Source organism: Agrobacterium sp. 22-226-1, from assembly GCF_053522345.1.
On the sequence record NZ_JBNWCP010000007.1, the window covers coordinates 55,712 to 110,987 of the forward strand.

The following is a 55,276-nucleotide window of genomic DNA, read 5'->3' on the forward strand; positions in this document are numbered from 1 at the left end:
TGCCGGACATGGGATTGCGGCTGCCATCCGGCCACAGGGCATCGTCGATAACCGCCCGGCAGGCGCGTGCGAGCGCCGGATCGGCCTGCGTCTCGATTTCCCCGATGATCCACGACAGATAGACGGCGGCATTGTTCCACAGCAATTTGGGAGCAAGTTTCGCAGCCCTGGCGATGGAGGGGATGAGTGCCGCGAGGTGATCGCGCAAAAGCACATGCAGATCTTCGGGCGCGGATGCCTTGCCGGCCTGATCGCCGGCATGGGGGATCAGGAATGCGACGGGAAGGGCGTTTTCCGGATCGATAATAACGCTCAGATCGCCGAGGGCCAGAGGCAGGCGGCGGCCGTGAACGAGACGGCAGACGGTGGGCGTGATGGTCAGCAGGCTGAAATAATAAAGTGTCCAGAGCGATGCCGCGGCTCTCGGGTCGGCGTCCGGATGGGCAGCTTTGTGGCGGGTCATCAAGCCGCAAAAAACATCTTCGCAGGCAAGCTGCCGGCAAGGCAGAACCTCCGCACCGCAGGGCGGTGCAAGCAGGAACTTGTCCGTGCAATAGCCGAAAGAGCCGACGGACGCGAAGTCCGGAAGCCCTTCATGCGCCGATTGCCGGCAGGGCGCCATGGTCTTCGCCATGCGCCCCGCCACCGGGTTGCCGCCTGCGGTCGCCACGGCTACCAGCGATATTTCAGGGACGCCGTGATGTTCCTGCCCTGTCCGAGATAGCAATAACCGTCCGTGCAGGCGACATTGCGGTCGTCGGCGATGTTGCGGACGTTGAAGGACGCGACGAGGCCGTCATAATCCTTGTCGAGCGCGCCGAAATCATAGGAAAGAGCGGCGTCGAGATAGATGGCGGCATCGTTCTTCGCGATGTTTTTGGTGCTGGTATAGCTTTCACCGACATAGCGCAGGCCCGCTCCGGCCGAGAGGCCATGGAGAGGCGTATCTTCCTGGAAGGTATAGTTCGCCCAGAGAGAGGCCACATGGGTCGGCACCGAGGAAGGCGTATTGCCGGCATCGTCGCCCGCCGTGATCCTGGAATGGGTGTAGCTATAGGCGGCGATCACATCCCAGCCGGCGGCGATATTGGCCTTCGCCTCCAGTTCGAAGCCCTTGTTGGTCACCTCGCCGAGCGAGCGGAATATCAGGCCGGCGGGATCGATGGCCACGGGCTTGTTCTTTTCCGCCAGATGATAGGCGACCGCCGAAAGCATGATGTCGGTTCCGGGCGGCTGATATTTCACGCCCAGTTCGAACTGCTCGCCTTCGGTGGGCTTCAGCGTTTCGCCGGTGGCGGAAAGCTTGGTAACCGGATCGAAGGAGGTGGCATAGCTGAAGAAGGGCGAAACGCCGTTGTCAAAGGCATAGAGTGCGCCTGCCTGAACGGTGAAGGCGTCCTTCTGCACGTCTTCCGTCACCGGTCCCTGCCGGGTCTGGTCCACCCAGGTCTGCCGGCCTCCGAGGGTGAAACGCCATTTGTCCAGTTCCATCTGGTCGAGGGCGTAAAGCCCGACCTGCCGCAGATCGGCTTCCGACTGATAGGCGCTGTAGGCGGGCGTTGGCCCGGAGAAACCGTAGCGCGGATTGGCGATATCGAAATCGAAGGCGGAGCCGCCGGATGCATAACCATAGGCGAATGAAGACTTCACATTGCTGTAGTCGAGGCCGGTCAGCAGCGTATGGGAAACGGGGCCGGTGTCGAAGCTCCATTCAAGCTGGTTGTCGGCCTGGAAGGCCTTCATGTCGTCGCGGATCGCCCAGGGATCGCGATGGGCGACGGTGCCGGTCCAGCTCGATACGCTGAGATAGCGGCTGCGCAGATCCATATGCGAATAACGCAGATTCTGCCTGAAGGTCAGTGTATCGTTGAATTCGTGCTCGAAATTATAGCCCACCTGCTGCTGGCGAATTTTCTGGTAGTCGTAGTCGGGATCGCTTCCACGCAGCCGCAGGACATTGCCGGCGGGATCGGTCAGTGCCGCGACCGAAGCGTCGGTTTCGGTGGACTGGATGAGCCCGTAAACGGTGAGGCTGGTCTGGTCGGACGGCTTCCAGGTAAAGGACGGCTGAAGGAAATAACGGTCGTCGGCAATATCGAAATTGGTGTCGCCGGCGCGCGCCAGTCCGACCACGCGGTATGACAATGTACCGTCAGCGTCTATCGTGTCGCCGATATCGAAGGCGGCCTGCTTGCGGGTTTCCGTGCCGTAAAGCGCTTCGACCTCGCGAATGCGCGTGCCGTTTGCGAGCTTCGATGTCTTGTTGACGATACCGGCGGGCGTGCCTGCGCCATAAAGCACCGAGATCGGGCCACGGACGATTTCCACACGCTCCAGCGAATAGGGATCGGTGCGGAACATGCCGTAGTTCAAATAGGGCTGACGCAGCCCGTCCTTGTAGTCGCCCATGGTGGTGGCGTCGTAGCCGCGAATATAGATCTGGTCGAAGCGCGGGTCGAAGCCGGCGGCGGTGCCGGTGGTGACGCCGGCGGAATAGCGCACGGCCTCAATGATGTCCTGCACGCCGCGCTGCTGCATTTCCTTTTTGGTGACGACCGCGACTGAGCGGGGCGTCTCGATGAGCGGGGTATCGAGCTTGGTGGCGCCGGAGCTGTTCTTGGCCGCCACGGTGGCGTTGTCACCACCGCCCCTGTTGCCTGTCAGTTCGATGGGCTGGAGCAGGGTGGAGCCCGCAACCGGCGCTGCGGCGGCGCCAGGGTTGCTGAGCCGCACGGTGTTGGCGCTGGTGAAGGTGTAGGAAAGGCCGGTTCCGGCAAGCAGGCGCGTGAGGGCATCCTTGCGGCTGAATGCGCCTGTGACACCCGCCGTCCTTACCGTCGCCGGAATTTCGCCGTTGAACACGACATCGACGCCGGTGATGGAGGAATAACGCACCAGCGCGCTCGAGAGCGGCTGCGGCGCGATTGAAAATTGCAGCGCGCTTGCCTGCGTCGCCGTCTGTGCGGCGGCCGGCAGAGGGCCGGTCAGGGCGAGGCCGGCGACGGTGGCGAGAAGCAGGATACGAAATGATCCGGTTGCTGAATGACGGTGGCTGAAATAATTTTTACGCTTAGACACGGTAATATACCTTCCCCTGCTCCTGTTGCCGCAATGACGGCCTCAAAACACGAGTACGATTCCGTTTGCGCAAAACCTCGGTCCCCGGACAAATTTTTTTTAGCGCGTGTGCAGGCGACGCCCCTGAAGTGTTTTCGCATTTCCGGACGGAGAACCGCGCGCCGCTTTTCCTTGAAATGCTCTAGCGCTGGCGGATGACCGACAGCCAGGGGGAATAATCGGTGACCGTGACGGGCAGGCCCTCTTCGAGGATTTGCCCGATTTTTTCCCGGCGTCTGACATCGACGATCATCGTCACCGGCTGTCTGCCGAGCGCATCACCCAGAACGATCATGCGGCCGCGACGCCATTGCTCCAGTCGCGCGACGACCTCTTTGAGGGGCGTCGAGATGAAGACCAGCTTGCCCTGCCGCCAGGCAAGCCGCGTTTCGATATCGGTTGCTTCGGGTCGCGAGAGAACACCGTCGCGGTAGGAGATGCTGTAACCGGCCTCCACTGCCTGCCGCGACTGTCTGGCGGCGACCTCGACGGCATGTTCGGCCACCGAAACCGAGACGGAGGAACCCGCGCGACAGACGGAAAAGGCGGTGCCGAGCGCCGTGGTCACCAGGTCTTCCGCAATGACGGAAAATGGCCGGTTCCGATCCGGCGCTACCCGGAAGAACGCCTCACCCGACAGCAGCGTGATCTGCCGCCGCTGCGGGGTGAAATTCACGGAAATGGCGCTCGATGTGGAAAGCTCGACGGTCGAACCGTCGGAAAGTGCGATGCTGCGGGTCTCGCCAATCGCGGTTTCATAGTCACCCGCCGGGCGTGTCGCCTGCCACGCTGCGGCTCCGACGCCGCCTATCAGCAGAAGTCCCGCCGCGCCGTTTTTCAGCAACCGACGGCGGCCAAGCGGCTGCGCCTGTGCAAGCTGCGGCGCCATGCCGGCGCCAAGCCATATGCGCTCGATATCGGCATAGGCGCGTGCATGCCGCTCATCCGCCTCGATCCAGCGACGGAATTCGCTTTCGTCGGCTGCGGTTGCGCCGGGTTCCAGAAAATGCGCAAACCAGCTTGCCGCCGCATGCGCTATTGCCGCTTCGTCACCTTGGGCTGCGGTTTCGCGGCCGGCCGGCGTCTCCGCGGTCGCATCCTTGCCCGCGGCCATCTTCATCTCTCGCCCGGCGGTGTCATGCCGGTCTTCAGCTTTTCAAGAGCGGTGACCATATGGCCGAAAGCGGTTTTCGGCGAAATATGCAGCCGCTGGCCGATTTCCACGAAGGTCAGACCTTCGATGCGCGAAAGCAGAAACACGTCCCGGCATCGCGGCGGCAGGGCATCGACAAGCATTTGCAGGCGTTCCAGCTCCTGCCGCCCGATCATGCAGGTTTCCTGCGTGGGCGAGGGATCGGCGACGAAAGCAAGATGTTCGATGCCGGTAAAGACCGGGGCGATACGCTTGCGCCGCTCATGGTCTATGGCAAGGTTTCTGCCGGTGATGATGACATAACCGCAAAGATCGCCCGTGAGGCCAAGCAGTTTCCGCCGCTCCCACAATCGCAGGAACGTGTCCTGCACGAGATCGAAGGTGGTCGCGTGGCAACGCACGCGGTGATAGATCGCCGCGGCAAGCTTGCTCTTCACATTCAAAAACGCGTCCAGAAGATCCGGGCTGTCAATTTGCTGCATGGTCTCTGGATAACACCGGCCATCCGCGCGCAGCAAGACGGCCGAGCCGATAAAGATGATTTTTTTTATCATATTTATTAGCTGTAACTTTCGCACCACGATGCGGCGCGAAAATGTGGGCACGGGCGGAGCCTCCCGACCCTTCCCCCGCAAGACTTTCTCCGCGATGCCCCTAGACGTTTTCTGTTGCCTTACCCTCACGGAAGCGTTTGCCGAGGTTGAAAAAAGACAATTTCGTGTGGCTGCGCTTGTCTCTCCCCTCGAGGCTGGAGAATGGCACTTCGAAACCGAATGTCTTGTCCGGTTCGCCGGAGCGTTCCCGCCAGAAGGCATCGATGTCTGAAACCATCATTTTTTGCCGCCGGGCGCGACGGTAGCGGATGGGGTGTCTGGAATGGGCGACAGCGAAGTAGCTGAGCGCACCCTCGCAGGCGAGACCTTGCAGAACCATCAGCGTTGCTTCCTTGGGGCGAAGTCCCGAGAGATCGCGCGTCACCGACACCATTTGCTCTTTTGCGGCGCGCGGACCCTGCATGCCTCCAACGACAATCGTGTGGCGCTGCGTTTCGCATCCTTCCAGAAAAGTAAATGTCGCCGTCCACAGCACGGCGTTGTCACGGTCGCGCACGAGCCTGACAGACAAAGCGCCCTCGTGCCGGCCGCCGCAACGATCCGCCAACGCCAGGATGCATCGATATTCATCGTTCCGGCCGCGTACGGTGCCCATGTCCATGGTTTTTCCCGCCCACAGCCCGGCCATGGTGCTCCTGGGAAAATGCCGGTCCGCAATTGCGAAATTGTCCATGAGAAAAGCCAGCCGTCTCTTCCGGGAAACTTTATTGATCAGGAATTTCGACAGCGGTTTTTGGAGAAGGTCGTCATGCGGGAGCGGCAATTCTCGCTCCGCTGAAAACCCGGCCAGAAACCACCACCATCGAAAGGTGACCAATGGATTGGCTGCGAAACGCAGCCAGAAAAGGACGGCGCGCTTCCAGTGGGCACGTCCGGCAAAGGTCATAATTCTCCGGAACAACAAAAAATGAGGTGTTTCCGAAACCGTCTGGACCACCTCATCGGTAACCGGGCGTTTCTCTGCCAGAACGGCAGCGTTTTGAATGCGCGACATACATGGGCTTCCGGCAGAATATGAGCGTTCAGCCGGGGCATGCGCCGGAATTGTCGAGATTCTGTCGAGAAACAGCCTGTCTTCCATGAAGACCGGTTCGTTGCCGCAACGAATTGCCCGCGGAAATCTTTCAGGGCGTTTGCGCGAAGAGAACCGTCACGATGGTTCCGCCGTCCGGTCGCGTCTTTATCTGCAGATCGCTGTCATGCGCCCGTGCGATTGCGCGGGCAATCGACAGGCCGAGCCCCGTACCGCCGGTCTTGCGCGCGCGTGACGGCTCCGTTCGCCAGAAGAGTTCGATGCCGTGCGCCTCGACGCCAGGGGGAAAGCCCGGCCCCTTATCCTCGATCGTGACGAAGGGCCGCCCATCCTGAAGCCCGGTCGAACAGCGCAGAAACTTGCCGCTCGCCGCATAGCGGCGCACATTGTCCATCAGGATCAGCAGCAACTGCCGAAGGCGTTGGCGGTCGCCGCAAATGGGAGCGGGCTCCAGCGACATATCGATATCGATGCCGGCCTCATCCATCAGCGGCCGCGCCGCTTCAGCCACGGCCGCGCATTCGGCGGCAAGATCAAGCGGCTGCGTGTCTTTGACGAGGCTGTTGGTTTCCGCCAGGGAAAGTGTGCGCAAATCATCGACAAGACGCGCCAGCCCTTCCACATGGACGATGAGGTGGCGAATGGCTTGCTTGTCGAGGGGAAAGACGTCATCCGCGATGCCGTGCAAACGGCCCTGCAGGATCGTCAGCGGGGTGCGCAATTCGTGGGCCACCGCCATCGTGTTGAACTTCAGCCGGCGCTCCATCATCTGAAGCTCCCGCGTCAGGCTCTCGAAACTGTCGACCAGAAATGCGACTTCGGCGATGGGGTTCGCCTTGATCTTTGCGCCTCCGCTGAAATCGCCGGTCGCCATGCGCCGCGCAGCGTCTGCAAGTTCGCCGAGAGGTGCTGCAATGCGCCGCGAGATGAAGTAACCGAGCAGGCTGCACAGAAGGACACCGAGCAATCCGAAGACGAACACCGATTTGATAAGCTCGTTATCCGCCTCGTCCTCCAGGCCCGGCAAAACCTCGATAAGGGCCTGAAGCTGGCGCTGGTCCGGCATCACGCCCCGGTCGATATCCGAGAAGGCCTTGGAGGCATCGGGCGAAAGCTGGGCGATGATGCGCTCTTCAATATTGTCCGCATACCAGGAAACGCCGAAATAGACCAACGCGACGGCAAAGATGAGCATCGTGGTGATCGTGATCGCCGTCATCGTGCGCAGGCGCAGTCGCCAGAGTTTCATGGTTTCTGCTCCCCGGCCAGCCGATAACCGACGCTGCGCACCGAGACCAGATAACCGCAGGCGCCATGATCCGCCAGTTTCTTGCGCAGATTGGCGATGTGCGTGTCGATGGTGCGCGCCAGCGCATCGCTTTCCGGCAGGCAGGCATCCAGAATATCGGCGCGCTGAAAGGCGTGGGTGGGGCGGCGCGTCATATGGGCGAGTATCCTGAACTCGCTCAGCGTCAGGGGCAGAACGGTCCGTCCCCCATCGCCGCAAACGGCCGCGACATAGGCTTCGGTGTCCACTTCGATGGCCCCGAAGCGCAAGACCCCGCCGGCGGCCGGCTGTCGCGTGCGTTTCAGCACGGCATTCACCCGCGCGATCAATTCGTGGGGATTGAAAGGTTTGACGATGTAATCGTCAGCGCCGAGGCGAAGGCCGGTCAGCTTGTCCATATCCTCCGCAAGAGAGGTGACCATGATGACAGGCGTATCCCGTTCCCGCCGGATGCGGTTCAACACCTCGATGCCATCGAACTTCGGCAGGCGAATGTCGAGCAGAACCAGATCCGGTCTCAACATGGAGAAATGCGTCAGCGCTATTTCTCCGTCGCTCGCCCTGACGGTTCTGTATCCTTCGCGAATGAGATAGGCGTCCAGAATCTGAATAATATCGGGGTCGTCTTCGACGATCAGAATAAGCCCTTTGTCCATACTCGATCCGCAAATCTGCTTCTGTAAGCCGTGGTAACGCCGGGACGCTAAGCGGATGCGAAACATCGGGCAAGAGCCTCCATCCCCGAATAAACACTATCGGTGCCGCTTTCCTTGCAGTCTTGTCTCTTTCTCCGCAAAGCCTTGACATTTCTGCGGAAGAGAACTGGCCATGCACCAGCCTCTCGCCAGTAAAACCGACCGGAAAAAGCGGAATTGGACCCAGAGGTCGAAATTTCGCGCAGGCGCCATCCATGTCGCCCGTCAGGCTTTTTTACGTGCCTCCGGCAGTTCCTCCCTGCTGGCCCTTCTGGTCGCTCTTGCGATGATGATCGTCTTCACGGTCAGGTCGGATATCGATCTTGAGGTGAGCCGGCAATTCTGGACGGACCGTTTTCACCTTGGCGAGGACGAGTTCCTCGTTTCCGTCCGAGATCTGAACCGCATGCTTCCGCCGGTTCTATTGTCGGGGCTGGTATGCATGCTTGTCCTCATGCCATTTTCGGGCGGCCTGCACCGGCTTTTTCCACCGCACAAGCTGCTGCTTATTGGTGTCTTTTTTGCTCTCGGACCGGGCGCCTCGGTTCATATACTGAAAAACGCGTTTGGCAGGGCAAGACCGCGCCATCTTGGCGAGTTCGGGGGAGACCTGTTGTTTACACCGGTTCTTTCCCTTGACGGTGGCTGCGCCCGAAATTGCTCTTTTCCTTCCGGTGAAAGCGCTTCCGCAGCCGCTCTTCTGGCCTTCACAATTCTTCTGCTAGAGAAATTTCGCCTGATCGGCATCGCGATACTGGCGCCATTTATCGTGATTGTCTCCCTGAACAGGGTGGCAATGGGCGCTCACTTTCTCTCCGATGTCCTGATTGCATGGCCCTTGATGCTCGCGGTGTTCCTTCTGCTCCAGCGGCCGTTCATGAACAACCGGCAGGCGATAGACGCCGCCTTCTCGCGCAGGGTCGACGGGACGCGGCCCGCCGCGGAAACAAGGCCATTTGCGGAACTATAAGGCGGAGGGGAATCCCATCCACCCAATATCAAAAAGGGCAGCGGAAAACCGCTGCCCTTGCTGTTTCTTGCCGAGCGACCGGGGGCCTTATTTCACCTGGGCGACGACCAGCTTGCCGTCGGCGCGTTCGGCGACGAACTCGATATTGGCGCCTTCCTTGAGTTTGGCGAGGATCGCATCGTCCTTGACGCGGAACACCATCGTCATGGCCGGCATGTCGAGGTTCTTCAGTTCTTCATGGATGATGGTGACCTTCTTGGCTGCGGCATCGACCTTCTTTACCGTTCCCTTGGTGAATTCCTCTGCGAATGCACTGAGGGGAGCGGTGAGCAGGAGTGCTGCTGCGACGGTGATTTTAACGATGGTCTTCATGGTCAGATTCCTTTGTTGCCGGGTTACTTTGCAGAAACTTTGAGATCGCCGCGCATGCCGGCCTCGTAATGTCCGGGTTTCAGGCAGGCGAACTCGAACATGCCGTCATTGGTGAATTTCCAGATGATTTCGCCGCTTTCGCCGGGCGCGAGGCTGATCGCGTTCGGATTGTCGTGCTCCATCTCCGGAGCCTTCTCCATGGCGGCCTTGTGCTCCAGATTGGCCTTCTGTTCGTCGAGAATGAATTCATGGTCCAGTTCACCGACATTCTTCACGACAAAGCGAACCGTCTTGCCTTTCTTGAAGTCGAACTTGGCGGGGGTGAACAGCATCTTGCCGTCAGGCGTTTCCTTCATCGTCACCTGAATGGTCTGGGTCACCTTGGCCTTGTCGCCCGGTTCGCCGATCGCCATCGCTTCATGGCCGCCGCCGTGGGTGCCCGATGCAAGGGCGGGCGTGGCGAGAGCGGCAAGAAGCAGTGCAATTTTCAGTTTGGTCATTCCATATTTCCTTGATTTTGGTGGGGTTCTTGTGGGGGTTGGGTCTGCGCGATCAGCCGTGTTTCATCGGTTTCGGCGTGATCTGCGTTTTGGGGTCATTGGTCTTGGTCGTATCCGGCAACTCGCCGGTCCATTCCCAGACCTGGGTTCCGGGTGGGTTTTCGTACCAGCCGGGATCTGAGTAATCGCCCGCGGAGATGCCTTCGCGGACCTTCACCACGGAGAACATGCCGCCCATCTCGATGGGGCCGTGCGGACCCCAACCCGTCATCATGGGTACGGTATTCTCAGGGATTTCCATTTCCATCGCGCCCATATCGGCCATGCCGGCGGTGCCCATCGGCATATATTCCGGCCGCACCTTGCGGATTTTCTCTGCGACGGTCTTCTTGTCGACGCCGATGAAGGTCGGGACGTCATGTCCCATCGCATTCATCGTATGGTGCGACTTGTGGCAATGGATCGCCCAGTCGCCGACATATTTGGCGTCGAATTCATAGGCCCGCATCGCACCCACGGGGATATCGATGCTCACCTCCGGCCAGCGCGCCTCGGGCCGCACCCAGCCGCCGTCCGTGCAGGTCACTTCGAAATCGTAACCGTGCATGTGGATCGGATGGTTGGTCATGGTCAGGTTGCCGACGCGCACCCGCACCCGGTCGTCCTTGGAAACCACCAGCGGATCGATGCCCGGAAACACCCGGCTGTTCCATGACCACAGATTGAAGTCGGTCATGGTCATGATCTTCGGCACATAGGAGCCGGGATCGATGTCGAAGGCATTGATGAGGAACACGAAGTCGCGGTCCACCGGCATGAAGGCCGGGTCCTTCGGATGGATCACGAAGAAGCCCATCATGCCCATCGCCATCTGCACCATCTCGTCCGAATGCGGGTGGTACATGAAGGTGCCGGATTTCACGAGGTCGAACTCGTAGACGAAGGTTTTGCCAACCGGGATATGCGGCTGCGACAACCCGCCGACGCCGTCCATGCCGGACGGCAGGATCATGCCGTGCCAGTGGATCGTCGTATGCTCCGGCAGCTTGTTGGTGACGAAAATACGCACCCGGTCGCCTTCGACGGCCTCGATGGTCGGGCCGGGCGACTGGCCGTTATAACCCCAGAGGCGGGCGGTCATGCCCTCCGCCATTTCGCGCTCCACCGGCTCGGCGACAAGGTGGAATTCCTTGACGCCGTTGTTCATCCGGAAGGGCAGGGTCCAGCCGTTGAGGGTGACGACGGGGTTGTAATCCGGACCGGTGGTGGGCTTGACCGGGGCCTGGGTCGCAGCCGTTTCCATCACTGCCGCTTCCGGCAGACTGGTATTGGATGTTTTCGCCCAGGCCGCCGAGGAGACCATTGCGGCGCCGACACCCAGAAAGTTTCTTCTGTTAAACATGGTTGTTTCCTTTCTCAGTGTCCGCCACCGCCACCGCCGCCGCCAGCGGCGGCAACCTCGGTCTCCGCGCCCGCCGCAGCACCCGTGCCGCCGCCGTAAATGGCGGGAGCGAGGCTGGCCTCGGCGAGCCAGAAGTCACGTTTCGCATTGATGGCGAGCAGGCTTGAATTGACCTTTTCCCGGCTGTCGGCCAGAAGCTCGAAGGTGTTGGTGATCATGCCGTTATAGGTCAGCAGCGACTGCTCCTCGATTTTGGTGCGCAGCGGCACCACGCTGTTGCGGTAATGCCGGGCGATGTCATAGTTCGAGCGATAGGCCTGATAGGCGGAGCGGGCTTCCGAGCGGACATTGACCGCCTTTTCCGCCAGCAGGTTCGCCGCGCGCATATAGGCGAGTTCGGATTCCCGCATGCGCGCCTGACCGGAATCGAAGATCGGAATGACGAATTCCAGCTCGGCATTGCCGGTGGTCTGCTTGTGAATTTCGCCGTCTTCCAGCTCGCGCTCGGTCTCGAAGCCGGAACGGATTTCGAGATCGGTCACGTATCGGGTGGCCTCCGTGAGCTTGAACGACCGGGCGGTCGCCTCCAGATCGAGCTTTGCCATCTGCAGATCCACGCGGCGCTGCAGCGCTTCGGCCTCGATCATGTCCCGTTTGGTAAGCGCCTTCGGAAGCGGGGGCAGGCGGTTGGGAATGGTATATTCGATATCTGCTCCCCACAGTCCCATCAGCCGGGTCAGTTCCTCCTTGGCAAGACGGGCCTCAAGCCGCGCCCTGGCGATCTGGCCCGTCAACTCGGCGTAAAAGACCTGCTCGCGGGCCTGGCCCTCCTTGTTGAGCGAACCCGCCTCGCCAAGCTTCACGGCAAGTTCCGAGGCGGCATCCGCTGCGGTCTGTGCCTGCGCCAGCTGGCCGACATTTTCCCATGCCGCCACGGCGGTAATCCAGGCGCGGCGGGTATCGGCCGCCAGTTGCAGTGTCTTCAGCGCGGCGCCAAGCTGCGCCTTGCGGAAGCCGGTGTCGGCGATCTCGACATTTTTCTTGAGGGTAGCCAGCGCCAGAATATTGGTAACGACGACACCCTCTATCGCCTGATAGGCCCTGAGACCCGGGGTGCCGATCCCCGTCAGCCCGATGCCGACCCGCGGATTGACCAACATGGTCGATTGCCATGCGGTGGCGGCGGATTCGCCGAGATCGGCATAGGCTGCCTGAAGACCCTTGTTGTTCAGGAGCGCAACCTGTACCGCCGTCTCGACATCGAGACTTTTGCCGGCGGCCATCAGCGATTTGACGCGGGCCTGCGTCGCCTGCGCCTCGGCCCGGTTCTGCACCCAGACCGCCTGCTTGCCTGTCGCCTCGGATGTCCTGGCGGAAACATTGGTGAAACCGGCGTCACGCGACGCATATTGGGCGGCCGTGACACAGCCGCCGAGAAGAAACGGCAGGCAAAGGGCGGCCGCGAGTTTCGCTCCGAGTTTGAAGGTAAGTATCGTCATGATGCGTCTCCTTTCGGAGCCTGCGCATCGTTCTGGTTACGCCAGGGCTTCGGGTCCACCGGCGCGCGGTGCGTGTAACCCGCGACCGGAGTCTGATAGCGGATGGGGGCCGCGCCGAGCGAAGGGTTTGCCGCGTCGTCATAGGAGGCGGCGTCGTTCATCATGGATGTGGCTGTGCAGCCGCCCAGAAGCAGGGGCGCCGCAACCACAATGTAAATTGGGTTCATGGGTATTTTCCGAACAGGAGATGCAACGGCGCGACGGCGCTAAAGCCGCTCACGCACGGTCATTGCCCAAAGGCGGGCTTTGCCTGTTCAGATATTCGGGGGGCGGTGAAGGAGCGGGGTCTGGCCCAGCGCCTTGCTGTCGTCGAGGAAGGAACGGATGCTGTTGACGACGGGCCTGCCAATGGTGTCGTGGCCGATCAGAACCGCCATGCCGAGACAGAAATCGCCGCAGCATTGCGGCTTGACGGGCTTTTTGACGCCGCCGTCCTGTTCGGCCATATCGTTGTGATCATGACTGTCGGACATCATGGCTGAGGCGCCATGGTTCATCGTCGCGCCGTGATCCATCATGGCGGACTGATCGTGCTGCATTCCACCGGCTTCGGCAGGATGCATTGCGGCATTGACGGTGGAAACACTATAGCCAGCCAGTGACAGTATCATCACCAGTCTAAACAACAGGGCCAGCAATTTCGATGTTCGCAACATCTCACGCATGTTCCGTAGAAAAGCTGTAGTCCTGTGATTTGTCAATGGATATCCCTCATAACCATCGACGAAAGCCGTTATGTCGCATTCACGCGGAGCAAGGCCGGCACGCGCAAAGGCAGGGCCTGCAGCCTGCCCGCACCTCACACGAAGTCGATGAAGGCTTCATCGAGAATAAGCAGCTTGCGGGCCTGCATGCGGGCATATTCCTCGTAAAAACCCTGCGAAATCCAGAGCGCGGAACGGCCGCGTCGTCCGCTCCAGCCGATGCCGCCGATCAGTTCGGCCGCCGCAAGCTTGCGGCCGATATGGATACGCGACAGGGAGAGGGATGTCGCCAGTTGCGTCACGGTTTCCACATCGGTCAGGCGCCTGCCCTGTTCGGTTGGCCTTTCCCAGTCGATGCCGGCGATAAGGCGGTCCATCAGCAGTCCGCCCGCATCGAACCAGTTGAAGATGATGGAAAGCGGGCCGGGGCAGCGCACCTCCGGATGCGACAGAAACGCCTGCGATACGCGGGGGTGGATATGGGGAAGCATGGCCTCTGACCGCTTGATGAAACGTGATGCCCTGAAGCCCTCATCCAGCAGATCCAGCGCCTGAAAATGCACGTCGTACCATTGGGCGAGCATCGCCAGCGCGGGGGCTGAAGGCACGATCCCTTTGCCGGGCCCATTGCCGGGCCCGTTGCTGGACTGGTCTGCCGGGCGCGTCATTCCGCGTTTCAGCGCCTCTTTGAAGAAGGCATAAGCGACACTATGGCTGGCGAGCCCATGCCGAAGCGCCAGATGGCCGAAATCTTCCCGCGTCAGGGCGGGTTCTCCCCCTCCTGTTTCACAGGCACCGCATTTCTGAAAATAGAGCGCCAGAAGCGCGTGACACAGAAGCCGGCTCTGGCGCGTTGCAAAAAGCGCGGTCATCTCGGGCGAACCTTCGTAGAGGGCGATGAAACTTCCCGCCAGCAGACGCAGCGCCGCCGCGAAGGGTTCTTTTTGCAGCATCGCCTCTATTTCGCCGGGCGCTGGCCTGCGGCAATCGGCTGTCGCGGTCGGCAGCTGGGAAATCGCAAAGTCGAAAAAATTGGTCATGGGCCGCGCTCCGGGATGGGATGATCCAATCGGCCTTACAGGAGCTGAAATGGCGCGTCTTCTCATTGCGCGCAGAGGTGAAATTTTAAGCCGGCGGCATATCCGCAGCGCGGGCATCGCCGGGCGTCATGCCATAGGTGCCGGCAAATACCCTGTAGAAAGTAGCGAGGCTGTCGAAGCCGCAGCCATAGGCGATCTGCGTGACCGGCAAGGCAGGGAATGCCAGCAGCAACCGCCTCGCCTCCTCGATCCGCATGGAGGAGAGCGTGCGGGAAAACGACAGTTCCGCACCCTCGAAAACCACATGCAATTGCCGAAGCGAAATGCCCAGTTCCCTTGCGACGGCGGCAGGGGTGAGGTTCTGCCGGGATTTTTTCCGTATCATGATGTCCTGTGCCGCATAACAGAGCCCTGTCCTGAGCGCGGCGCGCACCTCCGGCATGGCGGGCGAAAGTCGCCCGCGCGCCGTCATGGCAAGCCGGGCGATATGCGTCACATCGCGGGCGGGATCGATGAGCCTGCCGGGGTCGGCGTTCAGCGCGTTGAAAAGGGCCCGGAAGGGCAGGGAGAAACTGTTGTTTTCCGCATAACGCGTCGCAAACAGATCATCGGTGGCCTGACCGAGCATGACCTCGTAGTCCACGGGGATCTTCAGCATCCTGTAGTGAAAATTCGCCTCGTCTCCCGGTATCGCATCATAGGGCAAGTCGGAATAGTTGATGGTGATATCGCCGCCGCCAACCACGTGAACCTGATTTTTGCCGGCATGCAGAAAGCCGGAGCCCCTGACCTGCAGGCCGATGCAGAGGCTGTCGCCGGCAATGCGGGCAATATCGGCTTCGGTGCGGTTCACCCGGTAAGAGGAAGCGCGCATCTCGGTCACCACGGCGCCGGCGACGGCGCGCGCCTGAAACGAACCCCTGAAGCTGTGGCGAAGGTCCCGCGCAAGCTCGATCGTGACGCCAAACAGGCTTTTGCCACGCACTTCGCGCCATTGGTCGAAGCGGTGTTCGGGCAGAAAATCGTCGGTTGCGAAGCGGACTATGGTGTTCGTGGCTTGATCCTCCCCGACGATCCCGGCGGCCTATTTTTCCGTTGCGCGAAATCGAAGATGAACGAGCGGATAGGGTCGCCCCTGTCCGTCGAGATCGGAGCGTCCCGTCGGTTCGAATCCCAGCCGGCGGTAAAAACCCATGGCCCCGGCGTTCTGTTCGTTGACGTCCGTGGTCAATGCGGGGTGGAGCGCAAGCGCCCGCTGGACCAGAACCTTGCCGATGCCCTGGCCATGATGGTCCGGATCGATGAAAAGCGCCTCCATATGCCCTTCATGCAGAAACATGAAACCGAGGGGGCGGTCAGAAACATCGACCGCCAGCGTGAGCGGCGCCTGCGGCAGAAAAGCTTCGACTTCCTCCCCGATCGCGGCGCGATCCGCCGGCAGAAGGAACCCGTGGGTGGCGTCGACTGCTTTGCTCCATATGTCGAGGATGCGGGAAGCGTCGCGGCTCTCGGAGGGACGAAGTGTGATCATGCCTCACCCTTAGCAAGTGCGGACTTTTCACGCCATGGGCCCGCCCGATCTTTTCCGTGAGCATGTGCGTATTCAATGAATTTCAGCGTTGAAAGCCGACGATTCCGATCCCCTCATATGCCGCCATCTCTCCCGCCGAAAAATTTTTCTCGAAAAAAGTGCTTGCAAAAAGCGGTTCGAAAAAAATAGATAAAAAGAACTTCTATCTATTTATTTTGAGGGAAAGATCGACAGATGGACCAGATCGTCACGCAAATCGACAGAAATCCAGCTCCGATTGTGGGTTTCGGCAACGGCTTGTCGCTCGAAGAAGCCAAAATTATCTATAATTTGCCGTTTAACGATCTTCTGTTCCGCGCCCAGCAGGTGCATCGCTGTCATTTCGATCCCAATGCCATCCAGATGAGCCGGCTTTTATCCATCAAGACCGGCGGCTGCCCGGAGGATTGCGGCTATTGCAGCCAGTCCGCCCGCAATCCCACCGGCCTCAAGGCCTCCAAACTGATGGAAGTGGAGCGGGTGCTGGCTGAAGCGCGTAAGGCGAAGGAAGGCGGCGCGACGCGTTATTGCATGGGTGCTGCATGGCGCAATCCCAAGGAGCGCGACATGGAGGCCGTGGTGGCCATGGTCGAGGGCGTGAAGGCGCTCGACATGGAAACCTGCATGACGCTCGGCATGCTGACGCCGGAACAATCCGAACGGCTGGCCGATGCCGGTCTCGACTACTACAACCACAACGTCGACACTTCCGAGCGGTTCTATTCGCAGATCATCACCACCCGCACCTTCGAGGACCGGCTGGAAACGCTTGCCAATGTCCGCGATGCCGGCATCAAGGTCTGCGCCGGCGGCATTCTCGGCATGGGGGAAACGGTGGAAGACCGGATCTCGATGCTGGTGACGCTCGCCAATCTGCCGGTGCCGCCGGAAAGCGTGCCGATCAACATGCTGATCCCGATCCCCGGCTCGAAGCTTGCCAAGGCCGATCCCGTCGATCCGATCGATTTCGTCCGCACCATCGCGCTGGCGCGCATCCTCATGCCGCGTTCGCATGTGCGGCTTTCGGCTGGGCGCACGGAGATGAGCGATGAGACGCAGGCGCTCTGTTTCCTGGCCGGCGCCAACTCCATCTTCATCGGCGAGACGCTGCTTACGGCGGATAATCCGGGTGAGGACCACGATACGGCGCTTTTCCGCCGTCTGGGCCTGAAGCCGATGGAACTGCAGTCCACGGAATTGCAGTCTGGGGAGGCGGGAGGTTGCCGGTGAACCTCGCGGCGTTCTCCCCCTATGAGGCGAAGCTTGCCGGCCTGGAGCGCAAATCGCGGCTGCGCGCGCTCGCTCCTCAACAGGGGATCGATTTCACCTCCAATGACTATCTTGGCCTTGCCGATTCACCCCGGCTGAAGGCGGCATTTGCCGACGCCATCGGAAGGGGCGTGCCGGTGGGGGCCGGCGGCTCGCGGCTGCTGCGTGGCAACCACCGCGAACATGAGGCGCTGGAAGCAGAAGCGGCGGCGCTTTTCGGTGCGGAAAAAGCGATCTATTTCGGCAGCGGTTTTGCCGCCAATGTCGCGCTGTTCTCCACATTGCCGCTGCGGGAAGACCTCGTTCTTCACGACGCCCTGATCCATGCCAGCGTCCATGACGGTATTGCAGCCGGCAAGGCGAAGGCGATCGCCGTGCCGCATAATCAGGTCGAGGCATTCGAACGGGAAATAATCCGCTGGCGGCAAGAGGGTGGCCGGGGCCGTCCGTGGATCGCCGTCGAAAGTCTTTATTCCATGGATGGCGACCGTGCGCCCCTTTCGGCCCTGGCTGATCTTGCCGGGCAACACGTAGGCTTCCTTGTCGTCGATGAGGCCCATGCCACCGGTGTTTTCGGCCCCGGCGGGCGTGGTCTTGCCGCGGAGCTGGAAGGCCGGGGCAATGTGGTGGCATTGCACACCTGCGGCAAGGCGCTCGGCCTTTCCGGCGCGCTTTTGAGCCTGCCGGCGGTGCTTGCCGATTACCTCGTCAACCGCGCCCGTGGTTTCATCTATTCGACCGCGCCTTCGCCGCTGATGGCGGCGGCGGTGCGGGAGGCCCTGCGCATCGTCGCCGATGAACCATGGCGACGCCTGCGGCTGGCGGAGCTGGTAAACTTTGCCGGCGAGGAGCTTCGCTCCCGGCTCGGCGTTGAGCCCAGCGGTTCGCAGATCCTGCCGGTGATGATCGGTGACAATGCCCGCTCGCTTCGTATCGCCGCGCATCTGCGGGAGGGCGGTTTCGATGTACGCGCGATCCGCCCGCCGACGGTGCCGGAGGGCACGGCGCGCCTGCGCATCGCCATCACGCTCAATGTGGATGAGAGCCAGATCGCCGATATGATCGGGCTGCTTGCCCTTTCCTTGGCGGAGGAGCGAAGATGAGCCCTCGTTTCGTTATCTCCGGCACCGATACGGGCATCGGCAAGACGGTTTTTTCCGCAGCGCTGACCCATGCCCTGCAGGCATGTTACTGGAAACCCGTGCAATCCGGGCTGGAGGAAGAAACAGACAGCGAGACGGTGGAACGGCTGGGTGGCGTGCCGCGCGGGCGCATCCTGCCGGAGGCCTATCGCCTGAAAATGCCGGCTTCGCCGCATCTATCGGCCCGCCTCGAGAATGTAACGATCGACCCCACGCTGCTGCTGCCGCCGCAAACGGATGGACCGCTGGTGATCGAAGGGGCGGGCGGGCTTCTGGTGCCGCTGACGGACACGGTGCTCTTCGCCGATATCTTCGCGCGCTGGCAAATTCCGCTTGTGCTGTGCGCAAGAACGTCTCTCGGCACCATCAACCACACGCTGCTCTCGCTCGAGGCGTTGCGGCATCGCGCCATTCCCGTGCAGGGCGTGGTCTTCATCGGAGACGAGAACCGGGAAAATGAGCGCGTCATCGCCAATATCGGCGCCGTTCGCCCGCTCGGCCGTTTGCCGCTTCTGCCGGAGATGACATCAGAGGTGCTGCATCGGGCATTTGCCCGACACTTCAATCTCGCTGATTTTCTGGAGGCGCCGGCATGAGCCGTTCCCCTGTCTGGCATCCCTTCACCCAGCATGGGCTGGAACCGCCGATGAAACGCGTCGTATCAGCGGAAGGCGCATTTCTCGTCGATGAGGACGGCAATCGCCTGTTCGACGCCATTTCCTCCTGGTGGGTCATCACCCACGGGCACCGGCATCCGGCGATCATGGCGGCCATCCGCGCCGCGACAGAGGCCTTCGATCAGGTCATTTTCGCCGAGTTCTCCCATGAACCCGCCGAAACGCTGGCGCGCGGGCTGATCGAGCTTGCGCCCGCCGGGCTAAGCCATGTGTTTTATTCCGATAGCGGCTCGACGGCGGTTGAGGTGGCGCTGAAAATGGCGCTGGGATATTTCCACAATCGCGGAGAAAAGCGCGATCGTATCGTGGTGATGGAGCATGGCTATCACGGCGACACCATCGGCACCATGTCGACCGGTGAGCGCGGCGTCTTCAATGCCGCTTACGAACCGTTGCTCTTCGGCGTCGACCGGCTGGCTTTTCCGGAAGCGGGCAACGAACAGCACACGCTGGACATGTTCGAAAACTTCTGCCGTTCAGGCCGTATCGCCGCCCTGTTGGTTGAGCCGCTGGTGCTCGGGGCGGGCGGCATGAGGACTTACCGCGCGGATGTTCTGTCCGGGATGAAACAGATCGCCGAACGCCATGGCTGCCTCGTCATTGCAGACGAGGTGATGACGGGTTGGGGCAGAACCGGAACCATGTTCGCCTGCGAACAGGCCGGCATTGCCCCGGATATTCTCTGCACATCCAAAGGGCTTACGGGTGGCTCTCTGCCGCTGGCGGCAACGCTGTGCAGCGCGGAGATTTTCGACGCGCATTTTTCGACGGATCGCCGCAAGACCTTTTTCCATTCCAGTTCCTATACGGCCAATCCGATCGCCTGCGCTGCCGCCGTCGCCAATCTTCAGGTCTGGCGGGATGAGCCCGTGCTTCAACGAATCGGGCAATTGCAACAGGTGCTGTGCGACAATCTCCGGCGATTTGCGGAGGACCGGCGTTTCACCGGCATCCGGCAGATGGGAACCATCGCGGCGCTCGATCTTGTGGTGCCCGCCGGCGGGTATCTCGCCGAGGCGGGGCCGCGAATGCGGCAATTGTTCCGCGAGCGCGGGTTCGTCATCCGCCCGCTCGGCAATGTGCTTTACCTGATGCCGCCCTATTGTTCGACGGCGGAAGATCTGGCCAGCGCCTTTGACGCCATCGATGAGGTGGCCGGGATCGTCACCGAAACCGCTTCGCTAAAATCGCGCGCGCTCGGTATCGCGTGAAAACGGGTGCCGTCATGTTCAGCCTGTTCCAGAACCGTCTCCGAAAGTCCTGACAATGCAGACCCGTTCTTCCCGCATGGCCGGTTTTGGTCATGCTGTTCCGTCACGATGCGTCGACAATGCCGAGATAGAGACCAGTCTCGGGCTGGAAGCCGGCTGGATCGAGCGGCGCACCGGCATCCGCACGCGCTATTGGGCGCAAGAGGGTGACACTCTGAGTGGCCTTGCGGCGAGAGCCGGCCGCATGGCGCTGGAAGATGCCGAAATCGGCTCCGACGAGATCGCGCTGACGCTGCTTGCGACTTCCACGCCGGATCACCTTCTGCCGCCCTCGGCGCCGCTGCTCGCCCACAGGCTGGGCCTTGCCCGATCCGGCGCGATCGATCTCGCCGGGGCCTGTTCCGGCTTTCTTTATGCGTTCACCCTTGCGGACGGTTTTGTCCGCACCCACGGTCGCGCCGTCCTCATCGTTGCCGCCAATATATTGAGCCGTCGTATCAATCCGGCGGAAAGGGCAAGCGCGGTCCTGTTCGCCGATGCCGCCGGCGCCGTCGTACTCAAGCCTTGCCGCGAGGCGCAGCGCGGGCTTTTGTCCGCCGATCTCGTTGCGGATGGCGGCGGTTACGATCTGATCCAGATAGCGGCGGGAGGCAGCAGCCAGCCCTTCTCTGCCGATACATCCGCCGAGGAGGCGCTGATGACGATGCGTGACGGCCGCGAAGTCTTCTCCCGTGCCGTGACGCTGATGACCGAGACCTCGCAAAGGGTGCTGCATCAAGCCGGAACGACGGCAGCCGATATCGACCTTTTCGTACCCCATCAGGCCAATGCCCGCATGTTCGACGCCGTCTGCGGCAATCTCGGCGTTGACAGGCAAAAGACGGTGCGCACCATAGAAACCTTCGGCAATTCCTCCGCCGCCACCATTCCGCTTTCGCTCTCCGTCACCAATGCCGAAAGGCCTTTCGGGGAAGGCGAAACACTGCTTTTGACGGCCGCCGGTGCCGGTATGACGGGCGGAGCGGTTGTTTATCGCGCATGAACGATGCCGGGCACGGGACGTCGCGATGCCGTGCAATATTCAAAACTCAAGAAGCTGATTTCATTTGGAGAAATTTGGCTGGGGAACCTGGATTCGAACCAAGATCGACGGAGTCAGAGTCCGCTGTTCTACCATTGAACTATTCCCCAAAAGCTTTAAAGCGCGTGGCGCGTTCGCTTTGGTGGGTCGTCATATAGATGATTTATTCCGGGGCGCAAGTCGAAAAAATCGAAAAATGCGTTTTATCCTTGTTTTGCGTTTTGCTCCCCGGTTCAGAGGCGTGCCCGGGTGGAGCGCGGGGTGGAGAGCAAAAGGCTGGTCTCGCTGCCGGTGATGCCGGGCACCAGGCGGATGCGGCGGAGCACCGCGTCGAAATCGCTGAGCGTGGCGGCGTTGAGTTCCACGATCAGGTCCCAGCGGCCGTTGGTGCTATGGATTTCCGATATTTCCGGAAAACCGCCAAGGGTGCGGATGACGCGGTCCGTCACATGGCCTTCAATCTCGATCATCATGATGCCGCGGATCGCGGCCTCCACCGCATCGGCGCGCAAAATGACGGTGTAACCGATAATGGTACCGTCATTCTCCATTCTTTCGATGCGCGAGCGCACCGTCGCACGCGAGGTTTCCGTCTCGATTGCGAGATCGGAAATGCTGCGCCTGCCATTGTGTCGCAAAAGGGTGATGAGCCGTTCGTCGAGATTATCCATGTGACCAATTCGATAAATCAATTTTACCAGATCGATAGTTTATTTCGACAATATTGCCAATATTTGATGTTCATTTCGCCAGATCACTGTGGTGAACTGGGCTTGTTGGCAGGAAAGCGAGGACGGGAATGGAAATCAGGTTGATCGGTGCGCCGCTGCAGATCGGGGCCGGGCAATTGGGATGCGAAATGGGGCCGAGCGCCTATCGTGTCGCGGGGCTTGCCCATGCCCTTGAAGAACTGGGGCATCGCGTTGTTGATACAGGGAATGTGACGCCGGCGACCTTCCGCGAATTTAACCATCCCAATCCCGCCGTGCACCATCTGTCCGAAACCGTGGCCTGGACCGAGGCGCTGACGGAGGCTGCCTATCGTGAAAGCGCGGATGCCGTGCCGATCTTTCTCGGCGGTGACCATGCGATTTCCGCAGGGACGGTTGCCGGCATGGCGCGCCGGGTGGCAGAGACCGGCCGGCCGTTTTTCGTGCTCTGGCTCGATGCCCATACCGATTATCATACGCTTGAAACGACACGCAGCGGCAATCTGCACGGCACGCCAGTCGCCTATTTCAGTGGTCGTGAGGGATTTGCCGGTTATTTCCCGCCACTTTCCCATGCGGTTCCGGAAGACAATATCGGCATGATCGGCATCCGCAGTGTGGATCCGGCGGAGAGGGCCGCACTGGAAAAGAGCGGCATCACCGTGCACGACATGCGCTCGATCGACGAGCATGGCGTCGCCGTTCTGCTGCGGGCGTTTCTGGCGCGGGTTCAGGCGGCAAACGGGCTTTTGCATGTCAGCCTCGATGTCGATTTTCTCGAGCCGTCCATCGCGCCGGCCGTCGGCACCACGGTTCCGGGCGGCGCGACGTTCCGCGAGGCGCATCTGGTCATGGAAATGCTGCATGATAGCGGGCTGGTCTGCAGTCTCGATCTGGTGGAGCTCAACCCGTTTCTCGACGAGCGCGGCAGAACCGCGACGCTGATGGTGGATCTCGCCGCCAGCCTGATGGGCAAGCGGGTTATGGACCGCCCGACACGGGCCGGCTGAAAGAGGTGATGCGATGACCGTGATACCGAATCTCAATATCGTGCCCTTCGTCAGCGTTGATCACATGATGAAACTCGTGCTGCGCGTGGGCATCGATACGTTCCTGCGCGAGCTTGCCGATGCGGTGGAAGAGGATTTCCGCCGCTGGGAAAGCTTCGACAAGACGCCGCGCATCGCATCGCATTCGAAGGAAGGCGTCATTGAACTGATGCCGACCAGCGATGGCACGCTTTACGGCTTCAAATATGTCAACGGCCATCCGAAGAACATGAAGGAAGGCCGCCAGACGGTAACGGCTTTCGGCGTGCTTTCCGATGTCGGCAATGGTTATCCGCTGCTTCTGACCGAGATGACCATCCTGACGGCGCTGCGCACCGCCGCCACCTCCGCTGTCGCCGCAAAATATCTCGCCCGCAAGAATTCCCGCTCCATGGCCATCATCGGCAATGGCGCCCAGAGCGAATTCCAGGCGCGCGCCTTCAAGGCGATTCTTGGCATAGACACGCTGCGGCTATTCGATATCGACCCGTCCGCCAGCGAAAAATGCGCCCGCAATCTCGCCGGGCAGGGTTTTGCCATCAAGATCTGTGAGAGCGCACAGGAAGCGGTCGAAGGGGCGGATATCATCACCACCGTCACCGCCGACAAGCAATATGCGACGATCCTGACCGACAACATGGTCGGGCCCGGCATTCACATCAACGCCGTTGGCGGCGATTGCCCCGGCAAGACGGAGTTGCACCGGGATATTCTGCTTCGATCCGATATTTTCGTCGAATATCCGCCGCAGACGCGCATTGAAGGTGAAATCCAGCAATTGCCGGCGGATTATCCCGTCATCGAGCTTTGGCAGGTCATAACCGGTGAAAAGCAGGGGCGGGCAAGCGACCGGCAGATCACACTGTTCGACAGTGTCGGCTTCGCGACGGAAGATTTTTCGGCGCTGCGTTACGTGCGCTCGAAGCTGCCATCCACCGGGCTTTATACGGAGCTCGATCTGCTGGCCGATCCGGATGAGCCGCGCGATCTGTTCGGTATGCTGCTGCGGTGTGAGGCGGCTCTCGTCTAGGGTCTTTCCAGCGCCGGCTGCCTATTTCGTCTCCCGGCGGTTCTTGCGGGCAACCACATGTTCGCGCCAGATGGTGAAGAGGCCGGCGGCAATGACGATCGCTGCACCGATGACCATGTTGGACGTCACCACTTCGCCATAGACGGTGACGCCAATGATGGAGACGAGCACCAGCTGATAATAGGAAAAGGGCTGCACGGAGGCCGCATCCGCCAGTTCGAACGCCTTTATCAGGCAATAATGGCCGCTCATGCCGGTAATGCATAGCGCCAGCATCCAGCCCCAATCCTGCGGCTCGATGCTGACCCAATAAAACGGGCCGACCAGCGTCAGGGCCGCCGCACCGGCCACGCCGGTGTAGAAGAAGCTTGTCATCGCCGAATCGCTTTTGCTGCCGAGGCGGGTCAGGACGCTGTAGAGCGCCAGCATGAAGGTGGCCACGAAGGTGATCATCAGCCGGTTGTCGAAACCGTCGCCCTCCGGCTTGAGGATGACGAGAACGCCGATGAAGCCGACAAAAATGGCGCTCCAGCGCCGCCAGCCCACATGTTCCCCCAGCAAAGGCATGGACAGCGCCGCAACGATCAGCGGTGCGGAAGCGAGGATGGAATGGCTGTGCGCCAGCCCGACGACGGCGAAGGAGAAGATCGAAATGACGATCTGCACGGCGAGAAGCACGCCGCGGCCGATCTGCAGCCAGGGACGGTTGGCCATGACGGCGCCCCGAATGCCGCCCGCCGATCTTGCGGCCATCAAAAGTACGAAGACGGCAAAGGCCCAGTATCGCAGCATGGCGATAAAAACCGGCGGATAGGCGCTGCCCAGATGTTTCGATATGCCATCCTGCGCCGCAAAAATCGTGAAAGCGACAAGCGCATAAAGAAAGCCGGTCCTGGGTGATGGCATGAAAAAACCGCTATCCGACTGCCGCCGGCAAAAGAGTATTCGGGGTGAATGAGGTGGGTAACAGCCATATGTTACGGCCGTACCTTGTCAGACAACCTTATTTTCCGAATAGCTGCCATGCAAGTGTGGAAGCTGCCTTTTAAAGGGGCGATTGCTGGTACATGCTTTTGCTGCATTCTCTCCTCATCCCTGTGCCTGTCACAGGGATCCAGCCAGCCCAAGTCCTTGGGCTGAAAGGAGTGTTTCTCGCCGCGTAGACACGCGTCGGCTGGATTCCTGTGACAAGCACAGGAATGAGGGCGGTGGGGTGTGCCGACCTATTATGGAATCTTAGAGGCGCGACTTGTGGAATCTGAAAGGTGCGACGCGCTTCGAGTCGACGTAAAGCCTTGATGATATTGGCCCGCTGCCGAGGGCTTTGGGACAGGCAGGGCTGTCCGCCGTCAACGGTTGCGCGGCGGACAGAAGGTTCAGCAAGACGCTCGGCGTCCCGGTTGTGGTTTCAGCCGATCTTCACGGCCGTCTTCGAGGTCGCGGATTTCAGCGCGGCGTCGGCCAGTTTCAGCGCGATCAGACCGTCCTTGATGGAGGGCGACGGCGCGACATTGTTTTCGATGCTGTCGATGAAGGCGGTGATTTCCGCGGCATAGGCCGCCGTGTAACGCGTCATGAAGAAATCATGCAGCGGCGGGCGGGTGTAGCCATCCGCATTGGCGATTTCGATGGAAACCGGACGCTGGTTTTCGGCCGCTGCCGAACCGAGCGAACCGTGCACTTCGATGCGCTGGTCGTAACCATAGGTCGCGCGGCGGGAATTCGAAATGATCGCCTGCCTGCCGCTTTTCGTCGTCAGGATGATGCTGGCGCTGTCGAAATCACCCAGCGCGCCGATCTCCGGATTGACGAGGACGGAACCGGTGGCGAATACGCTTTCCACTTCCTCGCCGAGCAGGAAACGGGCCATATCGAAATCATGAATGGTCATGTCGCGGAAAATGCCGCCGGAGACCTTGATATATTCGGCCGGCGGCGGGCCGGGGTCGCGGCTGGTGATGGTCACCATTTCCACCTTGCCGATGCGGCCATCGTCGATTGCCTTGTGAACGGCCTGGAAATGCGGGTCGAAACGGCGGTTGAAACCGAGCATCACCTTCGCGCCGGTTTCCTCGACCACCTTGGCGCAGGCTTCCGCGCGGGCGACATCGAGATCGACGGGCTTTTCGCAGAAGATCGCCTTGCCGGCGCGGGCGAAACGCTCGATCAGGTCGGCATGGGTGTTGGTCGGGGTGCAGATGATGACGGCGTCGATCGTTTTGTCGGCCAGAACCTCATCGATCGTGCTGACCTTGCACTGCGCCTCGCGGGCGATTGCTTCCGCAGCACCGGCCATGGCGTCCACAACGGCCACCAGCTGTGCACGGCTGTCGGTGGTGATCGCCTTGGCGTGGACCTTGCCGATCCGTCCAGCGCCGAGCAGTGCCAATTTCGTAACCATCTTTCCTCCGGTTTCTCATACCTGTCCCTCACTCCCGGAAAGACAGAATATGAATGCAAGCAATGTTTCGATATGGAATATATGTTCCATTTTGCTAGATCGACATCGCAGACGTGTCAAGCGTTTTGACGATGATCCAGACGGCCGAAATCGCTCTTCGGAAAGGTCATGCGGCGCGGATGGCCGGTGTCGTTAAAGCCCTTCGCGATAATCAATCGGCCGAAGCTGTCAGGGCCGCATTGTGGGGCAGGGCGTATACTTCGACCGGGGTTTCGAGGCCGCGCAGCAGCCATGGGCCGAGATTTTCCAGCTTTCCCTGATATCCGGCCATGCGCACGAATTCCTCGGAGAAAAGCACATTGCGCCCGGTCTCCTTGGTCAGCGTTTCCAGCCGCGAGGCGATATTGACGGCAGGGCCGATGACGGTGAAATCGAGGCGGGTTTTCGAGCCGATATTGCCATACATGACATCGCCGACATGCACGCCGATGCCGTAACCCAGGGGATCGTGGCCCTTGCGGCAATTGATTTCATTCAGCGCAACGAGGCTCTTCTGCGCGCTGGCGATGGCCTTCAGCAGGTTTTCGCAGGCCTGCGGGTCGCTGAGCGGGAAAATCGCCAGCAGCCCGTCGCCCATGAATTTCAGGATTTCGCCGCCGAATTCCTCGATGGGATCGCACATGGCGTCGAAATAACCGTTGAGAAGCTCGATGACATCGTCACGCGGCCAAAGGTCGGAAATATGGGTGAAATTGCGCAGGTCGCAGATCAGGATCGCCGCACCCACCGTCATGCCGCTGCCGCGCGTGGTAGCGCCATTGAGGATTTTTTCGCCGGCATGGGGTCCCACATAGGTCTCCAGAAGGGTGCGCGTCATGCGGTTTTTCAGGCGTATTTCGCTGACGAGTGCGAGCGCCGGAAGCAGGTTTTTCAAGGCGAGGATTTCGCTGTCGGAAAAACCGCCGGGCCGGTCGCTGGAGAAGGTGGCGACATGGCGCTTGCCGAAGGTGTGTTCGATCGGCCAGGCGCAATAATCCGTCAGCCCCTCGGCCCGCAGGTCTTCGTAGATCGTATAGCCGGGCTCATTGATGTCCTCTCCGTTCAGCCGGTGGCGGACTTCGGTGGCGCCCTGATGAATGTCGTTGATAGGGCTGTTCAGATATTCGGGCGTATTTTCAGACCCATAGCCATAGGTGGCGATCTCGGCGGAGGACAGGCCGGCTTTCCACAGAATGCGCGCGCCAAGCCATTGCGGATGGCGAATGCGGAAAGCGAGAACGCCCCGCGCCACGGAAATTCCGCTCGCCCGCAGCCTGTTGCAGAGCTCGACGAATATTTCGTCGATAAAGCGTTCGTCCTTGGTGCCGGTGATCAACCAGTCGAGAATTTCCGTCTTTTCCGCTGGCCACAATTCATCCAATGCTGAAGAAACCCGTTCTTCGGTGTCGAGACTTAGTGTCATAGCAGGATTCCGGAGGTTGTTGCTGCTCTCGCACAAGCGGGGCACATGTCGCACTCGGCCAACATGGTCGCTCGTGAACCCCATGTGGTGCCGGATAACGAAAATGTTAAGAGAGGGGCGCGGAAAATGTTCCGGAAGGGATAGGCGGCATCGGGCCACGCGCGCCGCCCGGATGTTCCCGGGAACAATCGTCCCCGGCGGCGCTGAGATTTTTGATGATCGCTAAGGCGGATCAGATAACGGTTTCGACAGGAATATGAAGGGCTGCGGCAACGCGTCTGATGCGCAGCGGATCGCTGTCCGTGCCGTCTTCGAGCGCGCGTATTTCGCTGGTCGTCAGGCCGCAGGTCACGGCAAGCTGTTCGACCGTATATCCGGCGAGATTGCGCGCGGTCAGAACCTTTTTGGCAAAAGGAGCATCTGTTTCGTGATCGGAATCGGGTTGTGAGATTGAAATTGTCATTATTGCATCTCCCTCAGAATGGACACTTAAATGCGGGCGGCAAAGAAAAGTTGCCGGGGCCGAATGCGACCGCGTTGCCGGAGAAGAAAATCGGTGCTGCAACGCAGCGAGGAACATAGCGGCTTCATCGACCTACGCAATAGTTAAATTTTGTTAAGATTCGTGATCGCTGCATCCCTGCAGCACGCGCTGCCGGGAAAAAGGCCGAAAAACTGCTATTTTCTCGGGCTCTTGCGAGGGGCGGGGGGGCGGCTTTCGTTACAGCATGCCCCAGGCGCGAAACCGGCCGCGACCGGTCACTTCCCGCAGTTCCAGCTGGTTGGCGAGCCCGATCGCGCCCTGCGGCGTGGTGCCGAGTTCCTTGACGATCATCGCCGCCGAAACCACCGGTCGGGAGACGACAAGCTCCACGAGTTCCGGCAGGCGGGAGGAGGAGCGCCGGCCTGCCAGCTTGCGCATCATGCGTTCACGCGCATGGGCCAGCCGGTCATGTTCCTTCATGCCGGCCTGCGCCGCTTCGTAAAAGCTGTCGAGAAGTGCGAGAACGCGGTGCGTCTGGTTTCGGGCGTGCCGGCGCTCCCGTGGGACCGCGCGGAGACCGGCGCTGAGGGCCGGCAGGTGATCGGGCGTGACAGCGCCGTCGCGCAGAAAGGCGGAGGCCAGAAGCCGGCCGAGCCAGGGGCTGCGTTGCAGCACCTCGATCATGTTCCACGCGTCGAGCAGGATGGCGGTGCGAAGAATCGCCGGCAGTTCCTCCGTCCGCGCATGGACGTTCCACCATTCTTTCAGCCGCTCATCCTCGTCCCAGTCGGGTTCGTTGATGATCGCATGGCTTTCCTCCCTGTGCATTGGCGGAAGCGCGGTGCCGGTGGTGATCGCATCGAGCGTTGCCGCGCTTCGCGCCAGAAGCGCATCCAGCTCGGAAAAAGCCCCATCCAGCGATGTTTCCTCCACCTCCGCGTCGGTGTCTTCATCGCGGTAGTGATCGAGCGTTTGTCTGGGAGGCGCTGGCTCTTCGGCAAGTGCCCCCCTGCCGCGTAGCCTTGAAAGGCCCGGCGCGGTAAAGGCCCAGCCTGGGGCATTGGAAAAGATCAGCCGTCTCGAGCGGAGAATCCGGTGCGCCGCCGTCATTTCATGGGTAGGCGCGCGCACATCCATATGCGCGTCATGCAGCACCAGATCTTCCATGTGAACGAGTTCGCCGTCCACCCACATGGAGGAAATCGCATCGGTGAAATCCTGTCTTTCGATGAAGCCGTGTTTCATCGGTGACCGGTCGATCCGCTCGTCCAGCCGCGCCAGCGCCTCGCCGGCACGGGCGGCGGCAATAAGAAGCTTTTCGATCTGAACGTCCGATATATCGTAAATCATTGATATTTTTTAGTTTGAGCGCGGGCGGCTTACAAGGCGGATCACAGGGGGGCGGGTTTGGCTGGTTTTTCGGCAATATTGCGATGCGGTATAAACTTGCGCACTGCAACATGACGGGTATATACCCCCACCGAGAGCGACAAATTATCACACCTTCTGTTCGCCCTTCCATCTCCAGACGAAGATGAATTGGAGTTTACCCGTGAATATTATGGCAAATGGTCCCGCCACCGCGCCGGACCAGAAAACCCGTTTGAAATCCATTATCGGCGGATCGGCTGGCAACCTCGTCGAATGGTACGACTGGTACGTTTATTCGGCCTTCACCCTTTATTTCGCGCCGGTGTTTTTCCCTTCCGGAAACCAGACCGCCGAACTTTTGAGCGCGGCCGCCGTTTTCGCCGTCGGATTTCTGATGCGGCCCATCGGGGCCTGGTTCATGGGCACCTATGCCGACCGCAAGGGCCGCAAGGCCGGTCTCACCTTGTCCGTCACGCTGATGTGTCTCGGTTCGCTGCTGATCGCGATTACGCCCGGCCATGAGGCGATCGGCATTGCCGCGCCGGCCATTCTGGTTTTCGCAAGGCTTCTGCAGGGCATCAGCGTTGGCGGTGAATATGGTGCCAGCGCAACCTATCTCAGCGAAATGGCCGGCAAGAACCGCCGCGGTTTCTTCTCCAGCTTCCAGTATGTGACGCTTATTTCCGGTCAGCTTCTGGCGCTGGCGGTGCTTCTGGTGCTGCAGCGGGTTCTGACGCCGGAACAGCTCGGCTCCTGGGGCTGGCGCATTCCCTTCTTCATTGGCGGCCTTCTGGCGATTGCGGTGTTTTATATCCGCCGCGGCCTTGTCGAGACGCAGTCCTTCGAAAACGCCAAGACCGGCGCTGCCGACAAGCCGAAGTCCAGCGGATGGGCGCTGTTCAAGCACTATCCAAGGGAAGCGCTGATGGTTATGGCGCTCACCTCCGGCGGCACGCTCGCCTTTTATGCCTATACGACTTATCTGCAGAAATTCCTCGTCAACACCTCCGGCTTCAGCAAGGAAAGCGCCACGGAAATCACCACGGCGGCGCTCTTCGTCTTCATGCTGTGCCAGCCGATTGCCGGTGCGCTGTCCGACAGGATCGGCCGCAAGCCGCTGATGGTCGGCTTCGGCATTCTCGGAACGCTGTTCACCTATGCGATCTTCAGCACGCTTGCGACGACGACCGATCCCATCATGGCTTTCGCTCTCGTTCTGGTCGGCCTGTTGATCGTCACCGGCTATACCTCCATCAATGCGGTGGTGAAGGCGGAAATGTTCCCTGCCCATATCCGCGCGCTTGGCGTGGCTCTGCCATATGCGCTGGCGAACACCATATTCGGCGGAACGGCGGAATTCGTGGCCCTGAAGTTCAAGCAGATCGGCCACGAAAACTGGTTCTTCTGGTATGTGACGATCATGATCGCCCTGTCGCTGGTGGTTTATGTGAAGATGCGCGATACGCGCGATCACAGCCATATCCACGAGGATTGAGCGACCGCCATCCAGACCGGAAAAAACTCCGTTCTTCCGACGGGGCTTTTTCTTTTCAGCATTCAGGCGGTTTCGGCGGGAAGGACGATGCGGGCCTCAAAACCGTCCTGCCGGCCCGGTGCCGGAGAGGAAAGCACCAGCTCTCCGCCGGCCTGCTCCACCAGGCTCTTGACGATGGCAAGGCCAAGCCCGGTTCCGTCCGCCGTGGTCTGGCCCCTGGTAAAACGCGTCGTCAGCTTGGGTAGGAGTGCCGCATCGATTGTCGCCCCGGAATTGACGATGCGGATCGTGCCGTCCGCTTCGGCGACGACCTGCACCGGGCTTTCCGCCGGGCTGTGGATCAGCGCATTTTCGAGGAGGTTACGGACGATGATACCAAAGGCATCCGCGCCGATCCTGCAGGAGAGGCCGCCTTCACAGCGATTGCTGAAGCGGATGCGGGATGAACCGATGGCCGTTCTCATCATGTCGTCGATAACCAGTTCGAGAACGGGGATGAGATCGTTTGCCGTGTCGGTGACCCCGATCCTCGCTTCCGCGCGCGACATCTGAAGCAGTTTTTCGGCCAGGTGGGCGAGATGCTGCAGGGATTTTTCGATGTTTTCCACACGCGGCGCAAGTTCCGGCGGAATGTCGGCATGCAGCCGCTGCGCCTGCGCCAGCGCGCCGGCAATCGGCGTGCGCAATTCATGGGCGCTGTTGGCGGTGAATTCCCGTTCCGCCTCGATTGCCGATCTCAATCGTCCGAGCAGCAGATTGACCGAACGGGCAATGGGATGGAGTTCGCCCGGAAAGGGTTGCGTCGGCAGCGGTGCGAGATTGCCGCCGTCCTTTTTGCCGATGTCGTCGCGCAGGGTCTGTATCGGTCGCAGCGTTCTGCGCACCACGACAATGACGGCGAAAATGCTGGCGGGAATGAGGATGAGAACGGGAAGCAGCAGCGCGGTGCCCGCCTCTTCGATCGCCTCGCGGCGATTGGCGAAGGCATCGGCGACCTGCAGGAAATAATTGCCGTCCGGTGTCGCAACCGTAAAAATGCGCTGGGTCGCGGTTTCGGAAAAACCGGGTTCGAGCGAGACCTCGAAAGGCTCCGTCGAACTGTCATGCGAATGCAGCACCACCTGTCCTTCCCGGTCGCGCACCTGATAGGTCAGATATTCCGCCCGTTCCGACGTCTGGTTGAGCTTTTGCGCGGCAGGCGCGGTATTGTTTTCCCTGAGGTCGTCCACCAGCAGCGGCAGCAGTCTTTCGGCGGTTTCCTCAACGCCGGCGTCGAAAATTTCGGCGAATTCGTCCTGCATCACCATGACGCCCAGCCCGCAGGCGAGAAGCCAGGATATGGCGACAACGCTGGTCAGCGCCGTCACGAGCTTGCGGGTCATGCTGGTCGGTCTGGCCATGTCTGCCTGCTTGTAATTCTGCCTATCGGATGGTGTAGCCGACGCCGCGCACGGTTTCGACGCGGTCATGGCCGATTTTCTTGCGCAGCCGGCTGATATAGACCTCGACCGTGTTGCTTTCTATTTCCGCGCCGAATTCGTAAAGCGTGTCGTGCAATTGCGCTTTCGAGACGACCGCGCCGGGATGTTCGACGAGTTTTTCCAGCACAGCCCATTCCCGGGCGCTCAGCGTCTGCGCCGTTCCATCGACCGTGATATTGCGCGCCACCTGGTTGATCTCGATGCCGGGCAGGCGGATGACGGGAGCGGAGCGCCCTTCGTAACGGCGCGAGACCGCGAGCATGCGGGCCGAAAGCTCGTTGAGATCGAAAGGTTTGACCAGATAATCGTCCGCACCGGCGTTCAGCCCGGCAATCCGGTCGGAGACCTGGTCATGGGCTGTCAGAATGATCACCGGTGTTGCGTCGTCGCGCTGGCGCAGGCTTTGCAGAAGGGTGATGCCCTCGCCATCCGGCAGGCGCATGTCGAGCAGGATGAGGCCGTAACCCATCGTCAGCGTCGCCGCCATGGCGTCGCCCAGCGTCTTGAACCAGTCGACAGCATGGCCCGCCGCCGCGACATGGTCCCGCAGCGCTTCGCCCAGCACATGATCGTCTTCAACAAGCAGAACCCGCAAGACAGCTCCCTCTATCGCTTCGTCCTGCGTATCTCTTTCTCCGGATAAGCGTCAAGCACGGTGTTTCAGCTGTTCTGGCGCTGGGTGCAGCCGCCGAACACATCGAGCGAGGGATCGTAGACCGAAGTGGAGACATTCATCATGCCAAGGATGCTGTGGAAATAATTGTCGTGCGAGCGCCCGCCCTCTGCCGCGGTTTTTGCGAGGCAGGCTTTGTTGAGCCCCATGGATTTCGCAAAGTCGTCGTCGAACCAGACGAGAAACGGCACATGGGTCTGCTGGTCGGGCGCCAAAAGATAGGGCGCGCCATGCAGGTAGACGCCGTTCTCGCCAAGCGACTCACCGTGGTCCGACGCATAGATCATGCCCGTCGCCAGCCTGTCGGAACGGGCCTTCAGCTTGTCGATCACGGTGGAGAGGAAATGGTCGGTATAAAGAAGCGTGTTGTCGTAGGAGTTGACGATCTCCGCGTCGGAGCAGTTGCCAAGCTCGGCCGTGCGGCAATCCGGGGTGAATTTGCGGAATTCGTCGGTATAGCGCAGATAATAGGTCGGCCCGTGGCTGCCCATCTGGTGCAGCACGATGACGCTGTCTCTGGTGACGTTGTTGAGCCAGGAGTCGAGCTTGTCGAAGAAGATATCGTCGCGGCATTCCCCGCCGGTGCAGAAGCGGCTGTCATTGGTGGAGGGCAGGTCGAAATAGGGGATGCGGTCAGCCACGTTCTTGCTGCCGGTATTGTTGTCCAGCCATGTCGCGCTGACCCCGGCATGGACGAGAACATCCATGACGTTTTCATTGGCGAGCGCCTTTTTGTGGCTATATTGCGAACGCGGGAACTTCGAGAACATGCAGGGAATGGAAATCGCCGTCGCGGTGCCGCAGCTGGTCGTGTTCGGAAAATAGATCACGCCGCGTTTTGCGAGTTCGGGATTGGTATCGCGCCCATAGCCGTTCAGGGAAAAGTTCGCGGCCCGCGCGGTCTCGCCCGCCACGATGACGGTGATGCGGGGTTTGCGGACGCCGCCCAATGAAGGCAGGACCTTTGCATCCCCGCCGACCGGGCTGACCTGAATATCGACTTCCTTGCCCGCCAGCGTGAAATAGTGAATGGCCGACATGATCGGGGACAATGGATTGACGCTTTTGACGATATCCTTGTGCTGGCGCACGGCGGTGGTGAAGGTCTTGGAATTGGCGAAGCTGATGATGCCGGCGATGGAAAGACAGATCAGGATGCTGATCGTGTTCCACAAAAGCTTGTCGAGGATCGGTCGATGGCGCACACGCACGGTGACGATGAGGAGGGACGGCACCAGTCCGTAAATCGCCATGTGCCAGAGAAAGCCGGGCGTGATCAGATTGCCGGCTTCCGCCTGCGTCGTCTCCATGGCGTTGCGGATCATGTCGCTGTCGATGACGATGCCGTAGCGATCCATGAACCAGGAAGCGGCCGCCGCCGCGAAGATCACGAAGATCAAAAACGGCTTGATGAGATATTTGGCGGAAAAAATGATGATGAGGGCGCCGAGAAAGGCGGCCATGGCGGCATAAAGCGCGACGATGGCGACCGGATAGGCGGAAAGATAGGTGTGAACCTTCGACCAGAATGTCCGGTTCGTGAAAAACAGCAGATAGGCCGTCGTCAGCAGGCTGAGCGGCACGCTGCCGATTTCCGGACGATATGTTACTGTTCCCGTCGCTTTCGCGGTAAAAAGAGCCACTGTCAGATCCACCAGATTTCCAATAGGCCGGCGGCAACGGAGACGGGGCGAAAACGCCGCCTTCCTGGCTGCCGCATGGGCCGATCAATGGCGGATGCGTCATTTTGCTGACATCAACCTGAAAGCTTGTCATGAAAGTGTCACACTCCGTCGTGGCCGCTCGGTGGTGGTGTTTCAGATAGTCGAGACGATAGAGCCCTTAATTGAGGCCTACGATGCCTGTGGCGGTGGTGCGCGTTGCAAATATGCGCGTGGCCCTGACCGGCAGCAGGCTGCCTGCGGGCAGGTTCTGGAAGGTCACCGTCGCCCCGGAAAGCAGGGTCAGGCAGAGATGGCCGCCATTGCCCACATAGATGGCGCGGGTGGGGGAAGGAAGCGGGCTCGCATCGTCCGGAACCACATCGAAAGCGTGGGATGCCGGGGATTCGAGGCCGGCGGCGTGGTGTTCGTAAGTCTCAGCCATTGCTGTCTCCCGTAAATCGAAATCTGCCGCGATTATGGGGTGCGCTGCGGCCACGGGGAAAAGCGGGGACAGGAAATATCCGGACAGGATTTCGTTCCTGTTTTCGGCCGGCCCGCAAGCGCGTCATTCTTTTCGCAATCCCATGCGGTTACGCCGCCCCCGCCTGTTGCTACCGATGCGGCGCAAACGGGTGATGGCGGATTTTTCGTCCACGGGATCGACAGGCGGGCGGGTGCTGCCGCTTCAATTGCGCATATGGAGAATGAAGGCCCTGACGGCGGGAGAGGCTTCCGTTTTCCGGTGGGCGATGGCGAGGTCCGAGGTCGTGGAACTGGCCGCAAGCGGCACGTAGCGCACACCGGGCAGCCTCAGGCAATTAAGCGAGCGCGGCACCAGCGCGACGCCGAGGCCGATGGCCACCATGCTGGCAATCGTGGTGTAGTCCCTGCCTTCCGGGGTGATCGCCGGCTGGAACCCGGCTTCATTGCAGGCCTCTATCGTGTTGTAGTGAAAGCCGACATCCGGCGGTTGCCGCGGGGTAATGAAGGTCTCGCCGGCAAGGTTTTTCAGATCGACCTGCAGCGCAAAGGCCAGGGGATGGTTTTCAGGAAGTGCGGCCATCAGCGGTTCGCGCAGCACCACATGGGTTGTCACACCTTCCGGAACAGGCGCGGGCGGGCGGATGAAGGCGAAGTCCAGATTGCCGTCGGCAATCTTGGCCAGTTGCAGCCGCATCTCCATTTCGATCAATTGCAGCTCCACATCGGGATGGGAAGCGCGGAAACTGGCGATGGACCGGATCATCAGGCCGGAATAGGCGGCCGAGGCGACATAACCGATGGAAATGCGCCCGGTTTCGCCGCGGTCGACGCGTTTGAGCGCCGCAAGCGTCGCCTCGGCATTGGCGAGGATTTTCCGGGCATCCTCGTAGAGAAGCTGGCCGGGCGTGGTCAGCTTCACCGAGCGGCGCGTCCGGTCGAGAAGCGGCATGCCAACAATCTGTTCGAGCGCCATGATCTGCTGGCTCAAGCCCGGCTGGGCAATGCCGAGGCGGGCGGCGGCGCGCTCGAAATTGCGCTCATCCACTAGCGTGGTGAAATAGCGCAGGTGGCGTAATTCGAACGTTTCTGCCCGGCTTGCCGGTTTCCTGCCCATCGTCACGGCCTTTCCGGCAGATTTGAATAATTCCAAGCTATTATCGTTGCGAGTTTTCATAATCAATAGTTCTGAAAAAAACCGGCTGCGCTTATTGGATCGCAATCTGTCCCTTGCGTAATAAGATGACTTAAATTCTCCAGAAAAATACCGCCTTATGGTGGCGCGGGTGATGAAGGGTCTTGGGGTGCAGGGAAAAACCAAACACATTTCCATTCTGGTTGGCGGTTGCGCCGTCGTCGCTTATGTGGCCTTTTTGGCTCCGGCTTCCGCCCTTGCGCAGGAGGCCGGTACGACGGTGCTGCAGGCCATCACCGTGGAGGGCGCCAAAAATCAGGACCCCAAGGCGCCAGTGAAAGGCTATGTGGCGAAAACCAGCGCCAGCGCCACCAAGACGGGGCGATCTCTGATCGAGACGCCGCAATCCGTATCCGTCATCACCAAGGACCAGATGGATGCTCAGAATGTTCGCAATCTCAGCGAGGCGCTGAATTATGTTCCGGGTGTCGTCGCGCAGCCGTTTGGGGCGGATCCGCGTTTCGATGCGCCGCGCATTCGCGGGTTCCAGGGAAACCAGTTGCAGTTCCTGAACGGTCTGCGGCTGATGCGTACCGCCGGTGCGCCCTCCTATGAGGTCTACGGCCTGGAGCGCGTGGAAGTCATTCGCGGGCCTGCTTCCGTTCTTTTCGGGCAGGGCAATCCCGGCGGCCTCATCAATCTCATCAGCAAGCGGCCGACCTTCGAACGGTTCGGCGAAGTCGGTGTGCAGATCGGCAGCTTCGACTATTACCAGTCGATGTTCGATATTGGCGGCCCGGTGGCGGATAGCGACAGTTTCGCCTATCGCCTGACCGGCCTTGCGCGCAACGCCCATGCCCAGACGGACAACTTGCAGAACGACCGTTATTTCATCGCACCGGCGCTGACCTGGCAGCCGGACGAGGATACGAAGCTGACGGTTCTTGCCTCCTATCAGCACGACAATCCGAGTTCGCCCTCCGGCCTGCCGCCGGCGCTGACCTATCTCAGACCCGGCAATATGCTGGACCGCAGCTTTTATGTCGGCGATCCGTCCTTCGATACGTCGAGCCGCAAATTCACCAATATCGGCTATGAATTCGAGCACCGTTTCGACGAGACCTTCACCTTCCGGCAGAATGCGCGTTATTCCAATTTCGACTGGTCATACCGCGCGCTCGGCATGTCTTCGACCAGCGGCGGCATGATCGGCAATCTCATCCGCCGAAATGCGACGTTTCAGGACGAGCTGCTGAACACTTTCAACATCGACAACAACCTGCAGGCGGAGTTCTCCACGGGGCCGATCGACCACACCCTGCTTGTCGGGTTGGACTACCGTTATTTCGACAATAACGTCAAAACCGAATTCTGGGCCGCGACGCCGCTCAATCCCGTCAATCCGGTTTATGGCGGGCCGATCAGCCTCACCTCGCGCACGCTTTATGCCGATGTGAAGACGGATATTTCCCAGATCGGCCTTTATGCGCAGGACGAGATCGCCTTCGAGAACTGGCGCGTCACCGCCGGCCTGCGGCAGGACTGGGCAAGCACCAGCGGCACGACCTTCAACGGCACCACCTACCGTTCGCTCGACAAGGACGATCACAAGCTGACCGGCCGCGTCGGCGTCAGCTATCTGTTCGATGGCGGCATCGCGCCCTATGTCAGCTACGCGACCTCCTTCGAGCCGGTGCCGCAGCCGGCTGTCGGCGATGCGCCGAAACCGACCACCGGCGAACAATGGGAAGCGGGCGTCAAATACCAGCCCGAGGGTTTCGACGGTTTCTTTTCCGCTGCGATCTACGATCTGACACAGAAAAACGTCACGACGACGGTGGGCGGCGTGACGCAGCAGATGGACGAGGCGCATGTGAAAGGCCTCGAGCTTGAAGGCGTCGCAAGCCTTGCCGACGGGCTCGACCTGCGCGCAGCCTATACCTACATGGACAGCGAGGTCTCCGGCCGCGTGAATAACGGCAAGGAGCTGGACAGCACGCCCCGGCACGCCGCAAGCCTCTGGCTGGATTACACTTTCCCGGAAGATACCGCACTTGAGGGTTTCGGCATCGGCGGCGGTGTGCGTTATGTCGGAAAACGCTATGGCGATGCCGCCAATACCTTCGAGATGAAGGGCCTCGCCCTGCTCGATCTCGGTGTGCATTACGAGAGGAACGGCTACCGCGCCTCGCTTCTGGTGCAAAACTTGACTGATAAAGAATATATTTCTAGTTGCTCCACTTTCGGATGCTATTACGGTGACGGAAGAACGGTTATGGGCAAGCTGACCTATCGTTGGTGACGCCATATCAAAGTGAAGCAGCAGGGGCATGACGCGCAAGGATCGATGGATGTCCCCCCTTTGGGGGCGGCGGGAATTTTTAGGCCTGCTCGCTGCTTCGGCTCTTGCTGGCAAGGCGCAGGCGGAGGTCAAGCCACGCCTCGCCGCCATCGACTGGGCCATGCTGGAAACCGCCGTTGCGCTCGGTGTCATGCCGGTGGCGGCGACCGAACTCATCCAGTTCCGGGTGGATGCGGTCGAGCCGGAAATCCCTGCAACCGTCGCCGATCTCGGCCTGCGCGGTGCGCCGAATTTCGAGCTTCTGCAACTGAGCCGACCCGATCTAATTCTGATTTCGCCCTTCTACACCCGTTATACCGGCAGGCTGGAAGCGATTGCCCCGGTCTTCTCGCTGCCCTTTTACGTGAAGGGCGAGCCGCCTTTCGCAAAGGCGCTGGCGGCGGTCTCCGCCCTTGGCGAAAAGCTCGGCAGGGCCGATGAGGCGCGCAGGGTGCTGGGCGAAACGGAAGCGGCGCTGCAAGCCATGCGGAGCCGCCTTGCCGGTTTTGCGGCGCGGCCGACCTATGTGATCAATATCGGCGACGCCCGGCATTTTCGTGCTTTCGGTGCGGATAGCATGTTCGGGGATGTTCTTGGCAGGCTGGGGCTCGCCAATGCCTGGGTGGATCGTTCGCAATTCACCTTCGCGGCCCCGGTGCCGCTTGAAAACCTCGCCGCTTCGCCCGATGCGCGCATCGTCATCGTCTCCGATATTCCGGTCGAGGCGCGGGAAACCCTGCGCAGCAGCGCCATATGGCGCGCGCTGCCTGCCGTGCGGGAAAACCGGGTGGTCACGCTCGGCAATGTCGGTCCCTATGGCGGCATCACCGCCGGCATGCGCTTTGCGCGGCTTCTGACCGAAGCGCTCTCGGCGCAGGGAGAAGCCCTGTGACGGCGCGGCCTCTCCAGCTTTTCTTCGGGCTGCTGTTCGTTCTGGCCTGCGGGCTTTCCCTGCATGCCGGGCTGCTGCGGCTGCCTTTCGGTGCATGGCCCGGCCTGCCGTTCGATGTCGCCACCATGTCGATGGATCAGGTGATTTTCGCCTTCAGCCTGATGCCGCGCGTGGCGGTCGCCATTCTGGCGGGCGCGATGCTCGGCCTGTCGGGCGCGCTTTTCCAGCAATTGCTGCGCAATCCGATTGCGGATCCTTCGACGCTCGGCATCTCGGCCGGCGCGCAACTGGCCATCGTTATCGCAACCCTGTACTTTCCGTCGGTGCTGGATGGCAACCGCGCCTTGGTGGCGCTCGCCGGCGCTGCCGGTGCGGCCGGCATCGTGTTTCTTCTCGGCTGGCGACGCTCCTTCGAGCCGGTGACCATGGTGGTGTCGGGCCTGTTGGTGGGCATCACCGCCGCGTCCGTTTCCGCTGCTCTGACGCTGGCACAGGGCGAATATCTGATGTCGCTGGTCGTCTGGAACGGCGGCTCGCTTAGCCAGCAGGATTGGTCGAACGCCTTGTCCCTCGCGTTTCAGCTTGTTGCCGGGCTCGTTCTGACCGGCCTGCTGATTAAGCCGCTGACGGTCCTCGGTCTCGGCGATGCCGGTGCGCGATCGCTCGGCGTCTCGCTGTTTTCGATCAGGCTGGCGGTCGCCGCCGTCGCGGTCATGCTGGCCGCCTTCGTTGCTTCGGCGGTCGGTCTCGTCAGCTTCATCGGCCTTGCAGCACCTGCGCTCACCCGGGCGCTCGGTGTGCGGCGTTCGTCTTCGGTGCTCCTGGTTTCCCCGCTTCTGGGCGGCCTGCTGCTGTGGTTCTGCGACGGTCTCGTGCAGCTTCTGGCAAGCACGACCGCCGAAGTTTTTCCGACCGGCGCGGTAACGGCCCTGATCGGCGGCCCGCTGCTTCTGTGGTTGCTGCCGAAAATCCGGCCGACCGATGTGCATCGCGGTGAAGGCGTCGAGCTGGCGACAAGACGCCGGCTTACGGCCCTGCTGCCGGTACTGGCCGTCATGGCGGGGCTGGTTTTTGCAGCGCTCGCCATCGGCAAGGGGCCCGATGGCTGGACGGTGCTGAAGGCTGACGATCTGCAAAGCCTGCTGCCGTTCCGCTGGCCGCGGCTGGTGGCGGCCGTGGCCGCAGGCGGACTTCTGGCCATGGCGGGAGCGCTTCTCCAGCGGCTTACCGGCAATCCCATGGCAAGCCCGGAAGTAATCGGCGTCAGCGGCGGTGCAGGCCTCGGTTTTGCCGCCGCCATCACGATTTTTCCGGCCGCCGGTCTTTTCGAACTGTTTTGCGGCGCCGGCATCGGCTCTGCGGGCGTCATGATCCTCGTCCTGCTGTTTTCCATGCGCCGGCACCTCGCGCCGGAAAAAGTCCTGCTCGCGGGCATTGCCATAAGCTCGCTCTGCTCGGCGGTTCTCTCGGCGCTGCTTGCCATTGGCGACCAGCGGGCGTGGCAGATCCTCGCCTGGCTCAGTGGCTCGGGTTCGACGGCGACGCCGGCTTCGGCGATCTTTCTCGCCATTCTTTCCATCGTGCTGCTGGCGGGCGCGCTATCGGTCACGCGCTGGCTGACGATCCTGCCGCTCGGACGCGATGTGCCGCTCTCCCTCGGACTGCCGCTCGGCGCGGCGCGCATCGCCGTCATCGCGGTGGCGGGCATTGCCACCGGGGCCGCCTCGCTGCTCGTCGGTCCGTTGAGTTTTGTCGGATTGATGGCGCCGCATATTGCGCTTCGTGCCGGGTTCACCACGCCGCGCGATCATCTCTTCGCCTCCTTCCTGTTCGGCGCGGTGCTGATGGCGCTTTCCGATCTCGGCGCACGGACAGTCACCTTTCCTTATGAGCTGCCGCTCGGGCTTTTTGCGGCGCTTGCCGGCGCGCCCTATCTGATCTGGCTTTCAGGCAGGCGATGATGAATTTTTTGAACGATGTACGGAGATGAGAACCATGGGTCAGGCAGCACTTGCCGTCGATTATGACGATATTCCGCTTTTTTCTCTCGACGGCGTGACGATGGAGGTGCCGGGCAGGACATTGCTGCAGCCGCTGACGGCCAGTTTTGCGACCGGCAAGACCATCGGCCTGATCGGCCATAACGGTTCGGGAAAATCCACGCTGCTCAAGATTCTCGCGCGGATTCAGGAGCCGACGGCGGGCAGGGTCTCATTCGAGGGTAAGGCGCTCGGCGCATGGGGCAATCGTGAATTTGCGCGAAAGCTCGCCTATCTGCCGCAATATACGCCGGCCGCCTCCGGCATGCTGGCCAAGGAACTGGTGGCGCTCGGCCGTTATCCCTGGCACGGCGCGCTTGGGCAGTTCACCAAAGCGGATCAGGAGAAGGTGGACGAAGCCATCGAACTCACCGACACCGTCGCCTTCCGCGACCGGCTGGTGGATACGCTTTCGGGCGGCGAGCGCCAGCGCGTGTGGCTTGCCATGCTGGTGGCCCAGAATGCCGAAAGCCTGCTTCTCGACGAACCCATCTCCGCACTCGACATGGCGCACCAGATCGAAGTGCTTTCGCTGGTGCAGAGACTGTCGCGCGAAAAGGGGCTCGGCGTCATCGTCGTGCTGCACGACGTCAACATGGCGGCACGCTTCTGCGATGAGATCGTCGCGCTTCATTCCGGCCAGCTGATTGCACGGGGAACGCCGCAGGAGATCATGACGCCGGAGACGCTGCAGCGCATCTATGGCGTCCGCATGGATGTCATGACCCATGCCGCCACCGGCTTTCCCGTCGCCCTGCCGCTTTGAGGTTGTTGCAGCAAAACAACGGCTGGCAACGCCGGCTGTTGATGGCGATTCCGCACGCATTTCCCGCCCTAACAATGTCTTAATGGCATCCTACCGCCATCAGACATTGTTAACCGTTCCGCTTTCATCGCCTCCAATTAAGTTGTTTTGGATCGATTTCAGGGAACAAACGTTAACAGTGCGGAATTCAATATCCGGAGAGGGCAAGAAGGGCTGCTGCGGGTAGGAATAAAACAGGAGAAAATCAGATGAAAAAGGCTGTTGCCGTAACTTTTGCCGCATTGACGATGGGCCTCGGCGGAACCGCATCCGCCCTCGCTGCCGACCTTGCAAGATATGAGCCGGCTCCGCAGGAGCAGGACGATCGCAACGGCGTCAAGATCGGTTACCTCACCTGCGATATCGGCGGCGGCGTCGGTTACGTTCTCGGCTCGGCCAAGGAACTGGATTGCACTTTCCAGTCCACCATGGGCGCCCGTCGCACCGACCATTACACCGGCGCCATCCGCAAGATGGGTGTCGACCTCGGCTTCACCACGCAGGGCCGTCTGGTCTGGGCCGTTTTCGCCCCGACCGCCGGTTACCACCGCGGTTCGCTCGGCGGCCTTTATCAGGGCGCAACGGCTGAAGTCACCGTCGGTCTCGGCGTCGGCACCAACGTTCTCGTTGGCGGCACGTCCGGCTCCATCCAGCTGCAGACGGTCAGCGTGACGGGTCAGGTTGGTCTCAACCTCGCCGCCACCGGCACCTCCGTGACGCTCACGGCCATGAACTGATCGGCAAAGTGCCTGGCCTCGGCCGGGCATTCTGTCGCATGTCAAAACACGCCCTCTTCGTTATCAGACGGAGAGGGCGTTGTATTATCCGGGCCATGATTTCCACATTCAGACGTGTCGCGGCAGTAACCGCCTGTTCTTTCCTTTTGGCGACAGCCGCTTTTGCCGAGGGCGATGCGGCCCATGGGGAGAAGGTCTTCAGCCGCTGTTCCACCTGTCACAGCATCGACACGCCACGCACCCGCATGGGGCCGCATCTGATGGGTGTCGTCGGTAAGCCGATGGCTTCCGTGAGCGATTACGGCCACTATTCGCAGGCGCTGAAGGATGCCGGCGCGGCTGGCCGGGTGTGGTCGGAAGAGGAACTGCAAAAATTCATCGCCAGCCCGAAAAAGGCGATACCGGGAAATGCGATGCGCTTTTTCGGGCTGTGGAGCGAAACCGATATTGCGGATCTGATCGCCTATCTGAAAACGCATCCCATGCCGCAATAGCAGTCAAAGCGGCGCTTCAGCGATAATCTCTTCCGCCTCTTCGAAGGTCATCGCCATGACTTTCGCGCCGATCTCGAAGCTGAAGCCATTGCGGGCGAAGGCGGAGAATTCCCTGGCCTTGCGCTTCTCGTCCAGTTCTACACGGCGAAACGGACCGAAGGCGCGCTTGCGGGCGAAGATGACGGCTGCGACCAGATCATCGGTCTCCTGAAGTGCGACGGCGGCCGTTTCCCGTGCGATGCCCTTGACCTGAAGTTTCTGCGCGAGCCCGCGTTTCGATTTGCCGCTGCGCTGGCCACTCCGCACGGCGATTTCCGCATAGGCGGTGTCGTCGAGCGCCTTGATGCCATAAGCGAAGGTCACGGCAAATTCGCCAAGCGCCCTGACCTGCGCCGGGCTGATATCCTCGAATTTTTCCCGCGCCTTGCGCATGATGGCGTCGCGCAGCTGCTTTTCCGTCATCATGCGCTGTTCCAGCCGGTAGAGGGCGGAATTGCGCGCCCAGGAAAGCATCCGGCTGGTGGGCTCGACAGCCGGCGTGTCGCCGTCCACGGCCATGTCGTCGGTCAGGAAGGGGCTGGAATCGTCGTTCATTCCGCTTTTATAGCGCGGTGAAGCCGTCTTGCCAGTTCCTTCCCGGCCCGTTTCCTCCGGTTTTTCAGTAGCTCAAGGCGTTTGCGCGCCGGTTGCGGCGACATAGACCGAATAAAGCGATTTCGTCGCGGTGATGAACAGGCGGTTCTTTTTCGGGCCGCCGAAGGTGAGGTTTGCGACCGTCTGCGGCACCTTGATCTTGCCGAGGAGCGTACCTTCGGGGGAAAAGCAGTGAACGCCATCGCCGGCGCTGGTCCACAGGTTGCCGGCAGTATCCAGACGGAAGCCGTCCGGCAGGCCATTGTCGAGGTTGCAGAATTCCCGGCCGTTGGTGAGCTTCACGCCATCCACCACATCGAAGACGCGGATATGGCGCGGGCGGGAGACATCGTGGCTGTAGGAACTGTCGGCGACGTAGAGCTTCGTCTCATCAGGCGAAAACGCAAGGCCGTTCGGCTGCATGAAGTCGTCGATAGCGACCGTTACCTCTCCTGTCGCGGGATCGAGCCGGTAGACATTGCGCGTCTTCTGTTCAGGTTCCGCCTTGTAGCCCTCGTAATCGGAGAGAATGCCGTAGGTGGGGTCGGTGAACCAGACGCTGCCATCGGATTTGACCACCACGTCATTGGGCGAGTTCAGCCGCTTGCCGCCGTAGCTGTCGGCAAGAACCGTGATCGAGCCGTCGACTTCGGTGCGGGTGACGCGGCGGCCGCCATGCTCGCAGGAAACGAGCCGCCCCTGCCGGTCGCGGGTATTGCCGTTGGTGAAGTTGGAGGGCTGGCGGAACACCGATATCCCGCCATCCGGCACCCAGCGTAACATGCGCTCATTCGGAATATCGCTGAACAGCAGGCAGTTCAGATCGGCAAACCACACCGGGCCTTCGGCCCAGCGGCAGCCGGAATAAAGCTCTTCCAGCTCGGCATTGCCGACGATCAGATGGCGAAAGCGGTCATCGTGGATTTCGTAAGGGGAGGTCGTGTCTATGGTCATGAGCGTGGTCCGCTTGGGGGCTTGTCGTTATGGGTTCAGCGCGTGGCCTTGGGGCCGCTTGCCAGAAGAATGACGGAGATGATGATGAGGCCGGTGAGGATGAGGCGGATGCCGGCGCCGAAACCATAGGTATTCAGCATCGAGACCACCAGGAACATGAAGAGCGAAGCGCCCCAGATGCCGGGAACATTGGAATCGCCGCCCGCCACCGCCGTTCCGCCGATGACGACAACGGCGATGGACATCAGCAGATATTCCGAGCCCATGTTGAGCGCAGCACCTCCAGAGAAGCTGGCGAGCAGATAACCGGCAATCGCCGCCAGCACCGCGCAGAGCACATAGGTGACGAAGCGTGCGCCGTCCACCGGAATGCCGGTCATGCGGGCGGCGAAGGTGCTCTGACCGATGGCGGAAATCCAGCGCCCGTAAAAAGAGCGGTCGAGCAGCAGCCAGGCGATGACCGAGAGCAGCAGGGCCACGAGGGCGACATTCGGAATGCCGAAGAAACTTGACGTGGCGAATGTGGCCAATGTTTCCGGTGGCTTGATGCGCAGGCCGCGGTTCGACCAGATGGCGATGGATTGCACGATGAAGCTCATGGAGAGCGTCGCGATGATCGGCGGGATGCGCAACAGCTTGATCAGCGCATAATTGCCGATGCCGATGGCGATGCCGATCAGGATGGCGATCAGCAGTCCGGGCAGGATAAGTCCGTCGGACACATCCATGAATTTCAAGGCCAGCGTGCCTGACAGCGTCATCGTGGCGGGTACGCAGAGGTCGATATTGCCCGGTCCGAGCGTGATGACGAACATCTGGCCGATGCCGACGATGACCGAAAAGGCTGCGAAGGTGAGTGCGGCATGCGACAGGCCGAAGGAGCTTGCACCGCCGGTGAAGAGCACGGTGACGATCCAGACGACCGCCGTTGCGGCAAAAGACCAGATCCATGGTTTTCTGGTGACGGAAGAGAGCCCGTTCATTGGTTTTTCTCCCGCTTTTCAAGACGGTTGAGCAGGATGCGCAGCGCCAGCACAATGATGAGGATCGCCCCCTGCGCGCCGATCTGCCAGTCCGGCGAAATGCGCATGAAGGAGAGGAACGAACCGGCGAGCGTCAGCGTCAGCGCGCCGATGACCGCGCCGATGGGCGATACCCTTCCGCCGACGAACTCACCGCCGCCGAGAATGACGCCGGCAATCGAGAGCAGCGTGTAACGCAGCGCGATGTTGGCGTCGGCCGATGTCGTCAACCCGACAAGGGCGATACCGGACAGCACCGCGAAGAAACCGGCCAGCGCAAAGGTAGCGGCGCGAATGCCGACGACCGACCAGCCGGAGCGTTCGACCGAGCGGAAATTGCCGCCGACGCCGCGCATCAACACACCGAAGGAAGAGCGCATGACGATGTAATGGGCGACGACCGCGATCAGGATGCTGGCGACGATGGCGATTGGCACGAAGGGCGGTTTCGCCGTCATCAGCGTGCGAATGAAGGCGGGCGCCTGGCCGCCGGGCGAGGGGAGAATGAGAACGGCGAGGCCGCCCCAGACAAAGCTCATGCCGAGCGTGACGACGATGGAGGGCAGGGCGCGGATATGGATGATGGCGCCCAGCAATGCATAGACCGCAATCGCACCGGCAAAAATCGCAATTCCGAGGAGTGGCGTGGTTTGCAGGAAAGTGGCGGTCACACAGGCGCAGAAACTGACGAAGGTACCCATCGACAGATCGAGATCGTTGACCGACATGATCAGCATCTGCGCAATGGTGGCGAGCGCAATCGGCACCGCCAGATTGAACAGCAGGTTCATGCCGGTATAGCTCATGGCGCGCGGCTGCATGTAGAAGACGGCGGCGAGCAGGAAGGCGAGCGATGCGGCGGGAATGATGAGGCGGAGCGCGTTTGCCGAGAGTTTCATGCGTGGTCTTCTCCGGCAAAAGAGGCCGCCAGCACATTCTGCTCGGTAATATCGTCGCCGACGAGTTCCGCCTGGATGGCGCCGTCGCGGAACACGTAGACCCGGTCGCAGAGACGGATTTCGTCCATTTCGGTGGAGTACCAGATGAAGGTGCGGCCGTGGGAGGCTTCGGTTCTCAAGATGTCATAGACCTCCTGTTTGGTGCCGATATCGACGCCGCGCATCGGGTCGTCCATCAAAACCGTGCTGGCGGTGGTGGCAAGCGCGCGGGCGAAAAGCACCTTCTGCTGGTTGCCGCCGGAAAGGGAGAGGATCTTGTTGCCCATGTCGGGCGTGCGGATTTCTATGCGCTTTTTCCATTGCGCCCCAAGCTCGGTTTCCTTGGTTCTGTCCACCATGCTTGCGGCTGAAATATCCCTGAGTGAGGCGATGGACAGGTTTTTGAGGATGCTCCACAGCGGGAAGGTGCCGTTCAGGCTGCGGTCGCCCGCCACGAAGGCGAGATCGGTCTTGCGCGCTGGTATCCAGCTATTGTTGCGGGCGAGATAAAGATCGAGAAGCGCTTCGGTCTGGCCATGGCCGCCGAGACCGGCAAGGCCGACGATCTCGCCGCGAAAGGCTTCGAAGGCAAGGCCTTCGCCCCGGCGTGCCGGCATGGAAAGCACCTTCTCACCTGCCTTGCGGCTTTCACCCCGTCGCCTGTCCTGTTCCTTGACGACGCTGCCCATGGCTTCGACCAGCGAGCGGGTGGTGAAGTCGGCAGCCTTCCGGTCGGCCACCACCCGGCCATCCTTCATCACCACGATACGGGTGGCTGTCGAAAGAATTTCTCCGAGAATATGCGAGATCAGCAGAACCGAGCCGCCCTCACGCACGAAACGGCGGACATAATCCATCAGCTGCTCGGCAAGACCGGCATCCAGCGAAGAGGTGGGCTCATCGAGGATCACCAGTCTCGGCGCGTGCGGTATGCGGCAGAAATTGATGGCGATTTCCACCATCTGCCGTTCGGCGATGGAAAGTTCGGCGATGGTCAGCTCGCAATCGATACCGTGGCCGGGAAAAATTGCGTCCAGTGTCTGGCGGATCGTCGTCAGTGCACGGCCGCGCCAGTTTCGCCCACCCGTGGCGGCATGCATGATGCGGACATTTTCGCTGATCGTCAGGTTCGGGCAGAGCGACAGTTCCTGAAACACGCAGCGAACGCCGTTCGCGCGCGCGGCGGCAATGCCATGGCGGTTTTCGTTGCCGCCATAGGAAACGGAACCCTCATGCGGCGTCAGCCCGCCATTGATGACGTTGACGATGGTGGACTTTCCCGCGCCGTTATGGCCGACGAGCCCGAGGCATTCCCCCGTGCGGATGACGAGATCGGCCCCATCCAGCGCCCTTACCGCGCCGAACACGACCTTCACGCCGCGCGCAGCGACGACCTCTTCCGCCTCGATGATGTCATTCATGAGCAATTACGCCAGTGATGTGAAAATCGGATAATGTGTGGCTATTGCGGCGCCCGTTCCGGGAGCGCCGCAATAGCCAGGCTCTGGGCCGATCCGGCCTATTTGGCCGATGCGATGGCCTTCTGGGCGTCTTCCTGCGAATATTCCACATTCGCCACGCCGCCCTTCTGGGTCGTCTTCAGGTTTTCCTCGAGATTGGCCTGATCGATGCGCAGGAAGGGCACGGTCAGGTCCTTCTTCACATCCTTGCCGTCGAGGATTTGCTGCGCCACCCAGAAAGCGAGCGTCGAGACGCCGGGCGCGATGGAGACGGACATGGTCTCGTAACCGCTTGCGTCCTTCTGCTGTTTCCACCATTGCAGCTCGTCTTCGCGGTTGCCCATGACGATGGTGGGTGTCGGGCGCTTGGCGGCGGCGAAGGCCTGTGCCGCGCCGTAACCGTCGCCGCCCTGCGTCACGACGGCCGCGACTTCCGGAAGACTCGGCAGGATGCCGGCGACGGCGCGCTGCGCCACATCCTGCGCCCAGTCGCCATTGACCGAACCGACGATCTTGAACTGCGGGTTCTTGGCGACGCCGGCGGCGATGCCGGCGTGGATTTCATCATCCACCGAAACGCCGGCAAGACCGCGAATTTCGAGCAGGTTTCCACCCTTCGGCATGGCCTTGGCGAGATAGTCGATCTGGCTTTCGCCCATCGCCTTGAAATCGACCGCGATGCGCCATGCGCAGGGCTCGGTGACGATGCCGTCGAAGGACACGACGGTGATGCCGGCATCGCAGGCTTCCTTCACCGCGCCGTTAAGCGCGGTCGGCGAAGCGGCATTGATGACGATGGCGTCGTAACCCTGAAGAATGAGGTTCTGGATCTGCGCGGCCTGTTCGGTCGCCTGGTTTTCGGCAGTCGTGAAGGCGTCAGCGGCGGCGACCTGCTTGTCGGCAACCGCCTGCTTGGTGATCTTGTCCCAGCTCGTCAGCATCGCCTGACGCCAGGAATTACCGGCATAATTGTTTGAAAGCGCGATTTTTTTGGCCGACGTATCGGCATGAGCGGTGATCGGCAAAGCTGCGCATGCGACAGCGGCCGATGCCAGAAGCATCTTCCTGAAAGCCATTTGATTTCCTCCCTCGTGGCTTGCCCTTTTCGAGCCCGGAATTCACGCACGCCGCAAATCTCCTCGGCGGCAGGTGGAATTCCTTTGCACTGGAGCTCCTTTCCCCAGTAGAAGCGAGAATGACCAAGAAGATTTGGCTTGTATAGGCGGATCGCGGCAATCTTCCTGCGGGTTTCCGCAGAAAGCTTGCGGGAACCCGCAGGACGAAACGCCACTGCCGGGCGCAGAATGAATGATGCGGCGCCCAAGGGATTGAATCTTCGCCGCGATGGTCGAAGGCAGGCGCTTGGGAGGGCGTCCGCACATGCTGGATACGCCGAAAAGCGCTCTTTTTCATCATTATATGGGTATTTCGCGGCTGCTTGCCGGGCAGCTCGAATTTAATGCCATCATCCAGGCGGTCGCCACCGAGATCAGCCACATCATCCCGCACGATCATATGGACGTCTGCATCAAGCAGCTGGATGACAAATATCACATCGCCTATGAGAGTGGTCTCGTCAGCGCCTGGAGCCGGCAGCCGCCCGCCCTTCTGACCGGTAGTCCGATCCGGACACTGCTGTCAGGCGAGGTGGAATACCTCTTGAGCGGCGACGCCTGTTCCGATCCGCGCTTTCATTTCGAAGGGTCGTTTTCAAGCCCGATCATCGAACTTAACCTGCATAGCCGGCTGCATGTGCCGATGAAGGTGCATGGCGACATCATCGGCGCGCTGAGTTGCTCCTCGCACCAGTCGGATGCCTATACGATGGAGGATGTGGCGAATGCCCGCGCGGTCGCGGATTTGCTGGCGCCCTATTTCTACGCTATCCGCGCCGCCGAGCAGGCCAAACGCTCCGCCATCGAGGAGGCGCGCGCCAATGCCCGCGAGGAGGGCCTGCGTTTAGGCGCGCTGCAATTGACCGAGGCGCTGGAGGCCGAGCGGCAGCGCATCGGCATGGATCTGCACGACCAGACGCTGGCGGACCTGACGCGGCTTGCGCGGCGCATTGAGCGCATGAGCCATACCCCCGACCTGTCAGGCGAGATGCTGGAGCCGGTGGTGCGCAGCCTGCAGCATTGCATGCAGGATCTGCGCGAGATCATCGAGGAGGCGAAACCCTCGATCCTGCAATTGTTCGGCGTCGTTGAGGCCATCGAGACCTATGTGGACCGCTCCGTGCGCGACAGCGGATCGGCAATCGACTGGTCGGTGACGGATGAGACGGACGGGCTGGTGGAAAGGCTGGACAAGACGGTGGCCATCTCGCTGTTCCGCATCGTGCAGGAGGCGGTCAATAACGCCATTCGCCATGCCCAGCCCGAAGCGATTGCCGTGAAACTGACCGCAATAGACGGTGGCTTGCGGGTGACGGTCAGCGATGACGGCAGCGGCGGCGGCGAAGGCGGGGCCTCCGGCGGCCTCGGCATCGGCAATATGAAGACGCGGGCGCGGCTGATTTCGGCGAAATTCGATATTGGCGGCAATGGCACGGGAGCGGGAACCCGCATCACCGTCACCTTGCCGGCAGGCGCTTTCGACCGGCGGGAGGAGTTGTGACATGGATGTGCTGATCGTCGAGGACGATGCGCTGCACCGCGCCTATCTGAACGAGGCGGTGCGTGCCGCGCTGCCGGAATGCGACAAGGTGCTGGAGGCGGCAAACGGCAGAACCGGCGAAAAGCTCGCGCGCGAAAATCGCGCCGCCCATATCGTCATGGATTTGCAGATGAACGAGCGCAACGGCATCGAGGCGGCGCGCACCATCTGGAAGGAAAGACCCGATACCCGCATCCTGTTCTGGTCCAACTATTCCGACGAGGCCTATGTGCGCGGTGTTTCCCGCATCGTGCCGGAAGGGGCCGCCTATGGCTACGTGCTGAAATCCGCCTCCGATGACCGCCTGCGGCTGGCGCTGCGCAGCATCTTCATCGAGGCGCAATGCGTGATCGACCGGGAAGTGCGCGGCCTGCAGGAAAAGAGCCTCGGCAAGGCTCATGGCTTCACCGATTCCGAATATGAAATCCTTGTCGATGTCGCGCTAGGACTTACCGACAAGGCGATTGCGCGGCGCCGTAACCTGTCGCTGCGCAGCGTACAGAACCGGCTGCAAAGCCTCTATGAGAAGCTGAACGTGCATCAGGCCGCCGGCGATGACGAGGCGGAAGGCCGGTATAATCTCAGAACTCGCGCCGTTACCGTCGCTTTCCTGCGCAAGCTGTTAAATTACAGCGCGCTGGAAAGGGCCGAGCGGGAGCTGTCGGAATGGGCGGGCAGCCGCTGATCCTCAGGGCAGAAAGGCAAGCAGCCGTCTTTCATCCGCCCTGAGGCCGGAGACGGGCTTTGCCCCGACCTTCAAAATGCGGCCAAGCTTTTTCTGCGCTTTCTCTTCCGTCGCGATATCGAGGACGGCCGGGTGCACATAGCTCTTGCGGCAGATGGCGGGCGTGTTGGAAAGCTCCGCCGCCGCTGCCTGGCACATACCCTTTATGCTCGGTTTGTCGCCCGCCGCCACATGTTCCATCGCGTTGCAGAAGGCCGCCAAAGTTCCGCCCCAGGTACGAAAGGTCTTGGCGGAAATGCCTTGCCCGCCGATGCGGGAGAGGTAAGCGTTGAGATCGCTGGAATCGACCGAATGCACCCGGTTTTCACTGTCCTGCCAGACGAAGAGTTCCTTGCCGGGCAGATCGGCGATCTCCTCGAGGATTTTCTGAAGGCGAGGGTGGCGCAATTGCCGTTTCACCTTCTGCCCGCCCTTGGCGGCAAACCGCAGCTCGATGGTTTCACCGAAGGAGACGTGCCGCTTGAGCAATGTCGTTGCGCCATAGGTGCCGTTGGTTTCGAGATAGGAGCGGTTGCCGACACGCAGATAGGCGGCATCGAGCAGCAGCGTGAGCGCCGCGAGCGTCATTTCCTGCCCGTGATCCTGTTTTTCTATATCGGCGATGGCGCGGCGGCGAATGGCGGGCAGCGCTCTGCCGAAGCTTTTGAGCTGGAAGAATTTCGTTTCGCCCCGGAGCGCATGCCAATCGGGATGATAACGATACTGTTTTCGCCCGCGGGCATCAAAGCCGGTTGCCTGCAGATGGCCGGCGGGGTCGATGCATATCCACACGTCCTTATAGGCGGGTGGCACGCCGAGCGCTTTGATGCGCTTCAGTTCGACGCTGTCGGAGAGAAGCTCGCCGCCCGGAAGGCGGTAACAGAAACCGCGTCCGCGTTTCTCGCGGGCAATACCCGGCTCCTGATCGTTGACATAGGCAAGTCCGATTTTGGCAAGAAGGCGGGTGGGCGGCTGTGGCATGGTTTTTTCCGGCAGGTTTCACGCTGCGGCAAACGAAAAACAGGCCGCCTTCGTTCCGGCGGCCTGTCGTTCCAATCGTGAGTTTTCTCAGCCGGCCTTTTTAATCAGCCGGCCTTGGCGATCCGCAGAATCTGCGATTCACCGCCGCCGCGCTCTTCGGTCACGGCATAGATCGCGCCATCCGGACCGACCTTCACGTCGCGAATGCGTGCTTCGAGCGGCAGCCGGCTTTCGGTGGCAACCCTGTCGCCATCGATATGCAGGATGACGAGACCCTGACTTACCAGACCGCCGACGATGAAGGCGCCCTTCCATTCGGGAATCTGGTCGCCTTCATAATAGGCCATGCCGGAGGGGCCGATGACCGGATCCCAATAATAAACCGGCTGTTCCATGCCTTCCTTTGCGGTAACGCCTTCGCCAACCGACCTTCCGCTATATTCGACGCCATAGGTGATGACCGGCCAACCGTAGTTCAGGCCGGCTTTCGGCATGTTCAGCTCATCGCCGCCGCGCGGGCCGTGTTCCACGGTCCAGAGCCTGCCTTCTCCATCCAGCGCTGCCGCCTGCAGGTTGCGGTGGCCATAGCTCCAGATTTCGGGGAGGGCGTTCTGCTGGCTGGCGAAAGGGTTGCCTTCAAAGGCCTTGCCCTGTGTATCGATGCGGAAGACCTTGCCAAGCCCGCTCGACAGGTCCTGCGCCTGCACGCGCGGCTTTGAATCGGAACGCTCGCCGACCGTGACGTAAAGCTCGTTGTTCGGCCCGAAGACGAGGCGGGAGCCGAAATGTTTGTCGCCATCATAGGTCGGCATCTGGCGGAAAATCACCGAGACATTGTCCAGCTTTGCCGCGCCGCTCTCCTCGGTCAGTTTCGCCGAGGCTACCGACGTGCCGTTGCCGCCATCGCGCGGTTCGGAGAAGGAGAAGAAGATGGTGCGTGATGTTTCGAAATCGGGAGCCAGCGCGATGTCGAGAAGGCCGCCCTGTCCGTCGGATGCCACCTCCGGCACGCCCGCGATCGCCGGGCCGGCCTTGCCGTCGGCGACGATATGGATGGCGCCTTCCTTGGCTGCGACGATCATGCGGCCATCGGGCAGAAACTCCATCGACCACAGATGCGGCAGGCCGTCCGCGATCACGGTTTTTTCGACGCTTGGCTGGGTGGCGGCCTGCGGCGCGCGGGTCTGGCCCTCAAAAGCCGGTTTCTGATCCGGCGCATTCGGCCGTTTCGTTTCGGCGGCCGGGGCCTGGGCCTGTGCAACGCCGGCAAGCGGCACGGCGAGCAACGCACACAGGATCGTCGAACTCAGAAATCGGTTGTTATGGAACATGGGTCTCCCTTCCATCGTTTACGTCAGGCAGAGAACCATTTGGGGAGGATTTCGTTTCCTGCGATAGTTTCAAGAAAACTTGATCACTCCGTGTGCAGGCGGCACGCTCTTTTCTCATCCATGCGAATTGATAAGGAACCGCCAGCCTGCGGTCACGTTTTCCCCTTTGTTACACGGAGGGCGCCATGCAGATCATCGACAACAAGACCATAGACGGGAACAGAACCAAGCCGATCCTCAACGTCGCGGAATTCTGCAGGCGTTACCGGCTGGACAAGGCCGAGGAAACGCGGCTCAGAAAGCTGTTCGGCGAGTTCGCCTCGCGCCACGAGCTTTTGATGAATGCGCAGCGAAAGCCGAGCTTCCGCTGATCATTCCTCCGGGTCGAGAGATTTTCCGAAGATCATAAAGACATCATAACGGGTGTTCTTGCCCATT

At 60.9% G+C, this 55,276-nt stretch carries 54 protein-coding genes and 1 tRNA gene (2 of these 55 cut by a window edge); 18 read left to right on the top strand and 37 right to left on the bottom strand.

Features of this window, described 5'->3' with window-relative positions; translation table 11 throughout:
- From fhuF to ACQZ5K_RS13915, 7 genes are all read right to left on the bottom strand, one after another.
- Positions 1-670, bottom strand: partial view of a siderophore-iron reductase FhuF gene (gene fhuF / locus ACQZ5K_RS13885; protein WP_448740636.1) — the 5' portion only. Its footprint begins 119 nt before the window's first position; 670 of the gene's 789 nt are visible here — the first part of the coding sequence; it begins with the start codon at positions 668-670; its stop codon lies beyond the left edge, outside the window.
- Positions 671-672: 2 nt separating this feature from the next.
- A complete protein-coding gene (locus tag ACQZ5K_RS13890) occupies positions 673-3,078 on the bottom strand; it encodes a TonB-dependent siderophore receptor (RefSeq protein WP_448740637.1) in 2,406 nt (801 codons plus the stop codon).
- A 181-nt stretch (positions 3,079-3,259) separates the two neighbouring features.
- Positions 3,260-4,231 carry a FecR family protein gene (locus tag ACQZ5K_RS13895; RefSeq protein ID WP_448740638.1) on the bottom strand — a complete coding sequence of 324 codons (972 nt, stop codon included), beginning with the start codon at positions 4,229-4,231 and terminating at the stop codon, positions 3,260-3,262.
- A gap of 2 nt (positions 4,232-4,233) precedes the next feature.
- Positions 4,234-4,752 carry an RNA polymerase sigma factor gene (locus ACQZ5K_RS13900; RefSeq protein ID WP_035264557.1) on the bottom strand — a complete coding sequence of 173 codons (519 nt, stop codon included), beginning with the start codon at positions 4,750-4,752 and terminating at the stop codon, positions 4,234-4,236.
- 172 nt (positions 4,753-4,924) lie between these two features.
- Positions 4,925-5,965, bottom strand: a complete 1,041-nt coding sequence (locus ACQZ5K_RS13905; RefSeq protein WP_448740639.1) for a DUF535 family protein — start codon at positions 5,963-5,965, stop codon at positions 4,925-4,927.
- A 43-nt stretch (positions 5,966-6,008) separates the two neighbouring features.
- The gene (locus tag ACQZ5K_RS13910) at positions 6,009-7,166 is read right to left on the bottom strand and encodes an ATP-binding protein (RefSeq protein ID WP_425645586.1); all 1,158 of its coding nucleotides are present in this window, start codon (positions 7,164-7,166) and stop codon (positions 6,009-6,011) included.
- Positions 7,163-7,861, bottom strand: coding sequence for a response regulator (locus tag ACQZ5K_RS13915; protein WP_003522071.1), 699 nt, complete (start codon positions 7,859-7,861; stop codon positions 7,163-7,165). Before ACQZ5K_RS13915 ends, ACQZ5K_RS13910 begins: the two co-directional genes overlap by 4 nt.
- Positions 7,862-8,033: 172 nt before the next feature.
- Here ACQZ5K_RS13915 and ACQZ5K_RS13920 point away from each other — a divergent pair, with 172 nt between their 5' ends.
- On the top strand, positions 8,034-8,870 hold the full coding sequence (locus ACQZ5K_RS13920; RefSeq protein ID WP_448740640.1) for a phosphatase PAP2 family protein: 837 nt from the start codon (positions 8,034-8,036) through the stop codon (positions 8,868-8,870).
- A gap of 87 nt (positions 8,871-8,957) precedes the next feature.
- Here the strand turns inward: ACQZ5K_RS13920 and ACQZ5K_RS13925 are convergent, their stop codons facing one another.
- The 9 genes from ACQZ5K_RS13925 to ACQZ5K_RS13965 form a co-directional block, all read right to left on the bottom strand.
- Entirely contained in the window at positions 8,958-9,242 is a 285-nt protein-coding gene (locus tag ACQZ5K_RS13925; protein WP_003522073.1) for a copper-binding protein, read from the bottom strand.
- Between the two features lie 23 nt (positions 9,243-9,265).
- Entirely contained in the window at positions 9,266-9,742 is a 477-nt protein-coding gene (locus ACQZ5K_RS13930; protein WP_080819833.1) for a cupredoxin domain-containing protein, read from the bottom strand.
- A 52-nt stretch (positions 9,743-9,794) separates the two neighbouring features.
- Positions 9,795-11,144, bottom strand: coding sequence for a multicopper oxidase family protein (locus ACQZ5K_RS13935; protein ID WP_448740641.1), 1,350 nt, complete (start codon positions 11,142-11,144; stop codon positions 9,795-9,797).
- Between the two features lie 14 nt (positions 11,145-11,158).
- The gene (locus ACQZ5K_RS13940; RefSeq protein ID WP_448740642.1) at positions 11,159-12,643 is read right to left on the bottom strand and encodes a TolC family protein; all 1,485 of its coding nucleotides are present in this window, start codon (positions 12,641-12,643) and stop codon (positions 11,159-11,161) included.
- On the bottom strand, positions 12,640-12,870 hold the full coding sequence (locus ACQZ5K_RS13945) for a hypothetical protein (protein ID WP_003522077.1): 231 nt from the start codon (positions 12,868-12,870) through the stop codon (positions 12,640-12,642). The genes ACQZ5K_RS13940 and ACQZ5K_RS13945 overlap by 4 nt, the downstream gene beginning before the upstream one ends.
- Positions 12,871-12,957: 87 nt before the next feature.
- A complete protein-coding gene (locus ACQZ5K_RS13950; protein WP_196378969.1) occupies positions 12,958-13,368 on the bottom strand; it encodes a hypothetical protein in 411 nt (136 codons plus the stop codon).
- 134 nt (positions 13,369-13,502) lie between these two features.
- Positions 13,503-14,447, bottom strand: coding sequence for a hypothetical protein (locus ACQZ5K_RS13955; RefSeq protein ID WP_448740643.1), 945 nt, complete (start codon positions 14,445-14,447; stop codon positions 13,503-13,505).
- Positions 14,448-14,532: 85 nt separating this feature from the next.
- Entirely contained in the window at positions 14,533-15,432 is a 900-nt protein-coding gene (locus ACQZ5K_RS13960; protein ID WP_448740644.1) for an AraC family transcriptional regulator, read from the bottom strand.
- A gap of 99 nt (positions 15,433-15,531) precedes the next feature.
- Positions 15,532-15,978 carry an acetyltransferase gene (locus ACQZ5K_RS13965; protein WP_003522081.1) on the bottom strand — a complete coding sequence of 149 codons (447 nt, stop codon included), beginning with the start codon at positions 15,976-15,978 and terminating at the stop codon, positions 15,532-15,534.
- Positions 15,979-16,212: 234 nt separating this feature from the next.
- Here ACQZ5K_RS13965 and bioB point away from each other — a divergent pair, with 234 nt between their 5' ends.
- Genes bioB through ACQZ5K_RS13990 form a run of 5 tightly spaced genes read left to right on the top strand, consistent with a single transcriptional unit; the run spans position 16,213 to position 21,358 of the window.
- A complete protein-coding gene (bioB, locus tag ACQZ5K_RS13970) occupies positions 16,213-17,247 on the top strand; it encodes a biotin synthase BioB (protein ID WP_448740645.1) in 1,035 nt (344 codons plus the stop codon).
- Positions 17,244-18,389 carry an 8-amino-7-oxononanoate synthase gene (locus ACQZ5K_RS13975; protein ID WP_448740646.1) on the top strand — a complete coding sequence of 382 codons (1,146 nt, stop codon included), beginning with the start codon at positions 17,244-17,246 and terminating at the stop codon, positions 18,387-18,389. Before bioB ends, ACQZ5K_RS13975 begins: the two co-directional genes overlap by 4 nt.
- On the top strand, positions 18,386-19,024 hold the full coding sequence (gene bioD, locus ACQZ5K_RS13980) for a dethiobiotin synthase (RefSeq protein WP_448740647.1): 639 nt from the start codon (positions 18,386-18,388) through the stop codon (positions 19,022-19,024). The genes ACQZ5K_RS13975 and bioD overlap by 4 nt, the downstream gene beginning before the upstream one ends.
- Positions 19,021-20,316, top strand: a complete 1,296-nt coding sequence (locus ACQZ5K_RS13985) for an adenosylmethionine--8-amino-7-oxononanoate transaminase (protein ID WP_448740648.1) — start codon at positions 19,021-19,023, stop codon at positions 20,314-20,316. The genes bioD and ACQZ5K_RS13985 overlap by 4 nt, the downstream gene beginning before the upstream one ends.
- Positions 20,317-20,371: 55 nt before the next feature.
- Positions 20,372-21,358: a beta-ketoacyl-ACP synthase III gene (locus tag ACQZ5K_RS13990; RefSeq protein ID WP_448740649.1), complete on the top strand. Its 987-nt coding sequence runs from the start codon at positions 20,372-20,374 to the stop codon at positions 21,356-21,358.
- Positions 21,359-21,433: 75 nt separating this feature from the next.
- Here the strand turns inward: ACQZ5K_RS13990 and ACQZ5K_RS13995 are convergent.
- Together ACQZ5K_RS13995 and ACQZ5K_RS14000 are read right to left on the bottom strand one after the other, a co-directional pair.
- A tRNA-Gln gene (locus tag ACQZ5K_RS13995) sits at positions 21,434-21,507 on the bottom strand.
- Between the two features lie 123 nt (positions 21,508-21,630).
- The gene (locus ACQZ5K_RS14000; protein WP_003508428.1) at positions 21,631-22,068 is read right to left on the bottom strand and encodes an Lrp/AsnC family transcriptional regulator; all 438 of its coding nucleotides are present in this window, start codon (positions 22,066-22,068) and stop codon (positions 21,631-21,633) included.
- Between the two features lie 128 nt (positions 22,069-22,196).
- Between ACQZ5K_RS14000 and rocF the strand changes: the two genes are divergently transcribed.
- Both rocF and ACQZ5K_RS14010 read left to right on the top strand, forming a co-directional pair.
- Positions 22,197-23,117, top strand: a complete 921-nt coding sequence (gene rocF, locus ACQZ5K_RS14005) for an arginase (RefSeq protein ID WP_035264543.1) — start codon at positions 22,197-22,199, stop codon at positions 23,115-23,117.
- Between the two features lie 13 nt (positions 23,118-23,130).
- Positions 23,131-24,186, top strand: a complete 1,056-nt coding sequence (locus ACQZ5K_RS14010; RefSeq protein ID WP_448736239.1) for an ornithine cyclodeaminase — start codon at positions 23,131-23,133, stop codon at positions 24,184-24,186.
- Positions 24,187-24,207: 21 nt separating this feature from the next.
- Here the strand turns inward: ACQZ5K_RS14010 and ACQZ5K_RS14015 are convergent, their stop codons facing one another.
- The 5 genes from ACQZ5K_RS14015 to ACQZ5K_RS14035 form a co-directional block, all read right to left on the bottom strand.
- On the bottom strand, positions 24,208-25,092 hold the full coding sequence (locus ACQZ5K_RS14015) for a DMT family transporter (RefSeq protein ID WP_035264546.1): 885 nt from the start codon (positions 25,090-25,092) through the stop codon (positions 24,208-24,210).
- 502 nt (positions 25,093-25,594) lie between these two features.
- Positions 25,595-26,587 carry an inositol 2-dehydrogenase gene (iolG, locus tag ACQZ5K_RS14020; RefSeq protein ID WP_003522091.1) on the bottom strand — a complete coding sequence of 331 codons (993 nt, stop codon included), beginning with the start codon at positions 26,585-26,587 and terminating at the stop codon, positions 25,595-25,597.
- A 211-nt stretch (positions 26,588-26,798) separates the two neighbouring features.
- Positions 26,799-28,049: an adenylate/guanylate cyclase domain-containing protein gene (locus ACQZ5K_RS14025; protein WP_448740650.1), complete on the bottom strand. Its 1,251-nt coding sequence runs from the start codon at positions 28,047-28,049 to the stop codon at positions 26,799-26,801.
- A gap of 232 nt (positions 28,050-28,281) precedes the next feature.
- Complete coding sequence (locus ACQZ5K_RS14030; RefSeq protein ID WP_003522093.1) at positions 28,282-28,512, bottom strand: helix-turn-helix domain-containing protein; 231 nt, start codon at positions 28,510-28,512, stop codon at positions 28,282-28,284.
- A gap of 258 nt (positions 28,513-28,770) precedes the next feature.
- Positions 28,771-29,883, bottom strand: coding sequence for an RHE_PE00001 family protein (locus ACQZ5K_RS14035; RefSeq protein ID WP_448740651.1), 1,113 nt, complete (start codon positions 29,881-29,883; stop codon positions 28,771-28,773).
- A 211-nt stretch (positions 29,884-30,094) separates the two neighbouring features.
- Here ACQZ5K_RS14035 and ACQZ5K_RS14040 point away from each other — a divergent pair, with 211 nt between their 5' ends.
- On the top strand, positions 30,095-31,399 hold the full coding sequence (locus ACQZ5K_RS14040) for an MFS transporter (RefSeq protein ID WP_020809219.1): 1,305 nt from the start codon (positions 30,095-30,097) through the stop codon (positions 31,397-31,399).
- A gap of 62 nt (positions 31,400-31,461) precedes the next feature.
- Here ACQZ5K_RS14040 and ACQZ5K_RS14045 read toward each other — a convergent pair whose 3' ends face one another.
- From ACQZ5K_RS14045 to ACQZ5K_RS14065, 5 genes are all read right to left on the bottom strand, one after another.
- Entirely contained in the window at positions 31,462-32,799 is a 1,338-nt protein-coding gene (locus ACQZ5K_RS14045) for a sensor histidine kinase (RefSeq protein WP_174058388.1), read from the bottom strand.
- Positions 32,800-32,821: 22 nt separating this feature from the next.
- Positions 32,822-33,475, bottom strand: a complete 654-nt coding sequence (locus ACQZ5K_RS14050; protein WP_020010073.1) for a response regulator transcription factor — start codon at positions 33,473-33,475, stop codon at positions 32,822-32,824.
- Positions 33,476-33,540: 65 nt separating this feature from the next.
- Positions 33,541-35,208 (bottom strand): phosphoethanolamine--lipid A transferase, encoded by a 1,668-nt coding sequence (locus ACQZ5K_RS14055; RefSeq protein WP_174058389.1) that lies wholly within the window; start codon positions 35,206-35,208, stop codon positions 33,541-33,543.
- A gap of 187 nt (positions 35,209-35,395) precedes the next feature.
- Complete coding sequence (locus tag ACQZ5K_RS14060) at positions 35,396-35,659, bottom strand: spike base protein, RCAP_Rcc01079 family (protein WP_174058390.1); 264 nt, start codon at positions 35,657-35,659, stop codon at positions 35,396-35,398.
- A gap of 243 nt (positions 35,660-35,902) precedes the next feature.
- A complete protein-coding gene (locus tag ACQZ5K_RS14065; RefSeq protein WP_059756184.1) occupies positions 35,903-36,814 on the bottom strand; it encodes a LysR family transcriptional regulator in 912 nt (303 codons plus the stop codon).
- A 157-nt stretch (positions 36,815-36,971) separates the two neighbouring features.
- On the opposite strand from ACQZ5K_RS14065, the gene ACQZ5K_RS14070 reads away from it, so the two are divergent.
- From ACQZ5K_RS14070 to ACQZ5K_RS14095, 6 genes are all read left to right on the top strand, one after another.
- Positions 36,972-39,134, top strand: coding sequence for a TonB-dependent siderophore receptor (locus ACQZ5K_RS14070; RefSeq protein ID WP_174058391.1), 2,163 nt, complete (start codon positions 36,972-36,974; stop codon positions 39,132-39,134).
- Positions 39,135-39,162: 28 nt separating this feature from the next.
- Entirely contained in the window at positions 39,163-40,065 is a 903-nt protein-coding gene (locus ACQZ5K_RS14075) for an iron-siderophore ABC transporter substrate-binding protein (protein WP_174058392.1), read from the top strand.
- Positions 40,062-42,026 carry a Fe(3+)-hydroxamate ABC transporter permease FhuB gene (fhuB, locus tag ACQZ5K_RS14080; RefSeq protein ID WP_174058393.1) on the top strand — a complete coding sequence of 655 codons (1,965 nt, stop codon included), beginning with the start codon at positions 40,062-40,064 and terminating at the stop codon, positions 42,024-42,026. Before ACQZ5K_RS14075 ends, fhuB begins: the two co-directional genes overlap by 4 nt.
- Before the next feature lie 34 nt (positions 42,027-42,060).
- Positions 42,061-42,870 carry an ATP-binding cassette domain-containing protein gene (locus tag ACQZ5K_RS14085; RefSeq protein ID WP_035263594.1) on the top strand — a complete coding sequence of 270 codons (810 nt, stop codon included), beginning with the start codon at positions 42,061-42,063 and terminating at the stop codon, positions 42,868-42,870.
- A 248-nt stretch (positions 42,871-43,118) separates the two neighbouring features.
- Positions 43,119-43,646: a DUF992 domain-containing protein gene (locus ACQZ5K_RS14090; protein WP_003522107.1), complete on the top strand. Its 528-nt coding sequence runs from the start codon at positions 43,119-43,121 to the stop codon at positions 43,644-43,646.
- A gap of 95 nt (positions 43,647-43,741) precedes the next feature.
- Entirely contained in the window at positions 43,742-44,140 is a 399-nt protein-coding gene (locus tag ACQZ5K_RS14095) for a c-type cytochrome (RefSeq protein ID WP_174058394.1), read from the top strand.
- Positions 44,141-44,143: 3 nt separating this feature from the next.
- Here the strand turns inward: ACQZ5K_RS14095 and recX are convergent, their stop codons facing one another.
- The 6 genes from recX to ACQZ5K_RS14125 all read right to left on the bottom strand — a co-directional run bounded on the left by recX (position 44,144) and on the right by ACQZ5K_RS14125 (position 50,223).
- The gene (recX, locus tag ACQZ5K_RS14100) at positions 44,144-44,734 is read right to left on the bottom strand and encodes a recombination regulator RecX (RefSeq protein ID WP_174058395.1); all 591 of its coding nucleotides are present in this window, start codon (positions 44,732-44,734) and stop codon (positions 44,144-44,146) included.
- 72 nt (positions 44,735-44,806) lie between these two features.
- A complete protein-coding gene (locus ACQZ5K_RS14105) occupies positions 44,807-45,727 on the bottom strand; it encodes an SMP-30/gluconolactonase/LRE family protein (protein ID WP_174058396.1) in 921 nt (306 codons plus the stop codon).
- A gap of 35 nt (positions 45,728-45,762) precedes the next feature.
- Entirely contained in the window at positions 45,763-46,710 is a 948-nt protein-coding gene (locus tag ACQZ5K_RS14110) for an ABC transporter permease (protein ID WP_174058397.1), read from the bottom strand.
- Positions 46,707-47,648 carry an ABC transporter permease gene (locus ACQZ5K_RS14115; protein ID WP_080857658.1) on the bottom strand — a complete coding sequence of 314 codons (942 nt, stop codon included), beginning with the start codon at positions 47,646-47,648 and terminating at the stop codon, positions 46,707-46,709. The genes ACQZ5K_RS14110 and ACQZ5K_RS14115 overlap by 4 nt, the downstream gene beginning before the upstream one ends.
- The gene (locus ACQZ5K_RS14120) at positions 47,645-49,108 is read right to left on the bottom strand and encodes an ATP-binding cassette domain-containing protein (protein ID WP_174058398.1); all 1,464 of its coding nucleotides are present in this window, start codon (positions 49,106-49,108) and stop codon (positions 47,645-47,647) included. The genes ACQZ5K_RS14115 and ACQZ5K_RS14120 overlap by 4 nt, the downstream gene beginning before the upstream one ends.
- Before the next feature lie 98 nt (positions 49,109-49,206).
- Complete coding sequence (locus ACQZ5K_RS14125; RefSeq protein WP_003522114.1) at positions 49,207-50,223, bottom strand: ABC transporter substrate-binding protein; 1,017 nt, start codon at positions 50,221-50,223, stop codon at positions 49,207-49,209.
- A gap of 304 nt (positions 50,224-50,527) precedes the next feature.
- Between ACQZ5K_RS14125 and ACQZ5K_RS14130 the strand changes: the two genes are divergently transcribed.
- Positions 50,528-51,763 carry a GAF domain-containing sensor histidine kinase gene (locus tag ACQZ5K_RS14130; RefSeq protein ID WP_125146162.1) on the top strand — a complete coding sequence of 412 codons (1,236 nt, stop codon included), beginning with the start codon at positions 50,528-50,530 and terminating at the stop codon, positions 51,761-51,763.
- Between the two features lies 1 nt (position 51,764).
- The gene (locus tag ACQZ5K_RS14135) at positions 51,765-52,487 is read left to right on the top strand and encodes a response regulator transcription factor (RefSeq protein WP_059755919.1); all 723 of its coding nucleotides are present in this window, start codon (positions 51,765-51,767) and stop codon (positions 52,485-52,487) included.
- A gap of 3 nt (positions 52,488-52,490) precedes the next feature.
- Here the strand turns inward: ACQZ5K_RS14135 and ACQZ5K_RS14140 are convergent, their stop codons facing one another.
- Positions 52,491-53,507 carry a DNA topoisomerase IB gene (locus ACQZ5K_RS14140; RefSeq protein WP_059755917.1) on the bottom strand — a complete coding sequence of 339 codons (1,017 nt, stop codon included), beginning with the start codon at positions 53,505-53,507 and terminating at the stop codon, positions 52,491-52,493.
- 104 nt (positions 53,508-53,611) lie between these two features.
- A complete protein-coding gene (locus tag ACQZ5K_RS14145) occupies positions 53,612-54,838 on the bottom strand; it encodes a PQQ-dependent sugar dehydrogenase (RefSeq protein ID WP_059755915.1) in 1,227 nt (408 codons plus the stop codon).
- Between the two features lie 185 nt (positions 54,839-55,023).
- Here ACQZ5K_RS14145 and ACQZ5K_RS14150 point away from each other — a divergent pair, with 185 nt between their 5' ends.
- Complete coding sequence (locus ACQZ5K_RS14150) at positions 55,024-55,209, top strand: hypothetical protein (RefSeq protein ID WP_003508485.1); 186 nt, start codon at positions 55,024-55,026, stop codon at positions 55,207-55,209.
- On the opposite strand, the gene ACQZ5K_RS14155 is transcribed toward ACQZ5K_RS14150, so the two are convergent.
- Positions 55,210-55,276 carry the final stretch of a class I SAM-dependent methyltransferase gene (locus tag ACQZ5K_RS14155; protein ID WP_003522119.1) on the bottom strand. Its footprint extends 560 nt past the window's final position, so 67 of the gene's 627 nt are visible here — the last part of the coding sequence; its start codon lies beyond the right edge, outside the window; it ends in the stop codon at positions 55,210-55,212.

What these genes read in the sequence shown, in the direction of transcription:
- ACQZ5K_RS14145 (WP_059755915.1), bottom strand. Translation starts at nt 54,838, where the DNA reads ATGTTCCATAACAACCGATTTCTGAGTTCGACGATCCTGTGTGCGTTG.
- ACQZ5K_RS14075 (WP_174058392.1), top strand. Translation starts at nt 39,163, where the DNA reads ATGACGCGCAAGGATCGATGGATGTCCCCCCTTTGGGGGCGGCGGGAA.
- ACQZ5K_RS14090 (WP_003522107.1), top strand. Translation starts at nt 43,119, where the DNA reads ATGAAAAAGGCTGTTGCCGTAACTTTTGCCGCATTGACGATGGGCCTC.
- ACQZ5K_RS13915 (WP_003522071.1), bottom strand. Translation starts at nt 7,861, where the DNA reads ATGGACAAAGGGCTTATTCTGATCGTCGAAGACGACCCCGATATTATT.
- ACQZ5K_RS13965 (WP_003522081.1), bottom strand. Translation starts at nt 15,978, where the DNA reads ATGATCACACTTCGTCCCTCCGAGAGCCGCGACGCTTCCCGCATCCTC.
- ACQZ5K_RS14010 (WP_448736239.1), top strand. Translation starts at nt 23,131, where the DNA reads ATGACCGTGATACCGAATCTCAATATCGTGCCCTTCGTCAGCGTTGAT.
- ACQZ5K_RS14110 (WP_174058397.1), bottom strand. Translation starts at nt 46,710, where the DNA reads ATGAACGGGCTCTCTTCCGTCACCAGAAAACCATGGATCTGGTCTTTT.
- ACQZ5K_RS13905 (WP_448740639.1), bottom strand. Translation starts at nt 5,965, where the DNA reads ATGGAAGACAGGCTGTTTCTCGACAGAATCTCGACAATTCCGGCGCAT.
- ACQZ5K_RS14030 (WP_003522093.1), bottom strand. Translation starts at nt 28,512, where the DNA reads ATGACAATTTCAATCTCACAACCCGATTCCGATCACGAAACAGATGCT.
- ACQZ5K_RS13925 (WP_003522073.1), bottom strand. Translation starts at nt 9,242, where the DNA reads ATGAAGACCATCGTTAAAATCACCGTCGCAGCAGCACTCCTGCTCACC.
- iolG (WP_003522091.1), bottom strand. Translation starts at nt 26,587, where the DNA reads ATGGTTACGAAATTGGCACTGCTCGGCGCTGGACGGATCGGCAAGGTC.
- ACQZ5K_RS14140 (WP_059755917.1), bottom strand. Translation starts at nt 53,507, where the DNA reads ATGCCACAGCCGCCCACCCGCCTTCTTGCCAAAATCGGACTTGCCTAT.
- ACQZ5K_RS13930 (WP_080819833.1), bottom strand. Translation starts at nt 9,742, where the DNA reads ATGACCAAACTGAAAATTGCACTGCTTCTTGCCGCTCTCGCCACGCCC.
- ACQZ5K_RS14070 (WP_174058391.1), top strand. Translation starts at nt 36,972, where the DNA reads ATGGTGGCGCGGGTGATGAAGGGTCTTGGGGTGCAGGGAAAAACCAAA.
- ACQZ5K_RS13910 (WP_425645586.1), bottom strand. Translation starts at nt 7,166, where the DNA reads ATGAAACTCTGGCGACTGCGCCTGCGCACGATGACGGCGATCACGATC.
- ACQZ5K_RS13895 (WP_448740638.1), bottom strand. Translation starts at nt 4,231, where the DNA reads ATGGCCGCGGGCAAGGATGCGACCGCGGAGACGCCGGCCGGCCGCGAA.
- ACQZ5K_RS13950 (WP_196378969.1), bottom strand. Translation starts at nt 13,368, where the DNA reads ATGCGTGAGATGTTGCGAACATCGAAATTGCTGGCCCTGTTGTTTAGA.
- ACQZ5K_RS14105 (WP_174058396.1), bottom strand. Translation starts at nt 45,727, where the DNA reads ATGACCATAGACACGACCTCCCCTTACGAAATCCACGATGACCGCTTT.
- ACQZ5K_RS14130 (WP_125146162.1), top strand. Translation starts at nt 50,528, where the DNA reads ATGCTGGATACGCCGAAAAGCGCTCTTTTTCATCATTATATGGGTATT.
- ACQZ5K_RS14015 (WP_035264546.1), bottom strand. Translation starts at nt 25,092, where the DNA reads ATGCCATCACCCAGGACCGGCTTTCTTTATGCGCTTGTCGCTTTCACG.
- ACQZ5K_RS14125 (WP_003522114.1), bottom strand. Translation starts at nt 50,223, where the DNA reads ATGGCTTTCAGGAAGATGCTTCTGGCATCGGCCGCTGTCGCATGCGCA.
- ACQZ5K_RS14025 (WP_448740650.1), bottom strand. Translation starts at nt 28,049, where the DNA reads ATGACACTAAGTCTCGACACCGAAGAACGGGTTTCTTCAGCATTGGAT.
- ACQZ5K_RS14065 (WP_059756184.1), bottom strand. Translation starts at nt 36,814, where the DNA reads ATGGGCAGGAAACCGGCAAGCCGGGCAGAAACGTTCGAATTACGCCAC.
- ACQZ5K_RS14000 (WP_003508428.1), bottom strand. Translation starts at nt 22,068, where the DNA reads ATGGATAATCTCGACGAACGGCTCATCACCCTTTTGCGACACAATGGC.
- ACQZ5K_RS13955 (WP_448740643.1), bottom strand. Translation starts at nt 14,447, where the DNA reads ATGACCAATTTTTTCGACTTTGCGATTTCCCAGCTGCCGACCGCGACA.
- ACQZ5K_RS13920 (WP_448740640.1), top strand. Translation starts at nt 8,034, where the DNA reads ATGCACCAGCCTCTCGCCAGTAAAACCGACCGGAAAAAGCGGAATTGG.
- ACQZ5K_RS13900 (WP_035264557.1), bottom strand. Translation starts at nt 4,752, where the DNA reads ATGCAGCAAATTGACAGCCCGGATCTTCTGGACGCGTTTTTGAATGTG.
- bioB (WP_448740645.1), top strand. Translation starts at nt 16,213, where the DNA reads ATGGACCAGATCGTCACGCAAATCGACAGAAATCCAGCTCCGATTGTG.
- ACQZ5K_RS14115 (WP_080857658.1), bottom strand. Translation starts at nt 47,648, where the DNA reads ATGAAACTCTCGGCAAACGCGCTCCGCCTCATCATTCCCGCCGCATCG.
- recX (WP_174058395.1), bottom strand. Translation starts at nt 44,734, where the DNA reads ATGAACGACGATTCCAGCCCCTTCCTGACCGACGACATGGCCGTGGAC.
- ACQZ5K_RS14120 (WP_174058398.1), bottom strand. Translation starts at nt 49,108, where the DNA reads ATGAATGACATCATCGAGGCGGAAGAGGTCGTCGCTGCGCGCGGCGTG.
- ACQZ5K_RS14035 (WP_448740651.1), bottom strand. Translation starts at nt 29,883, where the DNA reads ATGATTTACGATATATCGGACGTTCAGATCGAAAAGCTTCTTATTGCC.
- ACQZ5K_RS13940 (WP_448740642.1), bottom strand. Translation starts at nt 12,643, where the DNA reads ATGACGATACTTACCTTCAAACTCGGAGCGAAACTCGCGGCCGCCCTT.
- ACQZ5K_RS14095 (WP_174058394.1), top strand. Translation starts at nt 43,742, where the DNA reads ATGATTTCCACATTCAGACGTGTCGCGGCAGTAACCGCCTGTTCTTTC.
- ACQZ5K_RS14040 (WP_020809219.1), top strand. Translation starts at nt 30,095, where the DNA reads ATGGCAAATGGTCCCGCCACCGCGCCGGACCAGAAAACCCGTTTGAAA.
- ACQZ5K_RS14135 (WP_059755919.1), top strand. Translation starts at nt 51,765, where the DNA reads ATGGATGTGCTGATCGTCGAGGACGATGCGCTGCACCGCGCCTATCTG.
- rocF (WP_035264543.1), top strand. Translation starts at nt 22,197, where the DNA reads ATGGAAATCAGGTTGATCGGTGCGCCGCTGCAGATCGGGGCCGGGCAA.
- ACQZ5K_RS14150 (WP_003508485.1), top strand. Translation starts at nt 55,024, where the DNA reads ATGCAGATCATCGACAACAAGACCATAGACGGGAACAGAACCAAGCCG.
- bioD (WP_448740647.1), top strand. Translation starts at nt 18,386, where the DNA reads ATGAGCCCTCGTTTCGTTATCTCCGGCACCGATACGGGCATCGGCAAG.
- ACQZ5K_RS14045 (WP_174058388.1), bottom strand. Translation starts at nt 32,799, where the DNA reads ATGGCCAGACCGACCAGCATGACCCGCAAGCTCGTGACGGCGCTGACC.
- ACQZ5K_RS13985 (WP_448740648.1), top strand. Translation starts at nt 19,021, where the DNA reads ATGAGCCGTTCCCCTGTCTGGCATCCCTTCACCCAGCATGGGCTGGAA.
- ACQZ5K_RS13990 (WP_448740649.1), top strand. Translation starts at nt 20,372, where the DNA reads ATGCAGACCCGTTCTTCCCGCATGGCCGGTTTTGGTCATGCTGTTCCG.
- ACQZ5K_RS13935 (WP_448740641.1), bottom strand. Translation starts at nt 11,144, where the DNA reads ATGTTTAACAGAAGAAACTTTCTGGGTGTCGGCGCCGCAATGGTCTCC.
- ACQZ5K_RS13945 (WP_003522077.1), bottom strand. Translation starts at nt 12,870, where the DNA reads ATGAACCCAATTTACATTGTGGTTGCGGCGCCCCTGCTTCTGGGCGGC.
- ACQZ5K_RS14060 (WP_174058390.1), bottom strand. Translation starts at nt 35,659, where the DNA reads ATGGCTGAGACTTACGAACACCACGCCGCCGGCCTCGAATCCCCGGCA.
- ACQZ5K_RS14085 (WP_035263594.1), top strand. Translation starts at nt 42,061, where the DNA reads ATGGGTCAGGCAGCACTTGCCGTCGATTATGACGATATTCCGCTTTTT.